Genomic DNA, 57671 nt, shown 5'->3' on the forward strand with positions numbered 1-57671 from the left:
TACCATTTGAGTATTTCTGAATTTAGGTATTTATTTTCGCGTTCGTATAGAAATACTCCACCTGCTGCACCTGCACCACCCAGAATACGAGATTGTATAAAAAATCAGGGCGGCCTATGGTGGGGCTGCCCTGATGATGTTATGTTAGATTCTTTTGTTTGAATCTGTAGTTACTTTACTCTGCTGCGGGCTTTGGAGTGATGGTACGGTAGCCATCCTTCTTTGTCTCGGTAAGTTTTGTCTCGTCAATAACTAGTTCTGCATCCGTGGCACTGTTGAGGATATAAATTGGAGATGCGCCAGTTTGTCCAGTCTTTGCTTTTAATTGATTGAAGTCATCTCCAAACACTAGGGTACCATTTACACGAGCACCGACTTTATCAGGACCTCCAATGGCTTCTAATAAGCCACCGTTGAGAGTGAGGTTGTTGTCGACACGTAGACCAGGATATGCGCACTTACTCTCCGCAATAATTGAACCCTTACCCTTTATGGTTACGTTATCTGTTAACAGAGCTGCTCTTGTCCAGCTGAGATTATCTTCTCCTGTCAGTGTTGCTGTGATAGCTGTTCCTTCTCCAAGTGTGATTGTAGCATTTTGCAATGCTAATCCGTAATAACCATTCTCACTTTCAGTAACAATCTTTGAGCCATCACCAATTGTAACCTCACCTGTGGTGTTAATAACCATTCCGTAGCCAATTCTACTCCAGTTGTCGGGAGTTCCGATTGCTTCAATTGTTACATTTTTGCCGATTGTCAATTTCTTGTCGCTACCGTTAAAGTCGAAGCCACTTCCGCCGGTGCCTGTAGTTTTAGTAATTACTCTAGCATTATCTTTAATGGTGACTGTGGTATTGTTAGTATATAATCCGCTAGCATTTTTAGCAGCGATAGCTTTTACTTCTGCATTTTCACCAATGGTTATCTCACTATTAGAAGCGGAAATAGCGTAATTACCTGCTTTTTCGTTGCTTACATTAATCTTCTTGTTATCTGCAATATTCAAGATTACGCCATCTTTTATAATAATACTGTTTAAATTCATGTCCTCGTTTAGAGTGATGGTTGGTGCACCGGCCTTGGTGAATACCCATGTTGATCCGCCTGTATAGTATCCGCTTCCGTAACTGTCTATACTTAAATTTTTGTAATTAAGAGTACCTTCACCTTTCTTAGTGGCTGGACATTGGATATATAGTGTTTCGCATTCATTTTCACCAATCAAAGTAACGTTTGCCTTAGCACCCCATCCATAGATGTCGTGTGTACCGTCATATTCTACCCATCCGTGTTTATCACCGATATTGATAGAACGGTCTTTGCCTAATCTAATGTTGTTAAGTGTTACATTCACTTCTTTTCCTGTAACGCCGCCAACAACAACGTTCAGAGAGTCTAAGGTTGGGCCGGATTGTGTAACGATAAATGATTTACCATCTTCAACTTCCTGACTAAATGTAGCAGGCCAGCCGTTATTGATGTTGTTCATGTACCATGTGTTATTTGGATCTGTACGCATGTAGGCATCCCATTTTGTCAAATCAACACCAGTCTGGATGAATGGAATTCCACCTATGTAATTTGATACTTTACCTGCAGCCAACGTGGGATAATCGGCTAATTTGAATGTTCCGCCACGAGTATATCCGTCCTTACTATCTGATGAAATAGTGTATTCTGTCTCTGGATCAGTATTCATAGGTAAAGCTATATACAAATCTGTTGATGTGTAGGGATCAAATTCTTCATTAACAGTCCATTCGAATGTCTGATTGCCTTCTACAAATAAGATTTTATCACCACCTTTAATGTAACCTAATGAAGTATAGGCGATGGCAGCTGTATTATCCATCTTGGCAGATGCTGTGGTCAGGGTGCCTGAGTTAGCATTGTAAATCTTAATGGGAACTTCGGCAGTCTGAACTATACCATTTTCGATGGCAGATTTCAGTGTTCCATCCTGTTTTGTCAGATCGTTGCCAATCTTGGTGGTTATAATCAGGTTATTGCCAATGGAACCGGTTAATGTGCCAGCATATGTGCCATAGTCGCCTATCGCAGGAGCTGCATCTGTAGTAATGGTTCCCATAAGTGTATTCTCCTCGTTAAGTACATAGAGAGTAGTAGGTGCCTTATAGGTATAAGGTACGCTGTTCTCATCAACTGCTCCGTTAAAATCAAAATCTGCGAATTTTACGCTTACTGAGTAGTTCCACGACTGAGCGGGATCCTGTGCTGGGTTGTCTACTACGTCTTCGCACGAGTAGAATGCAAAGCCCGTCATTAAGAGGGCTGCAAACAAAAATAGTTTTTTCATACGCTCTATTGTTAAAGGGTTAATAATAAATGTTTTTAGATATTGTTTCTGCAAATATACGTAAAAAAACTATTGGTTGTACTATTTAATGGTTAATAAATACTAAACGCCGCCAAAATTATTTTTTGGCGACGTTTAGTAGGGATAAATATCGTGTTTTTGTCGATAATTATTTAATCACAACCTTCTTTCCGCTTTGAATGTATATACCAGGACGGAGGGTTTTGGCGTTGGCCTTGGTACCGGTGAGGGTATAGATGGTATCATCGGCTTTGTTTTTGGTATCTGCATTGATGTTGCGGATGCCTGTATATTCACCGCTGCTGAGTGCTTGGAAATCACCTGTATATTCCTCAGGGATATTCAGCCAACAGGTATTCATAGGGATATAGTGTTTCTTGGTAAGATAGTCGCTGGTGGCTTTAACGAATGCCAGTTCGCCAGCGTCGTTCTTACCTAACACACGCATGCTGCTCTCGTCGTAGCGTACGTTTACCTTGTGGCCGCTGGTGGTGCTGGCAAAGTAGGTCCCGCCCAGCATGTTGCTTGCTGGTGCAGTTGTTTCATCGGTTACAGGTATTACCTTGTTGTTGGCGGGATCGTTGCTGCTGCACATAAATACTAATGGTGTTGCAGCAGGAATAACCTCGCTGGTAATCTCCTGCAGTCGGCACTTGCCTTCGGCTATCGCATCAACATAATAGAACTTGATGCCGCTTGATGCTGCCTTAAAGGGATAGCTGGCATAAAGAGTGCCGTAGTAGTTGTCGCCAACCTGTACAGTGGGTTGCAAGCCAATATAGTTGTTTTCGGTATCAACAGGGATAAAGCTCCAGTACTGATAAGCCGAATTGCCGCTACGCTTTACGTAGCCCTCACCATCAACATCTTCTTCGCTATCGTATAGTCGACCTTCCATACCATTGTATGTAACTGCCAAGATGTAACCGGAATCCTTTGGCCTTAGTTCTAAATATGTCCTTCCTCCTGTGATGGCATAGATACCTGTTCCTTGTACTTTCAAGTCGTATTTTGAATCGTGCTGTTCAACGTAGATGATAGATGCAGGATTGCTCTTTACTTTATCGAAACCACTCCATGTTACGATATTACTCAAATCAACATTAGTACTTGAGTAATCTACAGTTCCCACTGCATTATCTCTGAGTGTGATGTAGCGTGAACTTGCATTGTTTTGGACACGGTAAAAACCGTTGGCTACCTGTGCAATAGCCTGAAATGTTGTAAGGATGCTTACGAGAGTGATTAGAACTATTCTTTTCATCGGGTTATCCTATATTAGTTTTCAAGAAAAAGCCCAGCCCCAAATGGGACTGGGCTCATCATTTTATCTTAATCTGTAGATTACTCTGCGATTACGATAGATACACGGTTGCTGTCGTTGTCAGCGAATGGCTGTACACGAGCACCCTTGCTGTCGTAGCTGATGCGGCTTGCTGCAACGCCAGCCTTCTTCAGAGCCTTAACAACAACGTCGGCACGACCAGCAGCCAGGCGATCGTTGATGCGATCGTTACCTGTACCTGCGTCAGCGTAACCAGTGATGTTAACCTTAGCCTCAGGGTTAGCGTTCAGGTACTCTACTACCTCGTTAACCTTCTGCTGCTCGCTCTTGCGGATAACAGTCTTACCGATAGCGAAGAAGATATCGCGGCGGAGAGCCTCAGTCTTAGCCTCTGGCTCCTCAACCTTAGCAGGAACCTCAACAATCTTCTCAACAATCTTCTCTACGTAGCGGATCTCTGGCTCTGGAGCAGGGATGAAACGTGTAGAGTAGGTGTTACCAAGGGCAATCTTCACACCAGCCAGTGCGTTGAAGTACCAATCCCAGTTCTTAGCCTTCTTTGAGTTGTACTTGTCGTTAAGAGTGTTAGCGCTCAGCTCGAGACCGATGCTAACCTTGTCGCTTACCTTGAAGTCACCCATCAGACCAAACTGACCCATGAGGCGAACCTTTGTGCCGTCCCACAGATACTCCAGACCCTGGTTTGTGGTGTAAGTAGTACCGTTAGCACCAACGATTGTACCCATAGCGCGGATAGCCTTGTCAGCATCAGCAGCCTCTGTGTTAGAGAAACCGATGTTCAGACCGATACCAGCGAAAGCGCTCAGGTTGAATACACGGTTAGGATTGAAACCGAACAGTGCGTTAGAAACGTTGAATGTAGCGTCAATTGTAGGAGCTACGTAGTTCCACTTCCACTTGTACTCCTTGTTAGAAATATCGAACTTGCTACCAGCCTTGCTCTGCCATGCGTTAACGGCCAAGCGGGCACCCCACAGCTTTGAGAACTGACGGCCTACAGTTGCCTGTACGTTGTATGACAGCAGATCGCCGAAGCTTACCTCACCGAGTGTGTACTGAGCGCCCAGAGGCTGAATCTGTACATACCAGTGTGGCTCGAAGACGTATTCAGTCGTGCCCTTCTGCTCCTGTGCATTTGCTGAAATACCAGCCAACAGCATCAGGCAAGACAATATTGTTTTCTTCATTTTCATATTCTGTTTACTAATTATTTAATTCGCGAATGTTAATTACTTCACAGTGATGTTGTACTTCTTAGATACCTGGTTGCCATAGAAGTCGAGAGCGCTGTAGATAACAGTGTACTTACCAGCCTTCAGGTTAGCCTCAATCTTCTTGAAGTCCTTGTCACCCTTAGTCATGAGCTTCTGAACTGCGAATGAACCGTCAGCAGCCTTGATAGCAACGTACTTCTTGAATGCAGGAGCGAAGAGCTCGTTGGTTACTGTGGTAGGAACGAGAGTTACCTTACCAGCAGGAATAACCTGACCCTCGAAGAAGCGAGTTACGTTGTAGTTCTCACCAGCCTGGAACAGGATAACTGGCTCGAGAATACGTGTCAGACCATCGTTAGCAACCTTTGTGATAACGCGGTTGATCTCACGCTCCAAGAAGTCGCTTACGCGAACCTCGAAGGTCTTTGTGCGATCAGCGTAGCTTGTAACGTTAGCCTGCAGGCTCTTGATCTCGTTGATGATTGACTGGATGTCAACGTTAGCACCGTTCAGCGAACCGTTAACCTCTCCGAGCAGAGTGTTTACTGCAGCAGTCAAGTCAGCATCGATAGTTGTGGTGTGATGTGTAGTATAAACTGCACCAGGATTAGAACCATCAGTATTAATTACAACATCTGGTGCTGTTGGATTTACCCAGATATGAAGAGTCTGAGAGGTTTTGAACTGATTCAGCTGAGCAGTTGTCAGATTAATGTTAGCGATAGTGATATTGTTGATACCAATGCTGTTAACCTTGTTTGCAATCTTGTTCAGAATGCGAGCAACCTGACGGTCGATCTTGTCGAGGCTTACCTGACGGCCGTCAACGAGGTCCTTACCGAAGTCGAATGACAGTGGCTTGTAAGCTGTAGCAGCGATAGAGTAGTCAGACAGTACGCTACGAACACCTACTGTATCCTCCCACTGAGCCTCGAGAGCCAGAGCGGGCAGAGAAGGAACCTTAGCCTGCAGCAGAGAAGCTACAATCTGAGCAGAGTTCTTCAGAACGCTCTTAGTTGTGCTCTTGGTCAGGTCTGCGTAGTTGTTACGGTTAACATCCTGAGCAGCAGCCTTAACCTCGCTCAGAATAGCGCGAACGTCAGCAGCGATACCCTTATAGTCGATAATCTCGGCAGGAGCGATAGTAGCGAGGTCAGTAGCCTCGAGGTCGATACCAGCCTGAGCCTTCCACAGAACGGGCTTGAACTCGTCAGCACGTGTGATACCCCATGTCAGAACAGAAGTAGTATCCTTCTCAGCGTCCTTCAGAGAGATTGTTACGAAGCTCTCGTTATTCTGGCTGTCAACCAGCTTCAGAGCCTTCAGGTTCTTAACGTTAACGTTAGATGGGTTCAGAGTGAACCAAACTGTACCAGCGTCAGCCAGCTCAGTCTCTTCGTCAGCCTTTGGCAGGATGTCGCCGTTGCTCCAGCTGTACTGGTCAACACCAGCGAAGTCAGCAGCCTCAAGAGCTGTACCGTGACCAGCCATAGTTGTTGTTGAAGGGAACTTACCAGTTGTGGTAGCCTTACCCATAGCAGTGCCGAGGAACTGAAGGTTCAGACCTGGGAACAGCTTGCTATTGTCGAGAATGCTTGTAGATGTAGCGTTAACAGTTACGCTAGTAACCATCTTCTGGAGAGCCTCAACGATAGTGTTGATCTTAGTCTCAACCTGTGTGAGCTGACCCTCGATGGTCTTTGTTACCTGAGCCAGGCTATCCTTCTCCTGCTCCAGAGTAGATACACGGTTCTTCAGGCTTGTAACGTCGCTCTTCAGAGTCTTGATGTCGCTCTCAGCAGTGTCCATACGGCCTTCGAGTGCATCGATGTCCTTCTCAGCCTGCTCTACGCGTGGCTCGAGGTTAGCCTTAACGGCATTTACCTGTGCCATCAAGTCTGTCTTTACATCCTCGCTTGTGTCCTTACAAGAAACGAATGATGTTGATGTAGCACCTACGAGGGCTACCATCAGAATACCATTGATAATTTTCTTTTTCATTGAACTTAAAAATTATAATTAAACAAATAAATAAAACAATAATATCGTACGTTAATTTATATAAATCGGTGACAAAAGTAGGAAATATAATTGAAACTTGCAAGAAATATTAGGTTTTTTTTTCAAAAAACCGCAAATTTCTGCCGAAATACCTGCAATATGGTAGTTTTTTCCATTTATAGCTCCTTTTTATGTTATTTTAAGTGATGTGCGCCTGACAGGACTCGAACCTGCACGTCGTAAACACTAGATCCTAAGTCTAGCGCGTCTACCAATTCCGCCACAGGCGCTTTATCGGGGGGCAAAGGTACTGCTTTTTTTTGTTTTAAGCAAGGATTTATTGTATTTTTTTTAATTATTATTAAGTAAGGTACGCGCGTGTTCTATTATTGTATCTTTACCTTTGTTAAAATCTTCGTCGGTCAGCGCCACGTTGTAGTCGGGATCGATACCAAACTCGGTTTGGTTATGGTTGGCATCGTAGGTGGGGCAGGCCGAGAAACGTACTGTCCAACCGTTAGGCAGACTGGCGGTGAAGGGTAGGCCACTGCCACCACCGGTACGGTCGCCCACTACGGTTACCTGTGGCATGCACTTCATATAGGTGGTAAACTCGTTGGCAGCACTAAACACACCGCGGTTGGTAAGCAGTACCACCTTTTTCTGCCAGCGCAAGTTGCTGCTGGGCTCTATATACTGTGGCTCCTGTGCTGAGAAGTCGTTATGACCTTTACCGGTTTTATGCTGTATGTAGCCAACCGGTGTTTTCTGATTGCAGAAACGGGCGGCCAATTTTTCGGCATTGGTCAGGTCGCCACCGCCGTTACTTCGAATGTCGAGTATCATGCCCTGGCAGAACATGAGGTGCTGTATCACCTCGTCGAGATTACCTTCGCCCACAGCACTTGAAAAGCTGCCATAATATACATAGCCGATGTTATCGTCGAGGATGCGGTAGCGCAGGCCACCGGCAATACGGTAGTCGGTGCCTAAGTAACGACGCTGCAGGGTATCGCTGAAGTTGGTGGGGTAGTCCTCGTGCCAGTTCCAGTAACGACCGTTGTCGAACGCGGTGTAGAGGTTTACATGTCCGTCGCGCAGTTTGGATAGCATATCGGTGAGCACCTCGAACAGCTGCTCGCGGTTCATATTGTCGTTTACACGTACCTTGTAGGTCTGGTAAATCTGGTTCCAATCGATATCTTTGTAGTCGAAAAAGCAGTAGTGCTCATCGATGATATGCCACAAGGCCTCGAAGTTGCCTGTGGGTGTATCGGGGCGTTCTTCCTCCTTTACGCAGGAAGTTATGGAAAAAATCAAGAGAATTAACAGCGTTATCTTTTTCATAGGCTGCGGGTGATGCCAAGCAGGATACGGTGGGTATAGGTGTGCTGCTTGAGGTTGTTGACTTGGGCTTGCTGGTAGTTACCGAGGTAGGCCAGGCGCAGTGCCCATTTTTGAGTGCAGTGCCAATCCACCGAGGCCAACTGACGGAAGGTGGGGGCTGAAACAAAAGTGGTGGGTACGATGTTATGATCGTAGTTGCCCCGCGAAAAGATTTCGTAGTAGCTCTGTCCGTAGTTAGGACTGAACATCACGCCTACCAGTGGCAGGTTGAGTTCGTAACGGGCAGTAAAACGATGACGACTGATGTGGAAACCGTACGTAGCAGTGGCACTTGGCATGATGTTGAGCGCTGCACGTGCCTGGGCGGGGTTGTTGCTGCTGGTCATGTTGTAGATGGCGCCAGCGCAGAGGTTGGCGGCTACACCTGCCTGCAGTTTCAGTCCGTTGAGTACGGGACGGAAATTGTAGTAGCGTGCCCAATAGAGATTGTAAGTGATTTCCAAATCGTTGATGTTATGGCTACGGTCGTGGGTGTTCGAGAGGTCGACCTCGTGCTCATAGGTGTTGCTCCAACGGCGGGTGGTGTCGCGCTGCTCTTTGATATACATGTAGGTAATGCCCGTGCCGCTAAAGTTCTCGGGGGTTAGGTAAGTATCGAGAACTTTGGTTGGGCCAAGGCCTATCATGTGTGATTTGTTTTGTGCATTTGCCGCGGTAGCAGCAAAGCACAAAACACACAATATACTATTTAAAATCTTCATTATCAAAAAGATTTAGCTGACCGGTGAGCTCGTCGCGTATCTGCTGCTCACTTTTGCCGGCATCTGGGTCGAGGTCTTCTTCCTCGGGTTCGGTATCGGCATCCGCTGTCTCGGCCGGTGGCTCTGGGAAGCGGGTGGGCTCCAACTCCTCGATGTTTTCGAGGGCATAGGTAGTGAGGCGCTTACCCTTGGCCTTATAACCCTTTACGGCAATGAACTGCTCGGCATCAATCTCCTCGCTGCCACGGAAGGCATCGGCACCGCCGTAGGTTACCTGCAAACGTGGATAAGGTGTGTCGGTGAGCAACAGCAACTGTGATGCTGGATTGTCCGAAAGCCAGTTCTGCTTTTTCTTAGTGGCATCCATCTGGAATCGCTTCAGATATGGATAGCCCTGGTTGTCGGCATCGTAGAGTACGGCCGTCCAAACCTTGTCGGCATCGTATTTCTCGATGCGCAGGATGTTCGACTCGTAGTGGTTGGCCAAATCAAAGTTGCTCAGATAGTAGTCGCCGTTCGAGAGGATGACCAGAATCTGGTCGTCGTCGTAGAACTCGCCCAGCATCTTTCCGTGGTCGTCGTAGTTCAAGCGGTTCACGTCGGGATCGAACCAAACCTTGCGACCACCCAGTGTAGAGTGTCCGTGACTCTTCAGTCCGATGCGGGTTACCTGATACTTGGTGAGCAGGTTACCCTTCGAGGCGCGCCCCTTGATCATAATCTCTGAAAAATCTTTGACTAAGAACACGCGTTTGATGTTCTGTGAGGGGTCGAGCGTTACCTTGATCACCTCGGCCTCGCCGTTGGGGTTGGCGGTGAAGTACATCACGCGACTGCCGTCGGTGCCCTGCGTCAGGTCGTACTCCTTGTCGCGGGTCATGCTGGTAACGTTGAAGCGCTTGATGTAGCAGGCGCCCTTCTTACCATCACGATAAACGGCATTGTAGATGGTACGTGAGTCGTTCTTCTTGAACACGTTCACATACAGGATGTTCTTACCCACGAACAGTTTCTCGGCTACGCGTACAATCTTGTATTTACCATCTTTGTAAAAAATGATGACATCATCGAGGTCGGAGCAGTTGCATACAAACTCGTCCTTCTTCAGTCCGGTACCGATAAAGCCATCGCTGCGGTTGATGTACAACTTCTGGTTGGCTTCGGCCACTTTGGCTGAGTCGATGGTGTCGAAATTGCGAATCTCGGTCAGACGTGGATGGTCCTTGCCGTACTTATCCTTTAGGAACTGGAACCAGTTGGCTGTTACCTCTACCAGGTTAGCCAGATCGCGGTCGATCTCCTCAATCTCTGCCTTCAGACGTGCCATGAGCTCGTCGGCCTTATCCTTATTGAATTTCAGGATGCGCTGCATCTTGATTTCGAGCAATTTCAGGATATCGTCCTTGGTTACCTCGCGGATAAACTGCGGGTAGTAAGGTGTGAGACGCTCGTCGATATGTTCGCAAACGGCATCTACGTTAGGTGCCTGTTCAAATTTCTTGTCCTTATAGATACGCTCCTCGATGAAGATACGCTCCAAACTCTGGAAGTGCAACTGTTCTAACAGCTCGCCCTTGCGGATCTCCAGCTCCTGACGGATGAGGTCCTTGGTACGTTCTACTGAATGACGCAGCACATCGCTCACGGTGAGGAACTGTGGTTTGTTGTCCTCGATCACGCAGCAGTTAGGCGAGATGCTAACCTCGCAGTCGGTAAAGGCATAGAGGGCGTCGATAGTCTTGTCGCTTGATACGCCAGGTGCCAGGTGTACCTGGATTTCAACCTCGGCAGCAGTGAGGTCTTCAACCTTACGGGCCTTGATTTTTCCTTTCTCGATGGCCTTTACGATAGAGTCCTGCAGGGTCTCGGAGGTTTTTGAGAATGGTATCTCACGGATGACCAGCGTTTTCTGATCGATCTTCTCGATTTTGGCGCGTACCTTGATGACGCCGCCACGCTGACCGTCGTTATATTTCGAAACGTCGATGCTACCGCTGGTGGGGAAGTCGGGGTAGAGTGCGAATGGCTGCTGGTGCAGATAGCTGATGGCTGCATCGCAGATTTCGCAGAAGTTGTGTGGCAGGATTTTTGAACTCAATCCTACGGCGATACCCTCGGCACCCTGTGCCAACAGCAATGGGAATTTGACAGGGAGTGTGATTGGCTCCTTGTTACGACCGTCGTACGACATCTTCCACTCGGTGGTCTTGGGATTAAACACCGTGTCGAGGGCGAACTTAGAAAGGCGTGCCTCGATGTATCGTGGGGCAGCGGCCGATGAACCCGTGAGGATGTTTCCCCAGTTACCCTGCGTGTCGATGAGCAGATCTTTCTGTCCCAACTGCACTAAGGCGTCGCCGATAGAAGCATCACCGTGAGGGTGGAACTGCATGGTATGACCTACGATGTTGGCTACCTTGTTGTAGCGGCCATCGTCCATACGTTTCATAGAGTGCAGAATTCTACGCTGTACGGGTTTCAGTCCGTCGCCCAGATGGGGTACGGCACGCTCCAGGATTACGTAGCTGGCGTAATCCAGAAACCAGTTCTGATACATGCCGCTAAGATGATGAACCGCTGCGGCATCAAAGCGGTTGCTTGGTTTATAGTCGGAGTGCTGTTCCGACTGTTCAATCTCTTTAATCTCGTCGTCCATTCCTTTTTTATGCTGCGGTTTTTAGTACACGTAGAAAAAATTGCTAGTACACGTAGCCGTATTATTTTCTACGTGTACTAGCAAAAACAGGTTAGTTAAGCTTTGCCAGCTCTAACACCTTGTCAACGGCGGCGCTCAAGCCGTCGGCGTTCTTACCACCAGCCTGGGCAAAGTGAGGCTGACCGCCACCACCACCCTGGATGAGCTTAGCGGCCTCGCGAACCATCTGACCGGCATTCAGTCCGTGGTCGCTTACCATATCATCGCTCATCATGATGCTAAGCTGTGGTTTATTGTTGTCGTGAGTACCCAGTACACACAGCAGTGAGCCCTCTACAGCTGCACGAATCTTAAATGCCAGATCCTTGGCAGCAGCAGGATTCATAGGCAGAACGGCTGAAACAACCTTTACGCCGTTTACCTCGCGAGCCTTGTCGACCAGCTGCTTGGCAGCGCGCTCTACGGCCTGTGCCTGGAAAGCCTCAATCTCTTTCTTCATGGAGTCGTGCTCCTCGATATACTTCTTGATAACGCCCTGCAGGTCCTTGGCATTGTTGAAGAATGCCTTAACAGCCTTCAGGATATCCTCGGTCTGATACAGCAGCTCCTCGCACTCCTGACCGGTCTTGGCCTCGATACGACGGATGCCGGCAGCTACGCTGCTCTCAGAGATAATCTTGAAGAATCCGATACGACCGGTGCTTGAAGCGTGGATACCACCACAGAACTCGCAACTTGGACCGAAGCGAACCACACGAACCTTATCGCCGTACTTCTCGCCGAACAGGGCGATAGCACCAAGCTTCTTAGCCTCGTCGAAAGGCACGTCGCGGTGCTCGTCGATGTGGATGTCCTGACGGATCATATCGTTTACCATACGCTCAACCTCGCGCAGCTGCTCGTCGGTAACCTTCTCGAAGTGAGAGAAGTCGAAACGCAGGGTGTCGGGGCTTACAAACGAACCCTTCTGCTCTACGTGGTCGCCCAGAATCTGCTTCAAGGCATAGTCGAGCAGGTGAGTAGCGGTATGGTTAGCGGCCGATGCATTACGCTTGTCGGTATCAACGCATGCCATGAACTGGGCTGCGGGATCCTTTGGCAACTGCTTTACGATGTGAACGCTCTGACCGTTCTCGCGCTTGGTGTCGATGATGTTGATGGTCTCGGCCTCGTTAACGAGTACACCGCAATCACCAACCTGTCCACCCATCTCACCATAGAATGGGGTGTTATCGAGTACCAGCTCGTAGAACTCATTCTTTTTCTGAGTTACCTTGCGGTAGCGGATGATATGGCACTCGTATTCGGTATAATCATAACCAACGAACTGCTGCTCACCGGCGGCCAGCTCTACCCAGTCGCTGTTCTCAACGGCAGCGGCATTACGGGCACGGTCCTTCTGCTTCTGCATCTCAACATTGAACTGCTCCTCGTTAACGGTAAAACCGTTTTCACGACAGATGAGCTCGGTGAGGTCGAGAGGGAATCCGTAGGTGTCGAACAAACGGAAAGCCTGTACGCCATCCAACTCGGTCTTACCCTCGGCCTTGAGGGTATTCATAGCGTCGTTCAGCATGCCGATACCCTTTTCGAGGGTGCGGAGGAACGACTCTTCCTCTTCCTTGATTACCTTGGTGACAAGCTGCTGCTGGGCCTCCAACTCGGGGAAGGCACCGCCCATCTCGGCAACGAGTGTTGGAACAAGCTTATACAGGAAACCATCCTTCTGATTCAGGAAGGTATAGGCATAACGTACGGCACGGCGCAAGATACGACGAATCACATAACCAGCCTTGGCATTAGAAGGCAGCTGACCGTCGGCGATCGAGAAGGCAACGGCACGCAGGTGGTCGGCGCAAACACGCATGGCCACGTTGATGTCGTCCTGCTCCTTGCTGATAGGACTCTCGGTCTCCTCCTCGAAGGTGAAGTACTTCAGTCCGGTAATCTGCTGCTCGGCCTTGATGATAGGCTGGAATACGTCGGTATCGTAGTTGGAGTGCTTGCCCTGCATCATGCGGACCAGACGCTCAAAGCCCATACCGGTATCAATAACGTTCATTGACAGTGGCTCGAGTGAACCATCGGCCTTGCGGTTGAACTGCATGAACACGATGTTCCAGATTTCGATAACCTGTGGGTCGTCCTGGTTAACCAGCTCACGACCGGTCTTGCCGCTGGCAGCCTTCTGCTCAGGGGTACGGCTATCTACGTGGATCTCAGAGCAAGGACCGCAAGGACCTGTATCGCCCATTTCCCAGAAGTTGTCGTGCTTGTTTCCGTTGATGATATGATCCTCGGGTACGTGCTTTGCCCAGTACTTGGCAGCCTCGTCGTCGCGAGGGATGTTCTCCTCGGGCGAACCCTCGAATACAGTTACATAGAGATCCTCGGGATTCAGCTTCAGCACGTCAACCAGATACTCCCATGCCATATCGATGGCGCCCTCCTTAAAGTAGTCGCCAAAGCTCCAGTTACCGAGCATCTCGAACATGGTGTGGTGATAAGTATCGTGTCCAACCTCTTCAAGGTCGTTGTGCTTTCCTGATACACGCAGGCACTTCTGTGTATCCGCTCGACGGCGTGGCTCTGGATCGCGAGTACCCAGAATGATATCTTTCCATTGGTTCATACCTGCGTTCGTAAACATCAGTGTGGGATCGTCCTTGATCACCATTGGGGCTGATGGTACGATAGCGTGCTGCTTCGACTCGAAAAACTTCTTAAATGAGTCGCGAATCTCATTTGCTGTCATCATCTTATTTTACTATTTGACAATTTATGATTTACCATTTATAAATTTGGGTGCAAAGTTACACATTTTTTTCGTAAAAGTTTTGAGATTTCGGTGAAAAAGTTTACCTTTGCAGCAAAATAGTAGTAATTATGGCACTGAATTTGAATAGGAGGCTGAAAACGTACTACTCCATTAGGGAGGTTGCCGAGATGTTCGATTTGAACGAGAGTACGCTGCGCTACTGGGAAACTGAGTTTCCATTCCTGAAGCCAAAGACCTCGGGAACTGCGAAAATACGTCAGTATCAGGAGAAAGATCTGGATCAGATACGCCTGATACACAACCTGGTGAAAGTGCGTGGATTCAAGATTGCTGCTGCACGTGAGATGTTGACTAAAAACCGACAAGGCGTGCAGAAAACAGCCGATGCCTTACAGAACCTGATTGCGTTGCGCGAAGATTTGCAAGTGCTTAAAAGTCATCTCGATGCGCTCTAAATAAATAAGCCCCGCCAACCGGCGGGGCTTACTGTTTATCGTTTGTGACCTCCAAAATCATTCTTGGTCTTTTCCTTGAAGGCGGCGCCTTCCTTGAGCATCTCCTGTACGGCACGCTCTAACTGACGGTCGTGACCGTTGAGATAGTCCTCAGGGCTGTTGTAAACCTCGATGTCGGGGCACAGTGGGGTGTTCTCACCATAGTCGCCACGTACATCGATACGACCTACCTGTGGAATACCGAATACCACACCGTTGATGAGTGTCTCCCACCAAACGCTGGTAGATGTTCCGGCTACTGGGGTACCAATCAGTTTTCCAATCTTCATGTCCTGATACTGACGGGGGAATCCGCAGGCATTGCTGTAGTCGTCCTCGCAAAGTACCACGCACGAAGGCTTATTCCACTGGGCTGATGGCTCGATACCTAAGTACTTGCCATGGGCCATGAAGTGTGAGTGCTGACGACCGTTGAGCAGGTGGCACAGATCGTCGTGCAGGTAGCCACCACCATTATGGCGCTCATCTACAATCACGGCATCGCGCTCGCGGTTGGTCTCGTTCAGTATTTCCTCGTACAGCTTACGGAATTTATCGCCGTTCATCGACGAGATGTGTACATAAGCCAAACGGCCGTGTGACAGACTATCAACCAGTTTGCGGTTGCGCTCTACCCAACGATCGTAAAGGATATTGTTGTAAGCGGTGAGCGAGATGGCTTTGGTGTTAACGTTGCGACCATTGATGGTGAGACGTACCACCTTACCGGTCTTTCCAGCCAGCAGGGGATAGTAGTCGTCGCCTTTTCTGATTGGTGTGCCGTCGATGGCCTCGATAATATCACCAGCCTTTACACCGGTGTTACGTACGGCCAATTGCGAACCCTTTGGAATCTCGGCAATTTTCAGTCCGTCGCCTTTGTAGCTGTCGTCGAAGAACAAGCCTAATGAGGCAGTGCGGAACTCAACGGGATTCTGGTAACGTGCACCAGTATGCGAGGCATTCAGCTCACCTAACATCTCGGCCAGCATATCGCGGAAGTCGTACACGTTGTTGATGTATGGCAGGAACTTCTCGTAAATCTTTTTATAGCCAGCCCAGTCCACACCATGCAGATCGTCGCGGTAGAACTTATCATCAACCTGGCGCCAGATATGCTCGAACAGATACTGACGCTCGGCAAATGGACGGTTATTGAAGTCGGCTTCGAAATCAATAGCCTTACGGCTGCCTTTCGCGATGTCGATACGGCGCAGCGAACCCTTATTCATAAAGAATAGGTTTTTACCTTTCTTGTCGGTGCTCAGGCGTCCGTTGCCTACGCCACGAATCACCAGCTCGCTCTTATCCTCCAGCAGGTCGTACTTCCACAGGTCGTAGCCATCCTCGTAGGCAGCCTGGTAGTACAGGGTGTCGCCTTTTGGAGTGAGGTAGGCATCGCCCAAGCGGGTAGAGTGGGCGGTAAGACGTACAATGCGGTCCTTGGCATTCTCCAGATCGAACTGCAAAGGCTCAACGGCAGGCTTCTTTTCAGTAGCTTTCTTATCCTTACTGTCGGTAGCCGTGTTTTCTTTTTTGGCAGGCTTGTGAGCCTCGTCGTAGATGGCCTTCTCCTCCTTCGACATCTGGAAACGTTCGTAGGCATCGATATCAAAGAACATCAGGAAATAGTCGTTCTGCCATCCGTGTCCGCCGTGGTTCTTGAAGCCTCTGCGGTTGCTTGTGAACAGCATGGCCTTTCCACCGAGAACCCAGTGAGGGTTCATGTCGTAGTAAGAACTATTGGTCAGATTGTAGGGTTTCTGTTTACCCGAGGCATCAATCAGCGCAATATCATCGTGGTGGTAGCCGCCGTCGCCATAGTAAGTGGCCAGCAGCCAACGGCTGTCGGGGCTCCATTCAAAGTCGATGTCGCCATCAGAGTATGAGAAGAGGTCCTTGCCGTCCATCACAGTACGGATTTTCTTGGTGGCTAAATTGATGATACGGATGGTGCCGCGATCCTCGAAGAAAGCCAGCTCTTTGCTGTCGGGACTATAACGTGGATAGAACGAGGTGTGGTTTTGCTTGGTGAGCTGCTCCTCGGTCAGGTCGGTAGCATAGGTAAACTGCTTTTCGTCCTTGTTCTTGATGGTTGTCTGATAGATGTTCCAGCAACCATTACGCTCAGAGGCGTAGGCCAGCGAACGACCATCGGGTGAGAAACTCAGGTTGCGCTCCAGTTCGGGGGTGTCGGTGATGCGACGGGTGGTCTTGTAATCGGTTGCAGTTACATATACCTCGCCGTGAATCACAAAAGCCACCTCTTTGCCGCTGGGTGATGCCACAACCTCGGTAGCACCCTTGGTGAGCACCTCACGGATGAGTTCGCGGTCGGTCTTGTCGCTAACAATATTGATGTTTACACGCTGAGGCTGACTGCCCTGACGTACGGTGTAGATCTCGCCATCGTAGCCATAGCACAGGGTGCCGTTGTCAGCGGCAGTGAGGAAACGTACAGGATTGGTCTTATGACGTGTAATCTGCTGGTTCTGCTTGCCATCCAGACTGCGGTACCAAACATTAAAGGTACCATCCTGCTCGCTCAGGTAGTAATAACCCTTACCATCGGCGGTCCACACAGGTGTGCGGTCTTCGCCGGCAAAGTCGGTAAGCTTGGTGTATTTACCTTTCGACAGCATCCAGATGTCGCGGCAGATTGCCGACTGGTGGTGCTTGCGATACATATCCTCGCTGCCCTTGATGTCGTGATACAGCACATCGCCCGTTTTGCGGTTGATGTTGATATCGGCCATCATCAGTCCGGAGAACAAGCGTGGACGACCGCCCTTTACGCTCACCTCGTAAACCTGGGGAAACTTCCCAAGGCTGGGGATGATGCTCTGGCGTGTGGGCATGTCGGCCATGCTGAACAGCACGTGGTCGTTGTCGGCAAACGTCAGTACGTTCTTAAAATGGCTACTGGTGGTAATCTGCTGTGGCTGTCCGCCCTTGCTGGGCATCACCCATACATTGATGCCCCCCTCACGGTCGGAAGCAAAAGCAATCTTGCTGCCGTCGGGGCTCCAAACTGGGTTGTAGTCGTAAGCAGGGTTGGTGGTAAGCTGCTTGGCTGTACCACCTGTAACAGGCACTGTAAACAGATCGCCCTTGTACGAAAAAGCAATCGTCTGCCCGTCGGGCGAAATGGCACAGAAACGCATCCAGAGAGGACGCTCCTGGGCGATGGCCACGAGTGACAGTGTAGTGGTTAAAACTGTAATTAGTAATTTCTTCATATATATACCTTATTATATTAGTGAATGGGTGTTGGGTGTTAGGTGTTGGTTATTTCCTAGGGCTCCAACCATCATTTTTGTTGAATACTGTTTGGGGTGTAATCTTAGCGGCCTCTTTCTTGGTGAGCTGGCGGCTCCAGGGCACACGCTGGCTGATGTTAGCACCGGCACCACGGTTGTTGTACTCTAAGTAGCGGGCGGTCTGCTCACGGTGCTTCTCCCAGTGATGCCAGCCCTCAGGACGGATGTGGCTGCCTAACTCGCAGTTCATAAAGAGCGTATAGCCATAGTCGCGCCAAGGGCGACCCAAATAAACCTGCGTAGCCTCAGGGGTAGCTATCAGACGGCAGTTGTTGAAGATGTAGCCGTAAGGCTGATCCTGTGGTGTTGAGGCTGCTGTGACGTATGAGTTGATACGACTCTCGATGGTGCAACCCTCGAACCAGGCTGTAGAGGGACCGAAGATAAAATCGGTGGTGCCGCAGATAAAACAGTCTTTGAAGTACAGGCGCGTGCCTGCCACTCCGGTGTAGACCGTATCCTGATGACCGATGAATCGGCAGCCTACAAATACCAGTCGGTCGCCCTCGGTATGCAGTGCCACTGCCTGACCCAAGCGGGCTGAGTTGTTCTCGATGGTGATATTCTTCAGCGTGATATCATTGCCCTCAATCTTCAGGGTGTATGTGCGGAACGTGCCCATGGGCTTGCCTGTCTCGGCACGGGCGATGTTGGCATGGTCGTCGTAGGTGATGATGGTTTTCTCGGCATCCTCACCGCAAATCTCGATGTTCTGCAACCACGAAGGGATAATCAGTTTTTCCTTATAAGTGCCGTTCTTTACAAAAATCACCTTGTGGTAATCCATAAATGCACGGCACACCTCGATAGCTTCGTCGATGGTGCGGAACTGGCCCGTGCCATCGCGAGCAACCACAATGGTATCGGGGTTGTCGTATTTGCCAGCAGCTAAGCTGACTTGAGAAGAGGCCATGATGGCGAGTAATAGCAGTAGTTTTTTCATTTCTATAAAGTAGTTTACATAATTTCGGAAATCTCCTTGAGGTCGGGAATCTTCTTCAGGTTCTCCATGATGGCACGTACGTTGTCACGATCGTGTACACGCATTTCGATGGTTCCCTCGAAGATACCTTCTTCGCAGGTGATAAGTATCTTGTGGATGTTCACATTCATTTCAGACGAGATAACCTGTGTCATCTCGCTTAACATACCCAGACGGTCGATACCGCTGATACGGATGGTAGCATCGAAGTAGAGCTTCTTGTGCATGTCCCACTTGATGTCGAGAATACGGTTGCCGTAGCTGGTCTTGAGCTTGGCAGCCACCGGACAGGCACGCTTGTGTATCTCAATCTGGTTCTTATTGTTGATATAGCCAAGAGCATCGTCGCCGGGGATGGGGTGACAGCAGCCCATGAACTTAAACTGGTTGTAGTTCTCCTCAGAGATATATACCGGTTTTTTGCGGTTGAACTTCTCGGGTACCACAAACAGTTCCTGACGGCTGTGCTCCTCCTTTTTCTTCTTGCCCACAAAAGGTACGAACTTACGCCAACCTGAATTGCTGTCGGCCTCCTTGTTCTTGCCGTTCAGCTCATCAACATCTTTCTCGCCTAACAGCACAATCTTTTCGCCCAAGGCCTGGAAGAACTCGGAACGCTTGTTGTACTCGTGGTATTCGGCCAACTTGTCGGCCAGTGCTACGGTAGGTTCGAAACCATTCTTCTTCAGGAAAGCAATCAGAATCTCCTCGCCCTCGCGCTGTACTTCGCGGTTGTCGCGACGCAGAATGGCCTGTATCTTGGCTTTGGCTTTGGCGGTAGATACGAAATTGATCCATGCGGGGTTTACATGCTGCGACTTAGAGGTAAGAATCTCTACCTGGTCGCCACTCTGCAGTTTGTAACTCAGAGGTACCAGCTTGTGGTTCACCTTGGCACCGATACAATGACTACCTAAGAAAGTGTGGATAGAGAAGGCAAAGTCGAGTGCCGTACAGCCTGCAGGCAGGGTGCGGATTTCGCCCTTGGGGGTAAATACGAATATCTCGCTTGCAAAGAGGTTGAGTTTGATGGTGTCGAGGAAGTCCATCGCATCGGGCTGTGGGTCGTCCAGAATCTCCTTGATAGTGCGCAACCACTCATTCAACTCGTTCTCGTCCTCGGTATATTCCTCCTCAACGCCGTCCTTGTATTTCCAGTGGGCAGCAAAGCCCTGTTCGGCAATCTCGTCCATGCGGTCGGAACGTATCTGCACCTCAATCCACTGACCGGTTTTCGACATCAGTGTAACGTGCAGGGCCTGATAACCGTTGGCCTTAGGCTGCGAGAGCCAGTCGCGCAGACGGTCGGGGTGCGACTTGTAGATTTTTGAGATAGCTACGTAGATCTTGAAGCACTCGTTCACCTCGTCGTCGCGGTTGTTAGGTGTAAAAATGATGCGCACGGCCAGGATATCATAGATCTCCTCGAAGCTCACGTGCTTGTTCTGCATCTTGTTCCATATAGAGTAAGGCGTTTTTACACGCTCCTTAATCTCGTATTTGATACCCATGCTATTGAGGGCGTCCTCGATGGGTGAAGTGAACTGTGAGAACAACTCGTCGCGGTCCTCACGGGTCAGTTTCAGTTTCGATTCTATCTTGGTATACTCGTCAGGATGCTCAAACTTAAAGCTCAGGTTCTCCAGTTCGCTCTTAATCTTGTTCAATCCCAGACGATTAGCCAAAGGCGCATAGATGTAAAGGGTCTCGCCGGCAATCTTGTACTGTTTGTTGGCAGGCTGACTCTCCAAGGTGCGCATATTGTGCAAACGGTCGCAGATCTTGATGATAATCACACGGATATCATCGCTCATGGTGAGAAGAAGTTTCTTGAAGTTCTCGGCCTGTGCCGAAGCCTGCTCGCCAAAGATACCACCGCTGATCTTGGTCAGACCATCCACAATCTGTGCTATCTTGGCACCAAAGATATTCTCGATGTCCTCTACGGTATAGTCGGTATCTTCTACCACATCGTGCAACAGGGCTGCACAGATACTGGTTGAGCCTAAGCCCACCTCGCTGCAGGCAATCTGCGCAACGGCGATGGGGTGCATGATATATGGCTCGCCCGACAGGCGGCGAACGCCCTTGTGGGCCTGACGTGCAAAGTTGAAGGCCTTTGTGATGAGGTCGACTTTCTTACGATGACGCGACGAGATATAATCGTTCAACAGTTGCTGAAACGCCTCATTGATCATCTGATCATCTTTTTCTTCTTGGGTTAATTGTTTTTCTTCTGCCATACCTCTTTTACTTCATTTATAAACGTCAAATCTGCTTTATCTTACTCGGAGCTTCTTACCAGCTCGGATATTATTGCCACGGAGACCGTTGAGTCTTTTCAGTTTTGCAACGGTAGTGCCATTACGACGGGCTATCTCGCCCAGTGTCTGACCAGAGCGGACGGTGACGCTGGAACCGCCACGGCGTGAATTGCGACTGGCGCGACTACTGCGACTGCGTCGGCTGCTCTTCTTGCTACGATAGGTGGGCTGATCGTCGTTAACCTCGGCTACGGCACGCTTGGTGAGCAACTCGTCGGCACGATAGCTGTAGATGCTATCCTGCAGGTCGATAAAGCGGATGGCATCTGCCATAGGTAGGCGGATGGCATGCTTCTTGTTGGCGCCAGGCACAATGTCGCGGCGATATTCGGGGTTTAACGAACGTATCATCTCAATATCCAGATCGAGCACGGCGGCCACCTGCTGCAGGTGCACATCGCGATCCACCACCACGGTATCAGTCTGCAGAGGCAGACGGGTGTTCATGGGGCAGATGTTATGCTCGCAATAATAATTCATGGCGTAGTTGGCTGCGATGAAAGCTGGCACATAACCACGTGTTTCAGCAGGCAGATAGGGATATAGCTGCCAGTAGTCCTTCTCGCCACCGGCACGGTGGATGGCCTTGTTGATGTTGCCAGGACCACAGTTGTAAGCGGCAATCACCAGGTTCCAGTCGCCAAACACACGATACAGGTCGCGCAGGTAGCGGGCGGCAGCATACGATGCTTTCACAGGATCGCGGCGCTCGTCAACCAGTGAGTTTACTTCCAGGCCGTACTGCTTACCAGTTGTAAGCATAAACTGCCACAAGCCAGTGGCACCTACACGTGATACGGCCTTGGGGTTCAGTGCACTCTCGATAACGGGCAGGTACTTCAGTTCCAAGGGTACCTGATATGCTTCGAGGGCCTCTTCGAAGATGGGGATGTAGAAATTGGCTGCACCCAACATCAGACTGACCGAGTGGCGCAGACGACCCATGTAACGGTCGATGAAGCGCTGTACGATATCGTTGTAGGCCATCTCCATGACAGTAGGCATACGGCGAAGTCGTTCAATATACTCCTCTGGTGTGTAGGTGGGGTTCTCATCCTTCATCTCACAATCGCCCTTGCTCAGGTAAGTCTTGGTCATGTAGAGCTCGAGCAGACTGTCGAGGTTGAATGTCATGGCCTCGGGAAACTCGATGAGTTCCTCGTTGCCCTGTTTGTCTCTTACCGAAATCTCATCCTCGATGGGTACGAACAGGCTGTCAACCTCCTCTTCGTCGTCCTCGGGGTCGTCTAAAATATTCTGTGCCGACAGCGGTACGCTGCAAAACAGCAGTGCCGCGAAACTTAAAATCTTTATATAATTCTTTACTGTCATATTCCATTAAAATTTGATGTTACATTGCACCCCAACGGCTCCGGTATTGAGCGGGTTGCGTGAGGTGTGGGTGTCGAGAATGGTGGGCTCGATGCTCAGACTCAGATCTTTACTGATATCGAACACCGACAGCTCAGCATCCACGTAAGCGTCGATGACTGAAAGGGCATAGACGCCTACCAGTACAAAGAAACTCATATCGCGCCAACGACGGTAGCGGTCCTTACGCTGCTTGAAGAGTTTCTTGTATCGCTCTTCCTGTCCGTTGATGGTGGCGCCGTTGTGCAGGAACTGGTTGTAACTCTGCGTGCCAGGGTCGTTGTCCATAATGTCGATATAGGCCTGCGAGTAGTCCTTGTACATGGTGTTATTCCAGTTCATTGCGTACAAACAACCGATGAAACCGCCGTAAACCAATGGCAGTTTCCAGTATTTTCGGTTATAAATCTGTCCGCCGCCAGGTATTACCAGAGCCAGCCATAGCGCACGTTTGGGATCGGGGTGCCAGGTGCTCATGTCCTTGAGGGGTTTGGTGGGGATGCGGGCCGAATCAACCAGCACCGACACCTCGTTATTGATGGCTTGCGACAACGAGTCGTGCTCCAATACCACCTCCTCCTGGGCTCGGACCGTTCCGAAACCTGTGGCCAGCAGCATGCCTGTTATCAACAGCTTACATCTATTCTTCATGTTCTTGTTTTACTTCTTCTTCAGTTTGTCGAAGACATTCATGATATACTCCAGCTCATCCTCATTGGCAAAGGAAATGCTGATACGCCCCTTCGACTGGGCAGAGCAGGTCATCTGTACTTTTGTTTTGAACAGGTCCGACAAGCGGTCTCTCAGAATGCTGTACTCCAATGGCAGCTGGTTAGGAGCCACGGTCTTACGGGCATTCTGCAGGGTGTCGCCGTTCTTCACCATCTGTACCATCTCCTCAACCTTACGTACCGAGTAGCCGTTGCGGTGTACGTCCTTAAACAGTTTGAGCTGTGCCGATGGACTTTCGAGCGAGAGCAGTGCACGGGCATGTCCCATGTCGATGTCGCGGTTCTTCAGTGCCATCTGTATCTGTGCAGGCAACTTCAGCAGTCGCATATAGTTGGTGATCGAGGTGCGGCTCTTACCCAGACGCTCCGACATGCGCTCCTGTGTCATACCTGTAGATTCCGACAATCGCTGGTAGGCCAGTGCAATCTCGATGGCATTCAAATCCTCGCGCTGAATATTCTCAACCAGTGCCATCTCCATGGTCAGCTTATCGTCGGTGGTCTTGATGTAAGCAGGTATAGCTTTAAGCCCTGCCAACTGCGATGCACGCCAACGGCGCTCACCGGCAATAATCTGATAGTGTCCTGAAGGCATCTCACGAACAGTGATAGGGGTGATGATGCCAATCTCACGGATACTGGCTGCCAGCTCGTTCAGTGCATTCTCATCGAACTCATGTCGTGGCTGGTCGGGGTTAGGTTCTATCAGCTCGATGGCAATCTCATTCAGGTTTGATGTACCTTGGGTGTTGATGTCGTTCGTGTTGATAAGTGCATCCAGCCCCATGCCTCTGCCGGTGCCGATATTGTCGAGTCCGCGACCCAGTACGTTGTGGTCGTATTTCTTTCTTACTGCCATAGTTATTTTTTGTTCTTAAAGATGATTTCCTGAGCCAGTGCCAGGTGGTTCTTTGCACCTGTCGAGTCGGCATCATAGAGGATTACGGGCAAACCATGACTTGGTGCCTCGCTTAATTTTACGTTACGCTGAATAACGGTTTTGAACACCAGCTCCTGGAAGTGGCGCTTCACCTCGTCGTAAATTTGGTTGGCCAGGCGCAGACGACTATCGTACATCGTCAGCAAAAAGCCTTCTATCTCGAGCGTTGGGTTCAATTTATTCTTGATGATCTTGATGGTGTTCAGCAGTTTGCTGATACCCTCCAGTGCAAAGTACTCGCACTGTACGGGGATAATCACCGAGTTGGCTGCAGTGAGCGAGTTAACGGTGATCAGGCCCAGTGATGGTGAACAGTCGATGAGGATAAAGTCGTATTCGTTACGAATAGGCTCAAGCATTTTCTTGATCACTTTCTCACGATCGTTCAGGTTCAGCATCTCAATCTCGGCACCAACCAGGTCGATATGGCTGGGTATGATATCCAGTCCGTCGATATCGGTGGTATAGATGGCGTCGCGCACATCGGCCTTGTTGATAATGCATTCGTATAGCGAGCATTCTACATCCTTGATGTCTACACCCAAGCCACTCGATGCGTTGGCCTGAGGGTCAGCGTCAACAACCAGCACTGTTTTTTCCAGTGTGGCCAGCGATGCTGCCAGGTTGATGGTAGTGGTGGTTTTGCCTACACCGCCTTTTTGGTTTGCTAAAGCAATAATCTTTCCCATTTGATTTTGACTTAATCTTGATAAAAATAAGAAATTTGGCCACAAAGTTACTAAAAAATTAAGAATTAATCGTTATGAATTAAGAGATTTTTGTAACTTTGCAGCCAAATTATTAATATTTTATGGAAATTAAACGACCTTTATTGCTCATTTCGAACGATGACGGCTATCAGGCAAAAGGTATTAATTGCTTGATAGATATGCTGAAGGATATAGCTGATATCATTGTTTGTGCACCCGATGATGCCCGCAGCGGCTACTCGTGTGCCTTCTCGGCTGGTATCCCTTTGCGCCTGAATCTGCATCGGAAAGAGCAGGGGGTAGAGGTGTGGAGTTGTAATGGTACCCCCGTTGATTGTGTAAAGATGGCGCTGGCCAATATCTGCAAGCGTCAACCCGATATGGTGATTGGCGGTATTAATCATGGCGATAATGCTTCGGTAAATACGCACTACAGTGGTACGATGGGTGTTACCATCGAGGGCTGTCTCAAGTACATCCCCTCGGTAGCCTTCTCGCTTTGCGATCAGCATGCCGATGCCGACTTCGAGCCTCTCCGTCCTTATGTGCGTGAGATTACCCAGAGGGTGCTCAACGAAGGATTGCCCAAAGGCGTGTGCTTGAATGTTAACTTTCCATTGGTTCCGGTTTATCAGGGGGTTAAGGTTTGTCGCATGGCCTTTGGTACTTGGTATAACGAAACCGAGAAGCACCACCATTCGCGTGGCTACGACTATTGGTGGATGATTGGTCATTATCGTAATGATGAGCCCGAAGCTGAGGATACCGATAATTGGGCACTGCATCATGGCTATATTGCCATTACACCTACCCAGATTGATGTCACCGCCTATCAGGCCATGGATCAGATTAGTAGTTGGTTTAATGTTTAATCTTTAATGTTTAACGTTAAATGAAGTACTATCTGATAGTTGGCGAGGCCTCGGGTGATTTGCATGCATCGCATTTGATGCGGGCGTTGAAAGATATTGACGCTGAGGCTGAGTTTCGTTTCTTTGGTGGCGGCCTGATGACGGCCGTTGGTGGTACCCGAGTTCGCCATTATAAGGAACTGGCTTATATGGGCTTTATTCCTGTGCTGATGCATTTGCGAACTATACTTCGCAATATGAAGATGTGTAAGCAGGATGTGGTGGATTGGCAGCCCGACTGTTTGATATTGGTAGATTATCCGGGCTTTAATCTCAAGATAGCCGAGTTTGTAAAAAGTCATACAAATATACCTGTATATTATTATATCTCACCTAAAATCTGGGCTTGGAAAGAGTATCGTATTAAGAATATCAAACGCGATGTCGACCAGCTCTTCTCTATCCTGCCTTTCGAGGTGGATTTCTTCGAGAAGAAGCATCATTACCCCATCCATTATGTAGGTAATCCCACGGCCGACGAGGTGAGAGCATTCCTGCAGTCATCGCCGGTGGCAAACAAAGAACCGATTATAGCCCTGTTGGCAGGATCGCGTAAACAGGAGATTAAAGACAACCTGCCTGCTATGCTCCAGGCTGTAAAACCTTACGAAAACAATTACCAAATTGTGGTAGCGGGAGCGCCTGGCATTGAGCCTTCGTATTATCAGCAGTTTATGCAAGGCTCGCAGGCCGATATCGTGTTCGGTCAGACCTATGCCTTGCTCGCAAAGTCCCATGCAGCCTTGGTTACCAGCGGTACGGCTACGTTGGAGACCTGTTTGTTTGGTGTGCCACAGGTGGTATGCTATAAAATACCCCTGCCTGCTGTTTTAGGGTTCTTACGTCGCCATTTCTTAAAGGTAAAATATGTTTCGCTTGTAAACCTTGTTGCAGGTCGTGAAGTTGTAAAGGAGCTGCTCGAAGATTTCTCGGTAGCCAACATCCGTAGTGAACTCCAGAAGATTCTTTCCGGTCCCGATCGTGATCGTATGCTCCAGGGCTATCAGGAGGTAAAACAGGCATTAGGCGATGAAAAAGCTCCCGAAAATGCGGCGCGGCTCATCTTGGATACGTTAAGCATGAAACATTAAACATTAAACATTAAAGATTAAAGATTAAACATTATACATTATATATTAATTATGAAAAAGTTTTTTTCTATTGCGTTGCTGGCTGTAGCAGCTATGAGCGCTAGTGCACAGAATGTGCAGTTGCATTATGATTTTGGTCGTAATTTCTACTCTGATGAAGAGGCTGGTCGTCAGAAGGTTACATTAACCCTCGAGCAGTTCAAGGCCGACCAGTGGGGTTCTTGGTTCTACTTTGTGGATATCGACTTCAGTCGTAAGTTCACCGAGGGAGCTTATGGTGAAATCTCTCGTGAGTTTAATATTGGTAAGAAAGGTTTTGCTGCCCACGTAGAGTATGATGGTGGTCTGAACCGTTTCGGTTCGTTCCAGCAGGCCGCATTGGTTGGTGCTGCGTGGAATGGTCATAATGCTGACTTCTCAAAGACCTATTCTGTACAGTTGATGTATAAGCGCTTCTTTAAGAGCTACGACAATACCAGCGCCTATAATTCGGTACAGCTCACTGGTGTATGGGGCCTGAACTTCGCTAACAAGAAGGGTACCTTCTCTGGTTTCATTGATTTCTGGCGTGGCGAAAAGGCCGACGGTCACGGTCAGCTGGTTCTCTTGACCGAGCCGCAGCTCTGGTACAATGCCACCGAGCATTTCAGTGTAGGTACCGAGGTTGAGGTTAGCAACAACTTCATTTATAACACCTATAACGATAAAAAGTTCTTCATTAACCCAACTTTGGCTGTTAAGTGGAACTTCTAATTTTTAATTTTATCTACCACTCTACCACTAATCGCTCGAAATACCTTTGTTTATGCAGGATTGCGAGGTGGTAGTAGAAAGATGGTAGATGGTAGATACAGTTTCTATTTTATATTTGTTTTCCCCGACAGAAAATGTTACTTTCTGCCGGGGAAAACTCTGTTTTCTGCATTAGAAAATGGAATTTTCTGCTGCGAAAAACAAATATCTTCTTTCTTGTTATGTAAAAATTTTGGCTAAAAATTTGGAAGTTTAGAATAATTTACCTATATTTGCCAACAAGAAGTACTACTATTAACCTAAGACAAGTTAGCCTATGACGAAGAATATGTTATACGTAATGGCGGCCGTGATGGCTGGTTTCGTGAGTTTAAGTATGTCCGCATGTAGTGTGGATTATGATGGCAACAACGAAAACGATGCAGATTTGATTGGAACGTGGGATGCCATCAGTCAGCAGTACTATGCTGATAACGAGGGTTACGGTAAGCCTGGTCCCGCAGGTGGCTATTGGGTAATCACAGCCCGCACCATCACCGAGTATCAGCAGGTGAATGCTGCAGCCATTACCACTGCTGGCTACACTTTTGACGGCAGACGGTTGACAATCGACGGGCGTACCGCTTGCGAGGTGGTTACGTTAACCCAACGGCAGATGCTGCTACGTAAACAGGTGCAACAAGGGAAGTATCAGGAAATAACTTTTAAAAGGCGATAAAAAATATGGGAGCTAACGGATGACCGGTTAGCTCCCTATTTCTTAATTATCTACGTTTGCGTTAGATGGGCAGTGAGAACACGAAGCGTGAACCGCCGCGGTAATCGGTGTCGAGACGAATATCGCCACCCAAACGGCGGGCGATGCTACGTGCTACGGTGAGACCGATACCGTTACCCTCGAAGAAATCGTTGAGCTTTACGTATGGCTCGAAAATCTTCTCAGCGTAGTCGGAAAGAACGCCTGTGCCAGTATCTTCAACACAGAACTCGAGGTTTGAGCCTGCGACGTTGATAAGCAACAGGATCTCGCCCTGGGCGGTGAACTTCATCGCATTATCGAGCAGTGCTACCAATGCGCGCACGGCATGCTTGCTGTTGGTGAACACCATGGTGGCCTGGGCTTCCTCTACCATCTGGCACTTGAATTCGGCCTTCTGGTAGCTCTGGATGCCTGACTCCTGGATGGCCATAGCGGCGATATCCTGAGCCATCACGTTATCCTCGCATCGCAAGGGCTGCTCCATCTCGATGTCGATAACATTGAGAATCTGATTGGCTGTGAGAGCGATGTTACCAGCATTAGGATGGGTGTAGTCTAACTTCTGCTTGATGGCCTCGGCATACTGCTCAATCATGTTCTTCTTCTTGAGCATGGTTTCCTCAAGCTTCTGCTTGGCAGCCATAACCTCGTTCGACTGCTTCTCGATGGCCTCTTTTACCTTCAGCACTTTCTGCTTCTCCTCTTCCATCTTGTCGAAAGCCATCAGGGCCTCTTCGTACCCCTGACCAACGTTGTCGAAGTTCTGCTCGAGCGAACGGTAGTCCTTGAGCAACTTCTCCATCTCGTTGACGCGCTTCTGGTAGTCCTCGAGCAACTGCTTGCCTTCGGCCTCCTGCTCACGACTGTGCTTAATCTTCATCTGCAGAATAATGCAGACGATGAGGAGTATAATAACAAGTGAGACAACCAACCAGATCATATGCTATGCTTTTTTCTGTTCTACCTTCATGAATTTGGTGAATCCGGTCATAGCCAGAATCTTGTAAATTTCGGGCGACACGTTGGTGATTTTGAACTGACCCTTGAGCTGAGTAACAATGCGCATAGTCTTCTGGATGATACGCAGACCTGAGCTGGCCATGTAGGTGAGTTCTGTGCAGTCCATTTCGAGGTCAACACCTCCCTCCTTAAGGGCGGGCTGGATGTCCTGCTCGAACTGGTTGGCGTTCATAGTGTCGATTCGTGAACCGGTCTTAATAATGGTTTTTCCACCTTCTTTGATAATCTGTGTCATAATTATGTGTTATCTAATTGTTTTGTAATTAATCCTCTAAATCCTTTTTCATGGTGAGCAGGTTCTTGCCCTCCAGGCGCTGATAGGTAACCTCGTTCATGATGTTCTTGACAATGTAGATGCCAAGACCACCCAGTTCGCGATCAGCTGGATCGGTAGCAGTGTCGATGTCCTCCTTCATGGTGGGGTCAAACTCGCGGCCCTTGTCGCTAAGCACAAATGTGAGCGTGTGGCCAATGCACTCGGCTGTCAATTCGATGTCGGCAGTTTTTCCTTCGGGATAAGCATAGAAGATAACGTTAGATACCATCTCTTCCATTACCAGGTTCAGGTTCATCAGCAGCTCCATGTCAAGCTGAAGTTCCTCTCCGATCTCTTCGATGAAGGCGTTTACTTTCTCTAACTCGCCTACCTGATTCTTAATCTTAATTTCTTTCTTCATATAAAAATGCTAAAATTGGATGTTATAATTCGAATTATTGCTGCAAAAGTAAGTAAAAAATCTGAATCGAACAAACTTTTAAGAAAAATTTATTTAATAATAAGGTGTTTTTTCTTGAAACACTTATAATGAGAGTCCGTTGTCGATAACGATTCGTCGCATATTTTTGAGCAGATCGCTGGCGAAGATAAAGTCGGTTAATCGGGGATTTTCGGCACCCATAACCTGACTGCTTACACCTTGCCATTCCTTATTTCCTTCGTAAATAAAAATGATATTTTCGCCGATGCCCATGACCGAGTTCATGTCGTGGGTGTTTATGATGGTGGTCATGTTGTATTCCTGAGTGATGGAGTGTAACAGCTCATCGATAACAAGCGATGTTTTGGGGTCGAGACCAGAGTTTGGCTCGTCGCAAAACAGATATTTGGGATTGAGGGCGATGGCACGGGCGATGGCAACACGTTTTTGCATACCTCCGGATATCTCGCCAGGGAATTTTTCGTCGGCACCAGTCAGGTTTACACGGTCCAAGCAGTCCTGTGCACGGCGGATACGTTCACGTAAGGTCATTGACGAGAACATGTCGAGCGGGAACATCACGTTCTCGAGAACCGTCATGGAGTCGAAGAGGGCAGCGCTTTGGAATATCATACCCATCTCGCGACGCATCATTACCTTTTCGTGTTTGCTCATGCTTACAAAATTACGACCGTCGTACAGAATCTCGCCGCGGGTCGGTTCGAGAAGTCCGACAAGATTTTTCATCAGTACCGTCTTGCCGGAACCGCTCTGTCCGATAATGAGGTTGGTCTTACCGTCTTCGAATACGGTATTGATGTCTTTCAGGACTTCTCTGTCCTCAAAACTCTTATATAAATGCTTTACTTCGATCATGACAGTAACTGGGTTAAGAAAACATCCGAAAACAGAATGAGTACACTCGAGGTTACTACAGCATCGGTTGATGCCTTACCTACGTTTACACTACCACCCTCGACCGTGTAGCCGCAGAAGGCTGGCACGCTGGAGATGATGAATGCAAAAAACTGACTTTTGATGATACTCATCCATACGAACCATGGGATGAATGCGTGCTGCAGTCCAGCCGTCAGGTCGTCGGGTGCGATGATATGTCCTATATAAGCCGTGCCGTAAGCACCAATGATACCTGTGGCCGAAGAGAAGATGACCAGGAATGGCATGATGGTGAGCAGACCGATGATTTTGGGCAGAATCAGATAGCAGGCCGAATTGATGCCCATAATCTCGAGAGCGTCGATCTGCTGGGTAACACGCATGGTGCCCAGCTCTGAGGCGATGTTGGAACCTACTTTTCCTGCCAGGATTAAGCACATGATGGAACTTGAGAACTCCAGCAGCAGAATCTCGCGGGTGGTATAGCCGGCAACCCAGCGTGGCATCCAAGGGCTCTGAATATTCAGCTTCATCTGAATACAGATGACGGCGCCGATGAAAAATGAGATGATGAGTACGATGCCGATAGAATTGATGCCCAACTGGGTCATCTCGGTAATGTACTGTTTCAGGAACATTCTCATACGCTCGGGGCGTGAGAAAACACGGCCCATCAGCATCAAATATCGACCAAAGGTGGTCAGCCATTTATGTAATAACATTGCAAACAAACTAATTTATTCGGGTGCAAAGGTACGAAAAATAAGACACGAATTACGCGAATTAACACGAATTATTTCTATTTGAGATTATTTTTCGCGAAATTCGTGTAATTCGTGCCAAAAAATAACTAACTTTGCAGCCGATTATGGAAGAAGAGCGTATAGTACTACGAACAGAAGGCCTCGTGAAACGCTACGGTAAGCGCACGGTGGTTAACGATGTGAGCTTCGACGTGAAGCAGGGTGAGATTGTGGGACTGCTGGGACCTAATGGTGCCGGTAAGACAACCTCGTTCTATATGACCACGGGACTGATTGTTCCCAATGGCGGCCATATTTATCTGGGTGAGGAGGATGTTACCAAATTCCCTGTTTACAAGCGTGCCCGTGCTGGTATCGGCTATCTGGCTCAGGAGGCCAGCGTGTTCCGTAAGATGACTGTAGAGGATAATATCCTCTCGGTGCTGGAAATGACTGGCAAGCCTCGCGACTATCAGCTGAATAAACTGGAGGAGCTTATTAGGGAGTTCCGACTGGAAAAGGTGCGCAAGAACTTAGGCGACCGACTGTCGGGAGGTGAGCGCCGACGTACAGAGATTGCCCGTTGCTTGGCTATCGAACCAAAGTTTATCATGCTCGACGAGCCTTTTGCTGGTGTTGACCCTATCGCTGTAGAGGATATCCAGCAGATTGTGTATAAACTGAAATATCTGAACATCGGTATTCTGATTACCGACCATAATGTGGATGAGACGCTGGCTATCACCGATCGTGCTTATCTGTTGTTCGAAGGTAGAATCCTGTTTCAGGGAACACCAGAAGAGCTGGCGGCTAACCAGATAGTGCGTGAAAAATATCTGACTGAATCGTTCGAATTGAGAAAGAAAAACTTCCAGCAGATAGAGATGGAGCGCAATGCCAAGGAGCAGGCGGAGAAAAGTTAAAAATTGAAAAATCGGCGTTGGTTACGCCGTTTTTTTGTACTTTTGCACCCCAATATTTGAATATATATTATAAATAAGTACATAAGAAGATGAAAATTTCGTTTGAGTGCGCCGACAAGATCAATGGTCTGTTGACTATGACCGTTGAGAAGGCAGATTATCAGGATGCAGTAGAGAAGCAGCTGAAAAATTATCGTAAGAAAGCACAGGTTCCTGGATTCCGTCCAGGTATGGTTCCAATGGGAATGATTAAGAAGCAGTATGGCACAGCAGTAAAGGTTGACGAGGTTAACAAGCTGCTGGGCGAGAAGCTGTATGAGTATGTTCGTGAGAACAAGATCCAGATGCTGGGTGAGCCCCTTCCAAACCAGGAGAAGCAGGTACCCCAGGACTTTGAGAACGCTGATGATCTGACATTCGTGTTCGATATTGCCGTAGCTCCTGAGTTCAAGGCTGAGCTGACTGGCAGAGATAAGATTGACTATTACACCATCAAGGTTGATGATAAGATGCTCGACGATCAGGTACAGATGTATGCATCGCAGGCTGGTGAGTTCGTTAAGGCTGAGGTATTCAGCGGTAACGATACACTGACTGGTGACATGCGTGAGCTTGACGAGAACGGTAACACCAAGGAAGGTGGTATCACTACCGAGGCTGCCATGGTTATGCCTGCTTACATCAAGGCCGACGACCAGAAGAAGCTGTTCGACGGTGCTAAGGCTGGCGACATCATCACTTTCAACCCTAAGAAGGCTTACCCCGATAACGATGCTGAGGTTGCTGCCCTGCTGAAGGTTAAGAAGGAGGAGGTTAAGGATCTGAATGCTGACTTCAGCTTCCAGATTACTGAGATCCGTCACTTCCAGCCTGCAGAGGTTGACCAGAAGCTCTTCGACCGTGTATTCGGTGAGGGTGAGGTTAAGGACGAGAAGGCTTTCCGTGCTAAGATTGCTGAGGGTATCGCTCCACAGCTGCAGCAGAATAGCGACTACAAGTTCCTGCTCGATGTTCGTAAGCACATGGAGAAGAAGGTTGGTAAGCTGGAGTTCCCAGAGGCTCTGCTCAAGCGTGTTATGCTGCAGAATAACCAGGATAAGGGTGCCGACTTCGTAGAGAAGAACTTCGAGGGTAGCATTAAGGAGCTGGCTTGGCACCTGATTAAGGAGCAGCTGGTTGCCGCTCAGAACATCAAGGTTGAGGAGGCTGACATCAAGAACGTTGCTAAGGAGGCTATGCGTGCTCAGTTTGCTCAGTACGGTATGAGCAATGTACCCGATGATGTTCTGGAGAACTATGCCAACGAGCAGCTCAAGAAGCGCGAGAATATCGACAACTTCGTTGATCGTGCCGTTGACGTTAAGCTTACTGAAGCCCTCAAAAATGTGGTTAAGCTGAATGCAAAAGAGGTCACATTTGAGGAGTTTAATAAGCTTATGACAGAAAAATAAGCTTTTTTAGGAAAAAATAACCCCTAAAATACGAGGGTTATCGACTTTTTGTATTATCTTTGTGTCCCAAACGCAAGATGAGGAAGGTCGATAACCTTTTCTCTATATTAAAAAGAAAGGAATTGATAGTATGAATAATGATTTCAGAAAGTATGCTGTACAGCATTTAGGAATGAATGGTCTGGTGGTCGATGATGTAATCAAGGCCCAGAACCAGTACTTGAATCCCTATATTCTTGAGGAGCGCCAGTTGAACGTTACTCAGATGGATGTGTTCTCACGCTTGATGATGGACCGTATCATTTTCCTTGGTACTCAGATAGACGATTATACCGCCAACACATTGCAGGCACAGCTGCTGTTCCTGGATTCAACCGACCCTGGTAAGGATATCTCGATTTATATCAACTCACCTGGCGGTAGCGTAACTGCTGGTTTGGGTATCTATGACACTATGCAGTTTATCACCAGCGATGTGGCTACTATCTGTACAGGTATGGCTGCCTCTATGGGTGCCGTGCTGCTTGTGGCTGGTGCCGAGGGTAAGCGTTCGGCTCTGCCCCACAGTCGTGTGATGATTCACCAGCCTCTGGGTGGTGTACAGGGTCAGGCTTCAGATATCGAGATTGAGGCCAAGGAGATTTTGAAGTTCAAGAAAGAGTTATACACTATTATCTCGGAACATTCGCATACACCATACGATAAGGTTTATGCCGACTCTGACCGTAACTATTGGATGACGGCCGAGGAAGCAAAGGCTTACGGAATGATTGACGAGGTGCTGATACGGAAGAAATAATGCCGATGAAGAAAGTATGTAGTTTCTGTGGTAGAGGCGAAAACGAGGTAAAGCTGTTGATCTCGGGCCTTAACGGTCAGATTTGCGAGAACTGCGTGGAGCAGGCTTATCAGATTATAAATGATAACCTGCGTGAGGCGCCTGTTGCAAAGAAGAAAGGAAAAGCCGCTGAAAAGCCCGAAAACCTGAAGGTGCCTAAACCCAAGGAAATCAAAGAGTACCTCGACCAGTATGTGATCGGTCAGGACGATGCCAAGCGTTATCTGGCTGTGGCTGTTTACAACCACTACAAGCGTTTGCAGCAGCCCGTGGATGATGATGGTGTAGAGATTGAGAAGAGTAATATTATTATGGTAGGTAGTACTGGTACGGGTAAAACCTTGCTGGCACGTACCATTGCCAAACTGCTTGATGTGCCCTTTACTATTGTAGATGCTACGGTGTTTACCGAGGCTGGCTATGTAGGTGAGGACGTAGAAAGCATATTGTCACGACTGTTGCAGGTGGCTGATTACAATGTTGAGGCTGCTCAGCGCGGTATCGTGTTTATCGACGAGATAGATAAGATTGCTCGTAAGAGCGACAACCCTTCTATCACCCGCGACGTTAGTGGCGAGGGCGTGCAGCAGGGATTGTTGAAATTATTAGAGGGTACCATGGTGAATGTTCCACCCAAGGGTGGCCGTAAGCATCCCGACCAGGATTATATCCATGTAGATACCCGTAATATCCTGTTTATATGCGGTGGCGCCTTTGATGGTATCGAGCGTAAGATTGCACAGCGTATGAACACCCATGTGGTAGGTTATAACTCGGTAACCAACGTCAGAAAGATTGATAAGAATGATTTGATGAAGTATATCGTTCCTCAGGATCTGAAGTCGTTCGGACTTATTCCTGAGATTATCGGTCGTCTGCCAGTGCTCACACATCTGAATCCGTTGGACCGTAAGGCATTGGAAAGAATCCTGACTGAGCCTAAGAATTCTATCATTCGTCAGTACAAGAAACTGTTTGAGATGGATGGTGTTGCGTTGACTTTCGATCAGGAGGCACTCGACACGCTGGTAGACAAGGCTGTAGAGTACAAGCTTGGTGCTCGCGGACTGCGTTCGATTGTTGAGAGTGTGATGATGGACGCTATGTACGACCTGCCATCGAAGAAAACTAAGAAATTCAATGTGACGGCTGATTACGTCAGTAAGCAGCTTGATAAATCATACCTCCAGAAGTTGGAAGCCTAACTAACTATAATATATGAGCGAAAAGATGAATCTCACAGCAGCCCTGAAGAAGTACTTTGGATTCGACACATTCAAAGGCGATCAGGAGCGTATTATCCAGAACCTGATGGATGGCAACGATACCTTTGTGCTGATGCCAACAGGCGGTGGAAAATCATTGTGCTACCAGTTGCCCTCGCTACTGATGGAGGGTACAGCCATTGTGATTTCGCCGCTGATTGCGCTGATGAAGAATCAGGTGGATGTGATTACCAGCATGAGCGAAACCGAGGGTACTGCCCACTACCTGAACTCGTCGCTGAACAAAGCGGCTATTGATCAGGTGAAATCGGATGTGATGGCTGGTAGAACCAAACTGTTATATGTTGCTCCAGAGTCGTTGACAAAAGAAGAGAACGTAGAGTTCCTGCGTTCGGTTAAGATATCTTTCTATGCCATCGATGAGGCTCACTGTATTTCAGAATGGGGTCACGATTTCCGTCCTGAGTATCGCAAAATCCGTCCTATCGTAAATGAAATAGGTAAGGCACCTATCATTGCGCTTACGGCTACTGCTACCGATAAGGTTCGTACTGATATCAAGAAAAACCTTGGTATTGTGGATGCTGCTGAGTTCAAAAGCTCGTTCAACCGTCCGAATCTGTATTACGAGGTACGTCCAAAGACTGCGAATGTAGATAAGGATATCATCAAGTTCATTAAGCAGCACCCAGGAAAGAGCGGCATTATCTACTGCCTGTCGAGAAAGAAGGTAGAAGAGTTGGCCGAGATCCTGCGTGTGAATGGTATTAAGGCTGCTGCCTATCATGCCGGACTTGACTCGAATACACGTTCGAATACCCAGGATGAGTTCCTGATGGAGAATATCGATGTGATTGTGGCTACCATCGCCTTTGGTATGGGTATCGATAAGCCCGATGTGCGCTTTGTGATTCACTACGACATACCTAAGTCGTTGGAAGGCTATTATCAGGAAACTGGTCGTGCCGGACGTGACGGTGGCGAGGGAATCTGCCTGGCCTTCTACTCGTATAAGGACTTGCAGAAGCTCGATAAGTTTATGGAGGGTAAACCTGTGGCCGAGCAGGATATCGGTCGTCAGTTGTTGGTTGAGACCGCTGCTTATGCTGAGACGTCGGTTTGTCGCCGTAAGATGTTGTTACACTATTTCGGTGAGACCTACGAGAAGGATAACTGTGGTAACTGCGACAACTGTCTGCACCCCAAGACCAAGATCGAAGCTCAGGAACAGTTGGTTATTGTACTGAAGACGATCCAGGTTATCAAGGAGAATTTCCGCTCGGACTATGTGATTGACTTTATTATCGGTAAACCTACCGAAGAGATTCTGGCTCATCATCACGACGAGCAGGAACTGTTTGGTGCTGGAGCCGATGACGATGAGAAGATTTGGAACCCAGTAATCCGTCAGGCGCTGATAGCCGGCTACCTGCGTAAAGAGGTAGAGAACTACGGACTGCTGAAACTGACTGCCGCTGGTAAGAAGTTTATAAAGGCTCCCAAATCGTTTATGATCGTGAAGGATGCTGAATTTAACGACGACTATGAGTCGGCTGATCAGGAGGGTGGACTAAGCGCCCTTGATCCTGTGCTGACGGCTATGTTGCTTGACCTTCGTAAGAAGGTTTCGCGACAGTTAGGTCGTCCACCTTACGTTATCTTCCAGGATGTGTCGATCGACCAGATGGCAACCGACTATCCCATCACACTCGAGGAGCTGAAGTGTATCCAGGGTGTGGGCGAAGGTAAGGTTAAGCAGCCTTATGCTCAAGAGTTTGTAGACCTGATTAAGGCCTACTGCGAAGAGAATGAGATTGAACGACAGGTTGACATGCGCGTGCGTACCGTTGCTAAAAAGTCAATGCTGAAAGTCAAGATTATCCAGAGTATCGATCGTCAGATAGCACTCGACGATATCGCTGAAGCACAGGGTATTGAGTTCGAGGAACTGCTCGACGAGGTTGAGGCAATCGTTTATAGCGGTACCAAACTGGATATTGATTACTTCCTTGAGGAGGTAATGGATGAAGATCACGTAGATGATATCTACGACTACTTTGCCGAGAGCGAAACCGATAAGCTGAGTGTGGCTGAGGAAGAGCTTGGCGAGGACTACTCGGAAGACGAAATCCGACTGGTACGCATTAAGTTCATTTCGGAGATGGCGAACTAAGAATTGAAGATTTGAAGAATTAAAAAGAGATAAAGATTATGGCATCATTTATTGCAGACAAGATTGTGATGGACGGTCTGACATTCGACGACGTCCTGTTGATTCCCGCTTATTCGGAGGTGCTGCCCAAAACGGTGGAGCTGAAAACCCGTTTTTCGAAGCACATTGAGCTGAACGTTCCTTTTGTAACGGCAGCTATGGATACAGTAACCGAAAGCCAGATGGCTATTGCCATCGCCCGTGAGGGAGGTATCGGAGTGATTCACAAGAACATGTCGATAGACAACCAGGCACGCGAGGTAGCGATTGTAAAGCGTGCTGAGAATGGTATGATCTACGACCCCATCACTATTCCATTGGGAAGCACCGTGGCTCAGGCCCTCGAAATCATGTCGGAGTACCATATCGGTGGTATCCCCGTGGTTGACGATGACCGTCGCCTGGTGGGTATCGTAACCAACCGCGACCTGCGCTTTGAGCGTCGCTTGGATCGCCCCGTAGAGGAAATCATGTCGAAGGAGAACCTGGTAACCACCCATCAGCAGACCGATCTGACTGCTGCTGCACAGATTCTGCAGGAGAACAAGATTGAGAAACTTCCTGTTGTAGATAAGGATAACCGATTGATTGGACTGATTACCTATAAGGACATCACCAAGGCAAAGGATAAGCCCATGGCTTGTAAGGACGATAAGGGACGTTTGCGTGTTGCAGCCGGTGTAGGTGTAACCGTTGATACTCTTGACCGTATGCAGGCTCTGGTTAACGCAGGTGTTGATGCCATTGTTATTGATACAGCCCACGGACACTCAAAGAGTGTTATCGAGAAGCTGCGCGAGGCAAAGGCTTCGTTCCCCAATATCGATATCGTGGTAGGAAATATTGCTACCGGTGCTGCCGCTAAGATGCTGGTTGACAACGGTGCCGACGCTGTAAAGGTTGGTATTGGCCCAGGCTCAATCTGCACCACTCGTGTGGTTGCTGGTGTTGGTGTGCCTCAGCTGAGTGCTGTTTATGATGTATACAGCGCCCTGAAGGGAACTAATGTTCCTCTGATTGCTGATGGCGGTCTGCGCTACTCAGGCGATATCGTAAAGGCACTTGCTGCCGGTGGTAGCAGCGTCATGATTGGTTCGCTTGTGGCTGGTACCGAGGAGAGCCCTGGCGATACCATTATCTATAACGGACGTAAGTTCAAGAGCTATCGTGGTATGGGTTCGCTCGAGGCTATGGAGCATGGTTCGAAGGACCGCTACTTCCAGGCCGACACCAAGGATGTGAAGAAGCTTGTACCAGAGGGTATCGCTGGTCGTGTTCCTTACAAGGGAACCGTTCAGGAAGTGATTTATCAGATGGTTGGTGGCTTGCGCTCAGGTATGGGTTACTGCGGTGCCCAGACTATCGAGAAGTTGCATGATGCCAAGTTTACACGCATTACCAATGCCGGTGTAAACGAGTCGCATCCACACGATATCACTATCACCAGTGAGGCTCCTAACTACAGCCGTCCAAACGATTAATGATGAGACAACTCACCATAGCCCTTTCATTGTTTGCTGCGATTACCTCGCAGCAAACATTGGCACAGACTACCGACCCGGTTGTAATGACCGTGGCCGGTGTTCCTGTTTCTCGTTCAGAGTTCGAGTATTCGTACAATAAGAACAATGGCGAAGGGGTAATCGACAAACTGTCGGTGGATGAGTATGTCACCTTATTTATAAATTATAAGCTGAAGGTGGCTGCAGCCCTCGATGCTAAACTCGATACGCTGTCGTCGTTCCGTCAGGAATACCAGATGTATCGCGACCAGCAGGTGCGCCCAACGATGGTGACCGATGCCGAGGTGCTTGATCAGGCCCGACAGATGTACGAACGCACTCAGGCGATGATTGGCTCGAAAGGATTGGTACGCCCAGCGCACATCCTATTAAAGTTGTCGACGCAAGCTACCGTTCAGCAGCAGGAAAAGATACACCAGCGTATCGATTCTGTTTATCGTGCCCTGCAAGCAGGAGCTGATTTCGCGGAATTGGCCAAGAAGGTTTCTGAAGATACTGGTTCGGCTGTCCGTGGAGGCGAACTGCCTTGGATTGCACCTTCACAAACACTGAAGGAGTTCGAGGATGTGGCTTATTCGCTGGCACCTGGTCAGTTAAGTCAGCCATTCCTGAGTCCTGTTGGTTACCACATCATCTTGATGAAAGAACGTAAACAACTGGAACCATTCGACTCGTTGAAACAGAGCATTGTTGCATCGCTTGAGCGTCATGGTATCCGTAACGAGATTGCAGATATGAAGTTACGTAACCGTGTGGCAGCGTCGGCAGGCAAGCTGAAGCCCAATGATGTGATGCAGCAGAAAGCCGATTCGGTAGCTGCTGCCAACAGCGAGCTGAAATATCTGTTTAAAGAGTATCACGACGGTTTGTTGCTTTACGAAATCAGCAACCGCGAGGTGTGGAGCAAAGCCCAGAATGATGAAATTGCACTGAAGGCTTGGTTCGACACCCATAAAAAGAAATACACATGGAAGGAACCCCGTTACCGCGGCATTGCCTACCACGTGAAAACCAAGCAAGATGTAAAGGCTGTAAAGCAATGTGTAAAGAATCTGCCTTTCGATCAGTGGGCAGAGGCTTTGCGTACTACCTTTAACCCCGATTCTGTGATCCGCATCCGTGTGGAGAAAGGACTGTTTAAACTTGGCGATAATCCTACCATTGATAAGATGGTGTTTAAGCAGGCTACCAGTTCAACATCTGATGCTAATTATCCCATCGATGCTGTATATGGCAAGAAACTGAAGCGTCCAGATAACTATCAGGATGTGCGTCAGCAAGTGGTTGAGGATCTGCAGGATTACCTGGAGCAGGAGTGGGTTGAAGCCTTACGCCATCGTTATCAGGTAGAAGTGAATCAAGAAGTATTGAAAACTGTAAATAAACATCTATGAGTATTATAAAGAAAGTAATGACACTGGCGCTTCTGGCCTTGCCTTTGGTAGCTACTGCCCAGAAGAAGGATTCTATTGGTACCGTCATCGACGAAGTGGTATGGGTGGTTGGCGATGAAGCCATCCTCCGTTCGGATGTTGAAGCCCTGCGCATGCAGTCGGCTATGGAAGGTGTAAAATGGAGTGGAAACCCCGACTGCACTATTCCAGAGCAGATTGCAGTTCAGAAACTGTTCAAGCACCAGGCTCAGATTGATAGTATTGAGGTGACCGATGCCGATGTGGCACAGGAGGTAGAGCAGCAGATTAGCTACTGGCTCGAGATGGTTGATGGTTCACGTGAGCGCCTCGAGGAGTACAAGCACCAGAACCTGACACAGATTCGTGCCGACCTGCGCGAGGAAATGAAAGATCGTCAGATGGTACAGAAAATGAAGCAGAAGCTTGTTGAGGATATTGCCGTTACACCTGCTGAGGTTCGTCGCTATTTCAGTGCCCTGCCACAGGATAGTCTGCCTTTTGTTCCTACCGAGGTTGAAGTACAGATTGTACAGCTTACCCCAAAGATTGAACAGGAGGAACTGAACCGTGTAAAGGATGAACTGCGTAACTATACAGAGCGTGTAAATAAGGGTGAAACCCGATTCCAGACTTTGGCACAGTTGTATTCTGAGGACCCAGGTTCTGCTCGTCGTGGTGGTGAGCTCGGTCTGATGGGACGTGGTACCCTTGATCCTGCCTTTGCTGCTGTTGCTTTCAATCTTACCGATCCTAAAAAGGTGTCGAAGATTGTTGAGTCGGAGTTCGGTTTCCATATCATCCAGCTGATTGAGAAGCGTGGTGACAAGGTGAATGTACGTCATATCCTGCGTAAGCCTGTGGTATCGCAGGAGTCTGTTGACCGTGCTTTGGGTCGTCTGGATTCTATTGCGGCCGATTTGCGTGCCGAGAAATTCAGCTTTGAGGATGCTGCCTCACTGATTTCTGACGATAAGGATACCCGTAACGCCAAGGGACTGTTGAGTACCGATCAGATGCGTACTGGTAAGACCTCATCTAAGTTCCGTATGCAGGACCTGCCTGCTGAGATTGCCAAGGCTGTTGATACACTGAAGGTGGGTGAGATCTCTAATGCCTTCCAGATGATTAACCAGCGTGGTAAGACCGTATGTGTGATTGCTAAGCTGAAGAGTCGTACCGAAGGTCATAAGGCCTCTGTAACCGAGGACTTCCAGATTATGAAGGACGTGGTGCTGAATAAGCGTCGTGAGGACCGTATCCATCAGTGGGTAGTAGATAAGATTAAGAGTACTTATACCCGACTGAACGACGATTATAAGGATTGCAATTTCGAATATGAAGGTTGGATTAAGTAGAGCTGCTCTATTCCTGTCAATCGTTCTGATGGTTGGCTTCGTTTCTGCATTTGCCCAGCAAAAGCAGCAGCGTCGTCGTCCGGCTGCACGTAAAACGGCTAAGGCTAAGGATACACGTGTGTATCTGGTGCATGCCGATGTGCTGCATTACGACCAGCTGAAGAATCCCGATGCCACCATTCTGAATGGTAAGGTACATTTTACACATCAGGGTGCCCGATTGTATTGCGATAGTGCCTATTTCTATGAGGCTAGCAATTCGTTCGAGGCGTTCGGACATGTGAAGATGTACCAGGGCGATACGCTCTCGCTGTTGAGCGATTATGCTTATTACGATGGTAACGAGCAGATGGCTCGTGCCCGTTATAATGTGGTGCTGAAGCATAAGAAGACCACTCTTTATACCGATAGCCTTGATTACGACCGTTTGTATGATAATGCCTACTTCTTTGAGGGTGGAAAGATGATTGACGGTAAGACTACGCTTACCTCCGACTGGGGAGAATATAACACCAAGAGCAAAATGTCGGTATTCAATTACGATGTGAAGATGAAGAGTCCCAAGTTCTTCCTCACTACCGATACTCTTTATTACGACACCCGTTTGTCGATGGCTCATATTGTTGGTCCGTCGAATATCACCTCGGGAGAGAGCCATATCTATTCCGAGCAAGGCTATTATGATACCAAGAACGACCGTGCCCGCCTGATGAACCGCTCGGTTCTCTCTAATCAGGGAAAGATGATGGTGGGAGATAGTGTGTACTACGACAGCAAACAGGGCTTTAGCCAGGCCTTCCGCAACGTTGTGTATGTGGATTCTGTAAACAAGAATAAACTTACAGGTAACTATGGCGAGTACTACGAGAATACCGGTTTTGCGCTGTGTACGGATAGTGCCGTAGCCATCGACTACTCGCAGGGCGACTCGTTGTTTATGCATGCCGATACATTTAAGGTGGTAACCTATAATATTGAAACCGATTCGGTGTATCGCAAAATCTTTGCTTTCCATCATGTGCGTGCATTCCGAAACGATGTGCAGGCTGTTTGCGACTCACTTATCTATAACTCGCTCGATTCGTGTATGACGCTCTATCACGATCCTATCGTGTGGAACAATAACCAGCAGTTGGTGGGCGACCGTATCGAGGTGTTTATGAAAGATTCGCTGATCGATCATGCCCATGTTATCGACAACTGTTTCTCGATACAACAACTTCGTAGCGATACTACGCTTTATAATCAGGTGTCGTCGAAGGAGATGTTTGCCTACTTTATTGATGGTGCCATCCACGAAGCCCAAGCTAAGGGTAATGTGCTGATAGGTTATTATTTTGAGGAGGGCGACAGCGTGGCGATTATCTATAATTACCAGGAAACATCCGAACTTCGTATGTTCCTGAAGGACCGTAAACTGCAAAAGGTATGGACACCCAAGAGCAGTGGTACGATGTATCCGCTAAACCAGATCCCTAATGATCGTAAGCATCTGCCAGGCTTTGCGTGGTATAACTACGTGCGCCCAATGAATCGCTACGACATTTTCAATTGGCGCGAAAAGAAAAGCGTTGAAAACTAAGACTGAAAAATGGATTTAATACATCTTCTTCCCGATAGTGTTGCTAACCAGATTGCCGCTGGTGAGGTAATACAGCGTCCGGCTTCTGTTATCAAGGAGCTGGTTGAGAATTCTGTTGATGCAGGTGCCAAGACCATCCATGTGATTGTGGTGGATGCTGGTCGTACCTCTATTCAGGTTATCGACGATGGTAAGGGCATGAGTGAGACCGATGCACGATTGGCGTTCGAGCGCCATGCTACATCGAAGATCTCGCAGGCCGACGATCTGTTTGCCCTGCACACCATGGGATTCCGTGGCGAGGCTTTGGCTTCGATTGCTGCCGTGGCACAGGTTGAACTGCAAACACGTCGACAGGAAGATGAGATAGGAACCAAGGTTTCAATTGCTGGGTCGAAGGTAACTCGACAGGAACCGGTATCTTGTCCGGTGGGATCTAACTTTAAGGTTGATAACCTGTTCTTCAATGTACCTGCCCGTCGCAAGTTCCTGAAGACGAATGCTACCGAGCTGAATAATATCTTGACAGCTTTCGAGCGTATCGTGCTCGTTTATCCCGATATTCATTTTACCTTGCACAATAATGGGGTAGAGATGCTGAACCTGCGTGCAGGCTCTGTACGTCAGCGCATTGCAGATGTGTTTGGAAAACAGTATAATCAGGATTTAGTACCTGTTGAGGTGCATACAGCCATGTGTACGGTTTCTGGTTTTGTGGGTAAACCTGAGGCTGCCCGCAAAAAAACTGGGTGCGACTATTTCTTCGTCAATGGTCGCTTTATGAAGCACCCTTACTTTCACAAGGCTGTGATGAAAGCTTACGACCGTTTGGTGCCCGAAGGTATGGCTGTACCTTATTTCTTGTATATAGAAGTAGAGCCAGGCGAGATAGATGTGAACATACATCCTACCAAGACCGAAATTAAGTTTGAGAATGAACAGGCCATCTGGCAGATTCTGTCGGCAGCTGTTCGTGATGGTATTGGCAAGTACTGCGAAGTGCCTTCGATTGATTTCGATACTCAGGGACAACCAGACATTCCCTTGTTTGATAGTAACAGCAACACTTTCCAAGATAGTTTTGCTGCGCCCAAGGTTAACTATAACCCAGATTATAATCCGTTTAAGCAGAGTGGTGGAAGTAGTTCCAGCAGTGTGCCTAATCAGTGGGAGAGTTTGTATCAGGGTGTGGAACAGGGCTCGTTCCGTGAGGAACCTGTACAGCAACCATCGTTCTTTGACGATGAAAACGTTGTGGCGCCACAGTCGGCTACCGAGATTCTCTCTGAGAAGTCGCCTGCTCACTACCAGTATAAGGGCAAGTACCTGATGACGGCAGTAAAATCCGGTCTGATGATTATCGACCAGCATCGTGCCAGCATCCGTGTGCTTTACGATCGTTACCTGAATCAGCACGACGGTCATGTTATCAGCACCCAGAAAATGCTGTTCCCTGAAACGATTACATTCTCGCCGTCCGAGGGTGTTACCATGCAGCAGCTGTTGCCCGAACTTACCGCTTATGGTTTCGACCTGAGCGATTTAGGTGGTAATACCTATGCTGTGAATGGTATTCCTGCTGGACTCGAAGGTATTAATCCGCAGAACCTGCTGCACGACATGCTGTCATCAACGAGTGCAGCCGATTCGATAGAGGCTATTCATACTGCTTTGGCACTCCGCCTAGCCCAGAGTGCTGCCATTCCTTATGGTCAGATACTGACTAACGACGAAATTGAGAGCATCATTAACGATCTTTTCTCGTGCTCGAACGTCAATTATACACCCGATGGAAAAGCTATACTTTGCATACTTCCACAGGGCGATATTGAGCATTTATTGGGTTAAAATGTGAATGAAGGTTAAATTCTAACAGATTTCTTGTAAAACATGCGGTAGTTTCAAAAAATCTTCTTACCTTTGCACCCGCTTACAAGAAATGAGGGCGTTTAGCTCAGCTGGTTTAGAGCATCTGCCTTACAAGCAGAGGGTCGGCGGTTCGAATCCGTCAACGCCCACAACAACAAGTTAGGATGTGATTTCGGTCACATCCTTTTTTCATTTAACAACAGACATAACTGCCACATGAAGAAGGTTAAGAATAGCGAACTACTGCTTTCATACATCCGTGAAGGACGTGAGATGAGCCAAAGAGAAAAACTTTGGTTGATTGTTAGTTTGAGTATTCCTTCGATCCTGGCACAGATATCAGCTACCATCATGTTTTTTATCGATGCCTCGATGGTGGGCCATTTGGGTGCCAAGGCATCGGCTTCAATCGGTCTGGTGGAAACTACCGGTTGGCTGTTGGGTGGTTTGGCTTCGGCAGCTAACATGGGCTTTTCGGTGCAGGTGGCGCATTTTATTGGTGCCAACGACTTTGAGGCGGCCCGTCGTGTCTTGCGCCAGGCTTTAGTGTGCTGTATGGTTTGGGCACTATTGATATCCATTACATCGGTAGCTATCAGTCCATTCCTGCCTTATTGGATGGGAGGAACGGCTGAGATTGCCCGCGATGCCTCATTGTATTTCGGTATTTTCGGAGCTTGTGGTATCTTTTTTCAGATGGAGGGATTGGCAGGTTCTATGCTCAAGTGCTCGGGTAACATGAAGATTCCCTCGATGTTGAATATCGGCATGTGCGTGATGGATGTGGTGTTTAACTACCTGTTTATTTATATTTTAGGTTTGGGTGTGATGGGTGCTGCCATTGGTACAGGTATGGCCATGCTGGTTACAGCTAGTCTGATGCTGTATTTCCTATTGGTACGCTCAAAAATGCTCTCATTGGTAGGACGCCCAGGTTCATTCAAGCCAAAAGCTGATACCATTGGTACTGCTTTCAGAATTGGTGCCCCCATGGGTTTGCAGCATCTGCTAATGGGATCGGCTCAGATGGTGAGCACGCTGATTGTGGCACCATTGGGTACGATTGCTATTGCTGCCCATTCGTTGGCTATTACGGTAGAGAGTTTATGCTATATGCCTGGTTTCGGTATTGCCGAGGCTGCCACTACATTGGTGGGACAGGGTATAGGTGCAGGGCAGAAACAGCTTACCCGCTCGTTTGCCCATATGTCGGTTGGTTTAGGCATGATGGTAATGACACTGATGGGTGTGCTGATGTGGACTTTTGCACCACAGTTGATGGCTATCATGTCGCCTGTTGATGAAGTGATAGCTCTGGGTGCTCAGGTTCTGCGTATCGAAGCATGGGCAGAGCCGATGTTTGCTGCTGCCATTGTAGTTAACGGTATTTTCGTGGGTGCAGGCGATACCATCATCCCGGCCATCATGAGTTTGGGTTCTATGTGGGCTGTTCGTTTGTCGTTGGCTGCCACACTGGCTCCCAAATGGGGTTTAATGGGTGTATGGACTGCTATGGCCATCGAACTTACCTTCCGTGGTATTATCTTCCTTGTGCGCTTGTTCAAAGGAAGTTGGGCTGATAAGTTGAAACTCAAGCAAGCTTAATTCATAATTTACTGTTTTAGTAGATAGCAAAAAAAAGCCGCTCAAGGGTCATCAACGACTCGAGGGCGGCACCAACAATCTATGAATAACTAAAAACCTTTTTCTGAGAAAAAACGGAGTGTCACCACTGCGTCTTTGTTATCCTTACTAACAAATCTTTTCTAACACCTTAGAAATACCTATCTCCAATTTAACTAATAAACCTAAAACCAAATTCTAACTAACTATTAACTCTAACTAAAACCTAAATCAATCAATCTTTATATACCTTAACTAATACCTCTGTATTGTTTTCTATGCTTCTATTAAAGAACTCTTGTTTTCTTTTGACGTTGCAAAGGTACGACGATTTTTGCAACCACACAAGAAATATGATGTACTTTCCTCAAAAAAGTACACTTCTTTTGATATACATCAAGCTGTTGTGTGCGAACACAATCGATTTGTGTGCGAAAACGGGTCTTTTTTACACTTGTTTACAGTGCGCTACAATTTTTCACGATTTTAGGAGTCTGATATAGGTTTCGTAGGGTATAAAACGGCCTCCCATGCGCTTTAAATGTGGTGTTTCAAACTGGCAGTCAATCAGTTTGCCGCCCAGTTTATCGAAGGTTTGTGCCAGATGTATCAGGGCTAACTTTGAGGCGTTGGGTACTAATGAGAACATACTCTCGCCGAAAAAGGCTGTACCTAGGTTTATGCCGTACAGACCTCCCACTAGTGTCTCGCCCTGCCACACTTCAACACTGGCAGCAAATCCCTGTCGGTGCATCTCGGTATAGGCCTCAATCATTTCAGGACCTAACCAGGCGCCTTCGTCGTTGTTGCGGTTTTGGGCGGTGGCGCAGCCACGTATCACCCCTTCAAAGTCTTGATTGATGGTTATCTGTAGTTCGCCCTTCCTGATAACTTGTTGCATGGAGTGGCTTATATGTACTTCGTTAGGAAATATAACGAAGCGCTGCAGCGGACAGTACCATAGCGGCTCCTGCTGGTGTCGGTAGGCAAACCAGGGGAAGAAACCATTGCTGTAGGCTAGCAGAAGTCTGTCAACAGATAGATCGCCGCCCACAGCCACTAATCCATCCTCTTCGCCAAGGTGTGGATCGGGAAACCACAGATCGTTATCCAATTGATAAACTGCCATCGCGTGTACTTATTATAATATGTCCACCTTGTTTCAGACTGCCGAACAGTATCTCGCGCATGAGTAGCGGTTTCAGTCGCTGGGCTATCACGCGGTCCATCTCGCGGGCACCGTATTCGTGGGTGTAGCCCTCGTCAAGCAGCAGCTTAAAGGCCTCGTCGCTCAGTGTCATCTCTACTTGTTTCGCGGTCAGTTTGTCCTGCAACTCGCTTAACTTCTTCTTTAGGATGAGTGTGGCCATCTCGTGATCCATATCGTTGAACACTACCGTGCCCGACAGGCGGTTGATGAATTCGGGCTTGAATGTTTTCTTTACCTGTTTCAACATGGCCTCGCCGCGCGATGTGTTACCTGTAAAGCCTATGTTGGCTTGTGCAGCATATTGGGCACCTGCGTTCGAGGTCATAATCAGTATCACGTTGCGGAAGTCGGCCTTGCGCCCTTTGTTGTCGGTCAAGCGTGCATAGTCCATTACCTGCAGCAGGATATTATAGATGTCCTGATGCGCTTTTTCTATCTCGTCGAGTAGTAACACGCAGTTAGGTGTTTTGCGGATGGCATCGGTAAGTAGTCCGCCATCCTCGTAGCCTATATAGCCTGCAGGCGAGCCTATCAGCTTGGCAACGGTGTGCTTCTCGGTATATTCACTCATATCGAAACGTAGCAACGCTATGCCAAGCTCTTTGGCCAGCACGCGTGCCACCTCTGTTTTGCCCACACCTGTGGGACCAACAAACAATAGTGATGCCAGCGGCTTATTGTCATCAAGCAGTCCGGCTTTCGACATCTGTACAGCTTCTACTACCTGACGGATAGCCTCGTCCTGTCCGTATATCTTCTGGAGCAGACGTGGGGCCAGTGTTTCCAGTTGAGCGTTATCGTCATCGCTGTTCATAGCCATAGTGTCTACCTTGCAGGTTTTTGCCAGTACATCGGCAATATCGACTTTGTTGACGTTTGCAGGTTGTGCGCCATCTTTAAGCTCTGCTGCAGCTCCTGCTTCGTCTATCAAGTCGATGGCTTTATCGGGTAGAAAACGGTCGTTTACGTATTTATAGCTGGCATCAACGGCAAAGTCGAGTGCCGCCTCGTCGTATGTGACGTGATGGAAACTCTCGTATTGCGAGCGTAACTGGCGCACGATGTGCTTGGTTTCTTCGGGTGTTGGCTCGGGAATGTCGATTTGCTGGAAACGGCGCACCAGACCTTTTGAACGGGCAAAGTGACGGTTGTACTCTTCGTAGGTTGTCGATCCGATAAAACGGATGCCGCCAGCTTCTAAGTAAGGTTTCAGCATGTTCGAAGCATCCATGGCGCCCTCGCCGGTGGCACCTGCGCCTACCAGCGTATGTATCTCGTCGATGTAAACGATGTTTTTGTCGCTTTCCTCTTGTATGCCCTCCATTATTTGCTTAATGCGGTTCTCAAAGTCGCCGCGATACTGAGTGCCTGCCAACAGTGTGCCCAGGTCAAGCTGGTATATCTTGCTGCCTTTCAGGCGTTCAGGTAGGTTCTGGTCCTCCTCAATCATGCGTGCAAGTCCCCAAACTAGGGCTGTTTTGCCTACACCGGGTTCGCCCACGTGCAGCGGGTTGTTTTTGTCACGTCGACAAAGTACTTGTATAGTACGCTGCAACTCCTGCTCGCAACCAATCAGTGGGTTGTGCTGTTGGTACAGTGTGTTCATACAGGTAACCAGTCGGCGCCAGGCTTCCTGGCCCTTTTGCTGGTCGCCTGTGCCCAGTTGGTCGGCTAACTCGTAGGCGCTAATCAGGTCGCTCATAAAGTTGCTTTCATTATCGCCTAACGCATCTTTCAGTAGGTAACAGGCCCAAGATTCTGGTAGATTAAGTAACCCCATCACCAAGTGAGGAACATCGAGTGCTGTTGCACTGCTATTGATGATTTGCGCGCAGGCAAACTCTATCAGTTGTCCCATTTGTGTCGATGCTTCGGGTTCGTAATCTATGTCTTCGGGTACGGTCTCTACTTCGTCTAACTTGTTTTCTATTCGCTCCTGAAACAGGTTGGCTGAATAGTAGCTGTCGAGTGTGTTGTAAAACTCATTGTCGTCCATCATTACCAACAGCAGGTGCTCGGGCATGATAAACTCATGTCGGTACTCTTTGCAGCACTTCATAGTATCGCTGAGCATCCTGGCGGCGCGTTTGGTTTGCTTTATCTCTGCCATAGTTATTCCTCTGGTTCAACAGTTAAACGGAGGGGAAATCCCTCTTCACGGGCCATGTTGGTGGCTTTACGCACCTTCGATGTGGCAACGTCATAGCTATAGATACCCACCACTGCTTTGTCGCTATGGTGTACCTGCAGCATGAGTGCCTCGGCCTCTGTCTCACTTTTAAAAAACACTTGTGTAAGTATCTTCACCACAAATTCCATCGTGGTAAAATCGTCGTTGTATATTGTTACTTTGTATCGTCGCGGCTCGCGCAGGTTGGTGTGCTGCCGCTCTTTTGTTGCCGATTGTTCTTTTGCCATATTTCGATTTTCGTTTTAAAAATCGTGGCAAAGATACATTTTTTAGCTGAATTAAGCAAGAAAAACGCTGTAAAATGCTTATAATAAAAAAATCGCTAAGTTCAAAACTTAGCGACCTTTTTAGTTGGGGTACCCGGACTCGAACCAGGAAAGGCAGGACCAGAATCTGCAGTGTTACCATTACACCATACCCCAAAATGTTTTTGCTTAAGAACTCTCTTGTTCTGTTTTGCGGGTGCAAAGGTACTACTTTTTCTTGAACTACCAAAATTTTTTGGGGAAAAATTATAAAAAACCGCAAATTTTTCACTTTTTCTTTGTTTTTTGGGCAATTTACACTACCTTTGTGCACAAATAATAGCAAATTTTGAATGATACAACTTGTAGAAACAATTAAAGACGCGATTCAGGAGAAGAAGGGCTGCGATATTGTAGTGGCCGACCTGACTAAAATAGAAGGAACCATCTGTCAGTATTTCATTATCTGCACTGGCAACTCGCCCACGCAGGTCGAGGCTATTGCTGAGTCGGTGGGGGATATGGTGCGCGAACAGTTAAGCGAGAAACCTGCACACGTAGTAGGACTTGAAAACGCTCAGTGGGTGGCTATGGATTATACTGACGTATTGGTACACATTTTCTTGCCCGATGTGCGCGAGTATTACGATTTGGAACATCTGTGGGAAGATGCACCTCTGACTCGTATTCCAGATTTAGACTAATATATATATAATAGGTATATGGAGAATAATCAAAAACCAAACAATAATAACGGTGCTAACGGTCCTAAGATGAATATGCCCAAGTTCAACATGAACTGGATATATTTCATCGCTATTCTGGCTTTAGGACTGCTTTACTTTACCAGTGGTGGTGCCGAAAATAGTAGCGTAGCAAAAACCGCATCGTATAGCGAGTTCAAAACTATGGTTGAGCGTGGCTATGCCAAAAAGATTGTGGTAAACAAGGCCCAGAGCATGCTACGTATGTATGTAAAGCCCGAACATATCCGTGATGTGTTCCACCAGGGAACGCAGCAAACGGGTGTTGAGCCTTATCTGGAGGTAGAATTCGGTAGCGTAGATCAGGTTGAGCAGTTTGTAGCCAAGGCTAAGGATGAAAAGGTGTTTACCGGTGATCTGGCTTTCGATAATAAACGTGATAACGAGTTCTTATCGCTGATTCTATCTAACCTCATTCCTATTTTATTTATAGTAGGATTGTGGATATTCCTGATGCGTCGCATGGGCGGCGGAGGCGGCGGCGTTGGTGGCGGTGTCTTCAACGTAGGCAAGAGCAAAGCAAAGATGTATGAGAAGGGTGGTGAGTTAGGCATCACGTTTAAGGATGTTGCCGGACAAGCTGGTGCCAAACAAGAGATACAGGAGATTGTTGACTTCCTGAAGAATCCACAGAAATATACCGACTTGGGAGGTAAGATACCCAAGGGAGCCCTGCTGGTCGGTCCTCCGGGAACAGGTAAAACCCTGTTAGCTAAGGCTGTAGCAGGCGAGGCTGGTGTGCCTTTCTTCTCAATGAGTGGTTCTGACTTTGTAGAGATGTTTGTGGGTGTTGGTGCCAGTCGTGTACGCGATTTGTTCCAGCAGGCCAAAACAAAGAGTCCTTGTATCATCTTCATCGATGAGATTGATGCTGTGGGACGTGCTCGTTCAAAGAATCCTGCCATGGGCGGTAACGATGAGCGCGAGAATACGCTGAATGCCCTGTTGACTGAGATGGACGGATTCGGTACAAATAGCGGTGTTATTATTCTGGCTGCTACCAACCGTGCCGATATGCTTGATTCAGCTCTGCTGCGTGCAGGACGCTTCGATCGTCAGATACACGTTGATTTGCCTGATCTGAACGAGCGTAAGGAGGTATTTAAGGTACACCTGAAGCCTGTGAAGATTGACGAAAGCGTAGATATCGACTTCCTGGCTCGCCAAACACCAGGCTTCTCGGGTGCTGATATTGCCAATGTTTGTAATGAGGCTGCGCTGATTGCGGCCCGTCATAATAGTCAGACTGTAACGAAGCAGGACTTCCTGGATGCCGTTGACCGTATTATTGGCGGACTTGAAAAGAAGACCAAGGTGATGACACAGGCCGAGAAACGCTCGATAGCTATTCACGAGGCTGGGCATGCTACCATCTCATGGTTTACCGAGTTTGCCAACCCATTGGTTAAGGTTTCTATCGTGCCACGTGGACAGGCCCTTGGTGCTGCCTGGTATCTGCCTGAGGAGCGCGTGCTGCAAACCAAGGAGGCGATGCTGGATGAGATGTGTTCGCTGTTGGGTGGTCGCGCAGCCGAAGAGCTGTTTGTGGGTCATATCTCGACAGGTGCTATGAACGACCTTGAGCGCACTACCAAGCAGGCTTACGGCATGATTGCTTATGCTGGTATGAGCGAAAAACTGCCTAACGTGTGTTATTATAATAATGCAGAGTATCAGTTCCAGAGACCTTATTCGGAAACCACGGCAAAGATTATGGACGATGAGGTGCTGCGTATGATAAATGAGCAATACGAGCGTGCCAAGCGGATACTTACCGAGCATAAGGAGGGACATGCCCAGCTGGCTCAGTTGCTGATAGATCGTGAGGTGATTTTTGCCGAGGATGTAGAGAAAATCTTTGGTAAGCGTCCCTGGACCAGTCGTGCAGAGGAGTTGCTTGAAGCCCAGATGAAAGCCGATGCTGAGCGTATGGCTGAAGAGCGTGCCAAGGAGCTCGAAGCAGAAGCAAAGGCTGCTGAGCAGAAAGCATTAGAGAGTAAACCCGAAGAAAAGGAGGATAAGGATGCGTAATTTTATTGTTAGAGCTATTACTGGCGTGCTGTTTGTTGCCGTGCTGGTGTGCAGCTTTTTGCGTCCGCAGGCAATGGTGCTGCTGTTTGCGCTGATTACAGGACTGACCATTTGGGAGTTTACCGGATTGGTTAACGAACGTGCGCAGGTGACGGTTAACCGCATGATATCTACTGTGGCAGGTGTATATCTCTTTTTTGCCATGGCAGGTTTCTGCAGCGAGCTTACCCCATCTGCTGTGTTCATCCCTTACCTTGTGTCTATCATCTATCTGATGGTGGCTGAGCTGTACCTGAAGAACGAGGATCCCATACATGATTGGGCCTATACCATGATGGCTCAGTTGTATATCGCCCTGCCGTTCTCGCTGCTTAATACGCTGGCATTCCACGCTGCGCCTCAGGGATTTGTGGCTTATGATGCTGTGTTGCCCTTGTCGGTTTTCGTGTTCCTGTGGATGAACGATACAGGAGCGTACCTCTGTGGATCGCTGTTGGGCAAACATAAACTCTTCCCCCGCATTTCGCCAGGAAAGAGTTGGGAAGGCAGCATCGGTGGTGGTATCTTAGTGATAGCCGTTGCCGTGCTGGTATGGTATCTTACCGATGAGTATCAGCTTAACCAGTTAGGACTGACCGCTGTTGAGTGGGCTGGATTGGGACTCACCGTAGTTATCTTTGGTACCTGGGGCGATCTGGTGGAGAGCTTGTTTAAGCGCACCATCGGTATTAAGGATAGCGGTAACATACTGCCCGGACATGGTGGCATGCTTGATCGTTTCGATTCGTCGCTGCTGGCCATCCCCGCTGCAGTAGTTTACCTCTACACCATTATGCTACTTTGATTGATAAAGTACACTTAAAGTTGGCTTATATGTATTTTCGAGGGTAAGGGTGATGAAACCACCTTTATCCTCGAATTTTGCGATACGGTGGTCTTTTCCATCCTTCAGCATGTTAGGCCAAGCGCCCAGTTGCTCCTCGAATGCATCGTGCATCTGCTGCCACATTTTTCGGGTGCTATCGTTGGTAGAGATGGTGTAGTTCTCCTGCAGTGCAACCAACGTATCGTTACGCTGAGCTAACATCAGACGGTAGTTAAGGTTGGGGTGATACATCGATACACGGGCAAAATCAGAGTCGGTCTTGGCTGAATCGATAGCAAAACCACGAGCAGCGAGCGAGTCGCAGAAGGTTTTGAAGGGCATACCCATTGAGAGTCCACGATAGTCGAGATACTTTTTCTCGCCATTTCCACAAGCACAGAGTGCTGCAATAGCCACTACGGCAATAAATAATTTCTTCATAACAAATTAGTTTTTTGTAATATTCGGTGGCAAAGATAGATATTTTTTTTGGAGTTTCCAAAAAAATCTATTAACTTTGCAACATGTTTCTATCAACATTACTACTTACGGCACTTGTTGCCATGCCTATAACACCCGATACCCTGCGACAGGAACAGCTTGATGAGGTGGTGGTGAAGTCGAACTCGGCTCGCCAGCGTCTGCGTCAGATACAGACTGGTGCTGAGCAGGTGCAACTGAAGGACCTTACTAACTCGCCGCAACTGTTTGGCGAACATGATATTATGCGCTCTATGCAGCTGCTTACAGGTGTAAAGAGCGAGAGTGATGCATCTAGCAGTTTCCAGGTGCGAGGTGGTACATCGGCCCAAAACCAGATACTGGTTGATATTGCTCCTGTATATAATGTGGGGCACCTGGCTGGATTGTTTTCGGCCTTTAATAGCGATGCACTTGTGTCGGCTACGCTCTATAAAGGTTTGCTGCCAGCACAGTACGGTGGCGCCTCGAGTGCGGTGCTTGATATTATCGGAAAAACAGGTAACAAGAGCGAGTACCACGGTGGCGCCAGTATCGGACTCCTTTCAGCAAAGGGTACCATCGAAGGCCCGATTGTGAAGAATAAGGCCGCCTTTTTAGTTACGGCACGCCGTTCGTATATGGACATGTTTCTGAAACTATCGCCCGATTTTAAAGGTAATACTTTGTATTTCTACGATATCAACGCCAAGGCTGACTGGACCATTAACGAGAACAACCAACTGTTTCTGAGTTTCTTTACAGGTCACGACCGTACGGCACTTGAGGATATGGTTGACATCCGTTGGAACAACCTTTCAACCAGTTTAAAGTGGTTGCACCATTTTGGCAGTAATGCCTATGCTCAGTCGACGGCTTACTACAGCGGCTATCAGACGGATAATGGTATTGATTTTCTGGGTATGAATATCTGGTTCTCTGGTCATATCCGTCAGACAGGTTTCCGACAGGATTTCCATGCCAATCTGGGAAAGTATAGGCTAGATGCTGGTTTGCAAACGGCTTTGCTTAATGTGAAGTCGGCCGAGTGGAAACAGGTGTCGTTGCACGAGAAGGAACAGCGCCGTGCCTGGGATAATGCATTTTGGCTGAACCTGATGGTGCCCATCACCAAAAAACTTGATGTTTCGGCCGGTCTGCGTGTGAGTGCCTTCTCGCCTTTGGGTGGTTCGTTGTATTACGATCTGGAAGATAATGGCGACATAGCTTGGTACTACAACTATGGTAAGAACCAGATAGTTAAAACCCACACAGTGCTTGAGCCCCGACTCTCTGTTAACTATCAACTATCACCTGTTGCCTCTCTTAAGTTCGGTTACACCCGTACTTCGCAGAATGTGCATGCCTTACGCAACCAGAGCACTGCAACACCCTTCGACCGTTACACCATGAGCAGTAACATTGTTAAGCCCGAGGTGGCCGACCAAGTGAGTGCAGGCTTGTTTATGATGACGCCCAATCAGGATTACGACTTCTCGGCCGAGGTTTACTATCGTCATATTAATAATGTGTTAGACTATCGCGATGGCAAATCGTTTGCCAGTGAGATAGAAATTGAGCGCTTGATGCTGGCGGGTAAGGGCAAGGGCTACGGTATAGAGCTGAGTGCCCGAAAGAACAACGGCAGACTGACGGGATGGATTGGTTACACGCTTTCGTGGTCGAAAACCAAGATTGATGGTATAAATCAGGGACGCTGGTACGATGCTAACAACGAT

General features: G+C 48.2%; 44 protein-coding genes and 3 tRNA genes (1 of these 47 running past the window's edge). 21 read left to right on the plus strand and 26 right to left on the minus strand.

Annotation, left to right across the window (positions count from 1 at the left end; all coding sequences use genetic code 11):
* Positions 1 to 175: 175 nt before the first annotated feature.
* The 9 genes from PRU_RS00005 to alaS all read right to left on the minus strand — a co-directional run bounded on the left by PRU_RS00005 (position 176) and on the right by alaS (position 14384).
* The gene (locus PRU_RS00005) at positions 176 to 2320 is read right to left on the minus strand and encodes a hypothetical protein (RefSeq protein WP_013065143.1); all 2145 of its coding nucleotides are present in this window, start codon (positions 2318 to 2320) and stop codon (positions 176 to 178) included.
* 169 nt (positions 2321 to 2489) lie between these two features.
* Complete coding sequence (locus PRU_RS00010) at positions 2490 to 3605, minus strand: hypothetical protein (protein ID WP_013065329.1); 1116 nt, start codon at positions 3603 to 3605, stop codon at positions 2490 to 2492.
* 80 nt (positions 3606 to 3685) lie between these two features.
* On the minus strand, positions 3686 to 4834 hold the full coding sequence (locus PRU_RS00015) for an OmpA family protein (protein WP_224083002.1): 1149 nt from the start codon (positions 4832 to 4834) through the stop codon (positions 3686 to 3688).
* A gap of 42 nt (positions 4835 to 4876) precedes the next feature.
* A complete protein-coding gene (locus tag PRU_RS00020) occupies positions 4877 to 6862 on the minus strand; it encodes a lipoprotein (RefSeq protein WP_013063408.1) in 1986 nt (661 codons plus the stop codon).
* 209 nt (positions 6863 to 7071) lie between these two features.
* A tRNA-Leu gene (locus PRU_RS00025) sits at positions 7072 to 7152 on the minus strand.
* Positions 7153 to 7213: 61 nt separating this feature from the next.
* Positions 7214 to 8209 carry a S41 family peptidase gene (locus tag PRU_RS00030; RefSeq protein ID WP_013062997.1) on the minus strand — a complete coding sequence of 332 codons (996 nt, stop codon included), beginning with the start codon at positions 8207 to 8209 and terminating at the stop codon, positions 7214 to 7216.
* Complete coding sequence (locus PRU_RS00035; RefSeq protein ID WP_013065742.1) at positions 8206 to 8970, minus strand: DUF3316 domain-containing protein; 765 nt, start codon at positions 8968 to 8970, stop codon at positions 8206 to 8208. Before PRU_RS00035 ends, PRU_RS00030 begins: the two co-directional genes overlap by 4 nt.
* Positions 8954 to 11626 (minus strand): DNA gyrase/topoisomerase IV subunit A, encoded by a 2673-nt coding sequence (locus PRU_RS00040; RefSeq protein ID WP_013064975.1) that lies wholly within the window; start codon positions 11624 to 11626, stop codon positions 8954 to 8956. The genes PRU_RS00035 and PRU_RS00040 overlap by 17 nt, the downstream gene beginning before the upstream one ends.
* A 91-nt stretch (positions 11627 to 11717) precedes the next feature.
* Entirely contained in the window at positions 11718 to 14384 is a 2667-nt protein-coding gene (gene alaS / locus PRU_RS00045; RefSeq protein ID WP_028907269.1) for an alanine--tRNA ligase, read from the minus strand.
* Positions 14385 to 14512: 128 nt separating this feature from the next.
* Between alaS and PRU_RS00050 the strand changes: the two genes are divergently transcribed.
* Complete coding sequence (locus tag PRU_RS00050; RefSeq protein ID WP_013063345.1) at positions 14513 to 14860, plus strand: MerR family transcriptional regulator; 348 nt, start codon at positions 14513 to 14515, stop codon at positions 14858 to 14860.
* Between the two features lie 35 nt (positions 14861 to 14895).
* On the opposite strand, the gene PRU_RS00055 is transcribed toward PRU_RS00050, so the two are convergent.
* Genes PRU_RS00055 through PRU_RS00085 form a run of 7 tightly spaced genes read right to left on the minus strand, consistent with a single transcriptional unit; the run spans position 14896 to position 25256 of the window.
* Complete coding sequence (locus tag PRU_RS00055) at positions 14896 to 18138, minus strand: S41 family peptidase (RefSeq protein WP_013063775.1); 3243 nt, start codon at positions 18136 to 18138, stop codon at positions 14896 to 14898.
* Positions 18139 to 18187: 49 nt separating this feature from the next.
* Positions 18188 to 19162, minus strand: a complete 975-nt coding sequence (locus tag PRU_RS00060) for a pectinesterase family protein (RefSeq protein WP_013064938.1) — start codon at positions 19160 to 19162, stop codon at positions 18188 to 18190.
* A gap of 14 nt (positions 19163 to 19176) precedes the next feature.
* On the minus strand, positions 19177 to 21444 hold the full coding sequence (locus tag PRU_RS00065; RefSeq protein WP_041385465.1) for a RelA/SpoT family protein: 2268 nt from the start codon (positions 21442 to 21444) through the stop codon (positions 19177 to 19179).
* A gap of 36 nt (positions 21445 to 21480) precedes the next feature.
* Positions 21481 to 22857 carry a lytic transglycosylase domain-containing protein gene (locus tag PRU_RS00070; protein WP_013064653.1) on the minus strand — a complete coding sequence of 459 codons (1377 nt, stop codon included), beginning with the start codon at positions 22855 to 22857 and terminating at the stop codon, positions 21481 to 21483.
* Between the two features lie 6 nt (positions 22858 to 22863).
* Positions 22864 to 23547 carry a DUF5683 domain-containing protein gene (locus PRU_RS00075; protein WP_041385466.1) on the minus strand — a complete coding sequence of 228 codons (684 nt, stop codon included), beginning with the start codon at positions 23545 to 23547 and terminating at the stop codon, positions 22864 to 22866.
* A gap of 9 nt (positions 23548 to 23556) precedes the next feature.
* A complete protein-coding gene (locus PRU_RS00080) occupies positions 23557 to 24486 on the minus strand; it encodes a ParB/RepB/Spo0J family partition protein (protein ID WP_013063546.1) in 930 nt (309 codons plus the stop codon).
* Positions 24487 to 24488: 2 nt separating this feature from the next.
* Positions 24489 to 25256: a ParA family protein gene (locus PRU_RS00085; protein ID WP_013064416.1), complete on the minus strand. Its 768-nt coding sequence runs from the start codon at positions 25254 to 25256 to the stop codon at positions 24489 to 24491.
* A gap of 122 nt (positions 25257 to 25378) precedes the next feature.
* On the opposite strand from PRU_RS00085, the gene surE reads away from it, so the two are divergent.
* The 4 genes from surE (at position 25379) to PRU_RS00105 (ending at position 28750) form a co-directional block, all read left to right on the plus strand.
* Complete coding sequence (gene surE / locus PRU_RS00090; protein ID WP_013064778.1) at positions 25379 to 26149, plus strand: 5'/3'-nucleotidase SurE; 771 nt, start codon at positions 25379 to 25381, stop codon at positions 26147 to 26149.
* A gap of 20 nt (positions 26150 to 26169) precedes the next feature.
* Entirely contained in the window at positions 26170 to 27279 is a 1110-nt protein-coding gene (lpxB, locus tag PRU_RS00095; RefSeq protein WP_013065519.1) for a lipid-A-disaccharide synthase, read from the plus strand.
* A gap of 51 nt (positions 27280 to 27330) precedes the next feature.
* Positions 27331 to 28032: a nucleoside-specific channel-forming Tsx family protein gene (locus tag PRU_RS00100; RefSeq protein ID WP_013064358.1), complete on the plus strand. Its 702-nt coding sequence runs from the start codon at positions 27331 to 27333 to the stop codon at positions 28030 to 28032.
* Between the two features lie 316 nt (positions 28033 to 28348).
* A complete protein-coding gene (locus PRU_RS00105; RefSeq protein ID WP_143040136.1) occupies positions 28349 to 28750 on the plus strand; it encodes a hypothetical protein in 402 nt (133 codons plus the stop codon).
* A gap of 61 nt (positions 28751 to 28811) precedes the next feature.
* Here PRU_RS00105 and PRU_RS00110 read toward each other — a convergent pair whose 3' ends face one another.
* The 5 genes from PRU_RS00110 to PRU_RS00130 form a co-directional block, all read right to left on the minus strand.
* Entirely contained in the window at positions 28812 to 29672 is an 861-nt protein-coding gene (locus PRU_RS00110; protein WP_187288013.1) for an ATP-binding protein, read from the minus strand.
* Between the two features lie 63 nt (positions 29673 to 29735).
* The gene (locus PRU_RS00115; RefSeq protein WP_013064295.1) at positions 29736 to 30047 is read right to left on the minus strand and encodes an STAS domain-containing protein; all 312 of its coding nucleotides are present in this window, start codon (positions 30045 to 30047) and stop codon (positions 29736 to 29738) included.
* Between the two features lie 28 nt (positions 30048 to 30075).
* On the minus strand, positions 30076 to 30489 hold the full coding sequence (locus tag PRU_RS00120) for an ATP-binding protein (protein ID WP_013064532.1): 414 nt from the start codon (positions 30487 to 30489) through the stop codon (positions 30076 to 30078).
* Between the two features lie 123 nt (positions 30490 to 30612).
* Positions 30613 to 31386 carry an ABC transporter ATP-binding protein gene (locus tag PRU_RS00125; RefSeq protein ID WP_013065129.1) on the minus strand — a complete coding sequence of 258 codons (774 nt, stop codon included), beginning with the start codon at positions 31384 to 31386 and terminating at the stop codon, positions 30613 to 30615.
* The gene (locus PRU_RS00130; RefSeq protein ID WP_033151028.1) at positions 31383 to 32129 is read right to left on the minus strand and encodes an MlaE family ABC transporter permease; all 747 of its coding nucleotides are present in this window, start codon (positions 32127 to 32129) and stop codon (positions 31383 to 31385) included. The genes PRU_RS00125 and PRU_RS00130 overlap by 4 nt, the downstream gene beginning before the upstream one ends.
* Positions 32130 to 32275: 146 nt before the next feature.
* Here PRU_RS00130 and lptB point away from each other — a divergent pair, with 146 nt between their 5' ends.
* The 12 genes from lptB to PRU_RS00190 all read left to right on the plus strand — a co-directional run bounded on the left by lptB (position 32276) and on the right by PRU_RS00190 (position 48149).
* Positions 32276 to 33073 (plus strand): LPS export ABC transporter ATP-binding protein, encoded by a 798-nt coding sequence (gene lptB / locus PRU_RS00135; RefSeq protein WP_013065316.1) that lies wholly within the window; start codon positions 32276 to 32278, stop codon positions 33071 to 33073.
* A gap of 89 nt (positions 33074 to 33162) precedes the next feature.
* Positions 33163 to 34524, plus strand: coding sequence for a trigger factor (gene tig / locus PRU_RS00140; protein WP_013063010.1), 1362 nt, complete (start codon positions 33163 to 33165; stop codon positions 34522 to 34524).
* Between the two features lie 130 nt (positions 34525 to 34654).
* Positions 34655 to 35323: an ATP-dependent Clp endopeptidase proteolytic subunit ClpP gene (gene clpP, locus PRU_RS00145; protein ID WP_041385468.1), complete on the plus strand. Its 669-nt coding sequence runs from the start codon at positions 34655 to 34657 to the stop codon at positions 35321 to 35323.
* Positions 35323 to 36567 (plus strand): ATP-dependent Clp protease ATP-binding subunit ClpX, encoded by a 1245-nt coding sequence (gene clpX, locus PRU_RS00150; RefSeq protein ID WP_033151027.1) that lies wholly within the window; start codon positions 35323 to 35325, stop codon positions 36565 to 36567. Before clpP ends, clpX begins: the two co-directional genes overlap by 1 nt.
* Positions 36568 to 36580: 13 nt before the next feature.
* Positions 36581 to 38761 (plus strand): DNA helicase RecQ, encoded by a 2181-nt coding sequence (recQ, locus tag PRU_RS00155; protein ID WP_033151026.1) that lies wholly within the window; start codon positions 36581 to 36583, stop codon positions 38759 to 38761.
* A 38-nt stretch (positions 38762 to 38799) separates the two neighbouring features.
* Entirely contained in the window at positions 38800 to 40281 is a 1482-nt protein-coding gene (gene guaB, locus PRU_RS00160) for an IMP dehydrogenase (RefSeq protein WP_013064397.1), read from the plus strand.
* Between the two features lie 2 nt (positions 40282 to 40283).
* Positions 40284 to 41717, plus strand: coding sequence for a peptidylprolyl isomerase (locus PRU_RS00165; protein ID WP_013063905.1), 1434 nt, complete (start codon positions 40284 to 40286; stop codon positions 41715 to 41717).
* Positions 41714 to 43093 (plus strand): peptidylprolyl isomerase, encoded by a 1380-nt coding sequence (locus PRU_RS00170; protein WP_080517151.1) that lies wholly within the window; start codon positions 41714 to 41716, stop codon positions 43091 to 43093. Before PRU_RS00165 ends, PRU_RS00170 begins: the two co-directional genes overlap by 4 nt.
* Positions 43074 to 44675 (plus strand): OstA-like protein, encoded by a 1602-nt coding sequence (locus PRU_RS00175; RefSeq protein WP_139294854.1) that lies wholly within the window; start codon positions 43074 to 43076, stop codon positions 44673 to 44675. Before PRU_RS00170 ends, PRU_RS00175 begins: the two co-directional genes overlap by 20 nt.
* A 9-nt stretch (positions 44676 to 44684) precedes the next feature.
* Positions 44685 to 46523, plus strand: coding sequence for a DNA mismatch repair endonuclease MutL (mutL, locus tag PRU_RS00180; protein ID WP_013063045.1), 1839 nt, complete (start codon positions 44685 to 44687; stop codon positions 46521 to 46523).
* 95 nt (positions 46524 to 46618) lie between these two features.
* A tRNA-Val gene (locus PRU_RS00185) sits at positions 46619 to 46693 on the plus strand.
* A gap of 67 nt (positions 46694 to 46760) precedes the next feature.
* A complete protein-coding gene (locus PRU_RS00190) occupies positions 46761 to 48149 on the plus strand; it encodes an MATE family efflux transporter (RefSeq protein ID WP_013065007.1) in 1389 nt (462 codons plus the stop codon).
* Between the two features lie 496 nt (positions 48150 to 48645).
* On the opposite strand, the gene aat is transcribed toward PRU_RS00190, so the two are convergent.
* From aat to PRU_RS00210, 4 genes are all read right to left on the minus strand, one after another.
* Positions 48646 to 49296, minus strand: a complete 651-nt coding sequence (gene aat, locus PRU_RS00195; RefSeq protein ID WP_013065577.1) for a leucyl/phenylalanyl-tRNA--protein transferase — start codon at positions 49294 to 49296, stop codon at positions 48646 to 48648.
* Entirely contained in the window at positions 49274 to 51487 is a 2214-nt protein-coding gene (clpA, locus tag PRU_RS00200; protein WP_013064452.1) for an ATP-dependent Clp protease ATP-binding subunit ClpA, read from the minus strand. Before clpA ends, aat begins: the two co-directional genes overlap by 23 nt.
* A 2-nt stretch (positions 51488 to 51489) precedes the next feature.
* Positions 51490 to 51795, minus strand: coding sequence for an ATP-dependent Clp protease adaptor ClpS (locus PRU_RS00205; RefSeq protein WP_013063523.1), 306 nt, complete (start codon positions 51793 to 51795; stop codon positions 51490 to 51492).
* A gap of 124 nt (positions 51796 to 51919) precedes the next feature.
* Positions 51920 to 51990, minus strand: a tRNA-Gln gene (locus PRU_RS00210).
* A gap of 176 nt (positions 51991 to 52166) precedes the next feature.
* Between PRU_RS00210 and rsfS the strand changes: the two genes are divergently transcribed.
* From rsfS to PRU_RS00225, 3 genes are all read left to right on the plus strand, one after another.
* On the plus strand, positions 52167 to 52517 hold the full coding sequence (gene rsfS / locus PRU_RS00215) for a ribosome silencing factor (RefSeq protein WP_013064674.1): 351 nt from the start codon (positions 52167 to 52169) through the stop codon (positions 52515 to 52517).
* A gap of 69 nt (positions 52518 to 52586) precedes the next feature.
* Positions 52587 to 54608, plus strand: a complete 2022-nt coding sequence (ftsH, locus tag PRU_RS00220; RefSeq protein ID WP_013065261.1) for an ATP-dependent zinc metalloprotease FtsH — start codon at positions 52587 to 52589, stop codon at positions 54606 to 54608.
* Entirely contained in the window at positions 54601 to 55452 is an 852-nt protein-coding gene (locus PRU_RS00225; protein ID WP_013063745.1) for a phosphatidate cytidylyltransferase, read from the plus strand. Before ftsH ends, PRU_RS00225 begins: the two co-directional genes overlap by 8 nt.
* On the opposite strand, the gene PRU_RS00230 is transcribed toward PRU_RS00225, so the two are convergent.
* Positions 55444 to 55914: a hypothetical protein gene (locus PRU_RS00230; protein ID WP_013065003.1), complete on the minus strand. Its 471-nt coding sequence runs from the start codon at positions 55912 to 55914 to the stop codon at positions 55444 to 55446. The two genes, PRU_RS00225 and PRU_RS00230, sit on opposite strands and share 9 nt — an antisense overlap.
* Positions 55915 to 55997: 83 nt before the next feature.
* Between PRU_RS00230 and PRU_RS00235 the strand changes: the two genes are divergently transcribed.
* Positions 55998 to 57671 carry the 5' portion of a TonB-dependent receptor plug domain-containing protein gene (locus PRU_RS00235; protein ID WP_013065586.1) on the plus strand. The gene runs 381 nt beyond the window's last position, so the window shows 1674 of its 2055 coding nt (coding positions 1-1674); it begins with the start codon at positions 55998 to 56000; the stop codon falls past the right edge of the window.

The organism is Xylanibacter ruminicola 23 (assembly GCF_000025925.1).
GTDB lineage: Bacteria > Bacteroidota > Bacteroidia > Bacteroidales > Bacteroidaceae > Prevotella > Prevotella ruminicola.

What these genes read in the sequence shown, in the direction of transcription:
- PRU_RS00005 (WP_013065143.1), bottom strand. Translation starts at nt 2,320, where the DNA reads ATGAAAAAACTATTTTTGTTTGCAGCCCTCTTAATGACGGGCTTTGCA.
- PRU_RS00010 (WP_013065329.1), bottom strand. Translation starts at nt 3,605, where the DNA reads ATGAAAAGAATAGTTCTAATCACTCTCGTAAGCATCCTTACAACATTT.
- PRU_RS00015 (WP_224083002.1), bottom strand. Translation starts at nt 4,834, where the DNA reads ATGAAGAAAACAATATTGTCTTGCCTGATGCTGTTGGCTGGTATTTCA.
- PRU_RS00020 (WP_013063408.1), bottom strand. Translation starts at nt 6,862, where the DNA reads ATGAAAAAGAAAATTATCAATGGTATTCTGATGGTAGCCCTCGTAGGT.
- PRU_RS00030 (WP_013062997.1), bottom strand. Translation starts at nt 8,209, where the DNA reads ATGAAAAAGATAACGCTGTTAATTCTCTTGATTTTTTCCATAACTTCC.
- PRU_RS00035 (WP_013065742.1), bottom strand. Translation starts at nt 8,970, where the DNA reads ATGAAGATTTTAAATAGTATATTGTGTGTTTTGTGCTTTGCTGCTACC.
- PRU_RS00040 (WP_013064975.1), bottom strand. Translation starts at nt 11,626, where the DNA reads ATGGACGACGAGATTAAAGAGATTGAACAGTCGGAACAGCACTCCGAC.
- alaS (WP_028907269.1), bottom strand. Translation starts at nt 14,384, where the DNA reads ATGATGACAGCAAATGAGATTCGCGACTCATTTAAGAAGTTTTTCGAG.
- PRU_RS00050 (WP_013063345.1), top strand. Translation starts at nt 14,513, where the DNA reads ATGGCACTGAATTTGAATAGGAGGCTGAAAACGTACTACTCCATTAGG.
- PRU_RS00055 (WP_013063775.1), bottom strand. Translation starts at nt 18,138, where the DNA reads ATGAAGAAATTACTAATTACAGTTTTAACCACTACACTGTCACTCGTG.
- PRU_RS00060 (WP_013064938.1), bottom strand. Translation starts at nt 19,162, where the DNA reads ATGAAAAAACTACTGCTATTACTCGCCATCATGGCCTCTTCTCAAGTC.
- PRU_RS00065 (WP_041385465.1), bottom strand. Translation starts at nt 21,444, where the DNA reads ATGGCAGAAGAAAAACAATTAACCCAAGAAGAAAAAGATGATCAGATG.
- PRU_RS00070 (WP_013064653.1), bottom strand. Translation starts at nt 22,857, where the DNA reads ATGACAGTAAAGAATTATATAAAGATTTTAAGTTTCGCGGCACTGCTG.
- PRU_RS00075 (WP_041385466.1), bottom strand. Translation starts at nt 23,547, where the DNA reads ATGAAGAATAGATGTAAGCTGTTGATAACAGGCATGCTGCTGGCCACA.
- PRU_RS00080 (WP_013063546.1), bottom strand. Translation starts at nt 24,486, where the DNA reads ATGGCAGTAAGAAAGAAATACGACCACAACGTACTGGGTCGCGGACTC.
- PRU_RS00085 (WP_013064416.1), bottom strand. Translation starts at nt 25,256, where the DNA reads ATGGGAAAGATTATTGCTTTAGCAAACCAAAAAGGCGGTGTAGGCAAA.
- surE (WP_013064778.1), top strand. Translation starts at nt 25,379, where the DNA reads ATGGAAATTAAACGACCTTTATTGCTCATTTCGAACGATGACGGCTAT.
- lpxB (WP_013065519.1), top strand. Translation starts at nt 26,170, where the DNA reads ATGAAGTACTATCTGATAGTTGGCGAGGCCTCGGGTGATTTGCATGCA.
- PRU_RS00100 (WP_013064358.1), top strand. Translation starts at nt 27,331, where the DNA reads ATGAAAAAGTTTTTTTCTATTGCGTTGCTGGCTGTAGCAGCTATGAGC.
- PRU_RS00105 (WP_143040136.1), top strand. Translation starts at nt 28,349, where the DNA reads ATGACGAAGAATATGTTATACGTAATGGCGGCCGTGATGGCTGGTTTC.
- PRU_RS00110 (WP_187288013.1), bottom strand. Translation starts at nt 29,672, where the DNA reads ATGAAGATTAAGCACAGTCGTGAGCAGGAGGCCGAAGGCAAGCAGTTG.
- PRU_RS00115 (WP_013064295.1), bottom strand. Translation starts at nt 30,047, where the DNA reads ATGACACAGATTATCAAAGAAGGTGGAAAAACCATTATTAAGACCGGT.
- PRU_RS00120 (WP_013064532.1), bottom strand. Translation starts at nt 30,489, where the DNA reads ATGAAGAAAGAAATTAAGATTAAGAATCAGGTAGGCGAGTTAGAGAAA.
- PRU_RS00125 (WP_013065129.1), bottom strand. Translation starts at nt 31,386, where the DNA reads ATGATCGAAGTAAAGCATTTATATAAGAGTTTTGAGGACAGAGAAGTC.
- PRU_RS00130 (WP_033151028.1), bottom strand. Translation starts at nt 32,129, where the DNA reads ATGTTATTACATAAATGGCTGACCACCTTTGGTCGATATTTGATGCTG.
- lptB (WP_013065316.1), top strand. Translation starts at nt 32,276, where the DNA reads ATGGAAGAAGAGCGTATAGTACTACGAACAGAAGGCCTCGTGAAACGC.
- tig (WP_013063010.1), top strand. Translation starts at nt 33,163, where the DNA reads ATGAAAATTTCGTTTGAGTGCGCCGACAAGATCAATGGTCTGTTGACT.
- clpP (WP_041385468.1), top strand. Translation starts at nt 34,655, where the DNA reads ATGAATAATGATTTCAGAAAGTATGCTGTACAGCATTTAGGAATGAAT.
- clpX (WP_033151027.1), top strand. Translation starts at nt 35,323, where the DNA reads ATGCCGATGAAGAAAGTATGTAGTTTCTGTGGTAGAGGCGAAAACGAG.
- recQ (WP_033151026.1), top strand. Translation starts at nt 36,581, where the DNA reads ATGAGCGAAAAGATGAATCTCACAGCAGCCCTGAAGAAGTACTTTGGA.
- guaB (WP_013064397.1), top strand. Translation starts at nt 38,800, where the DNA reads ATGGCATCATTTATTGCAGACAAGATTGTGATGGACGGTCTGACATTC.
- PRU_RS00165 (WP_013063905.1), top strand. Translation starts at nt 40,284, where the DNA reads ATGAGACAACTCACCATAGCCCTTTCATTGTTTGCTGCGATTACCTCG.
- PRU_RS00170 (WP_080517151.1), top strand. Translation starts at nt 41,714, where the DNA reads ATGAGTATTATAAAGAAAGTAATGACACTGGCGCTTCTGGCCTTGCCT.
- PRU_RS00175 (WP_139294854.1), top strand. Translation starts at nt 43,074, where the DNA reads ATGAAGGTTGGATTAAGTAGAGCTGCTCTATTCCTGTCAATCGTTCTG.
- mutL (WP_013063045.1), top strand. Translation starts at nt 44,685, where the DNA reads ATGGATTTAATACATCTTCTTCCCGATAGTGTTGCTAACCAGATTGCC.
- PRU_RS00190 (WP_013065007.1), top strand. Translation starts at nt 46,761, where the DNA reads ATGAAGAAGGTTAAGAATAGCGAACTACTGCTTTCATACATCCGTGAA.
- aat (WP_013065577.1), bottom strand. Translation starts at nt 49,296, where the DNA reads ATGGCAGTTTATCAATTGGATAACGATCTGTGGTTTCCCGATCCACAC.
- clpA (WP_013064452.1), bottom strand. Translation starts at nt 51,487, where the DNA reads ATGGCAGAGATAAAGCAAACCAAACGCGCCGCCAGGATGCTCAGCGAT.
- PRU_RS00205 (WP_013063523.1), bottom strand. Translation starts at nt 51,795, where the DNA reads ATGGCAAAAGAACAATCGGCAACAAAAGAGCGGCAGCACACCAACCTG.
- rsfS (WP_013064674.1), top strand. Translation starts at nt 52,167, where the DNA reads ATGATACAACTTGTAGAAACAATTAAAGACGCGATTCAGGAGAAGAAG.
- ftsH (WP_013065261.1), top strand. Translation starts at nt 52,587, where the DNA reads ATGAATATGCCCAAGTTCAACATGAACTGGATATATTTCATCGCTATT.
- PRU_RS00225 (WP_013063745.1), top strand. Translation starts at nt 54,601, where the DNA reads ATGCGTAATTTTATTGTTAGAGCTATTACTGGCGTGCTGTTTGTTGCC.
- PRU_RS00230 (WP_013065003.1), bottom strand. Translation starts at nt 55,914, where the DNA reads ATGAAGAAATTATTTATTGCCGTAGTGGCTATTGCAGCACTCTGTGCT.